The sequence below is a fragment of the Providencia sp. UF-224 genome (genome assembly GCF_058245955.1).
Map to the genome: position 1 here is coordinate 1 of NZ_JBSICC010000032.1, position 41,881 is coordinate 41,881.

The 41,881-nt window shown below is 40.0% G+C and carries 42 protein-coding genes; 19 read left to right on the forward strand and 23 right to left on the reverse strand.

Annotated elements, in window-relative coordinates; all coding sequences use genetic code 11:
* Nucleotides 1-244 precede the first annotated feature (244 nt).
* A complete protein-coding gene (locus AC4IFO_RS19785; RefSeq protein ID WP_273804048.1) occupies nt 245-682 on the reverse strand; it encodes a rhodanese-like domain-containing protein in 438 nt (145 codons plus the stop codon).
* A 435-nt stretch (nt 683-1,117) separates the two neighbouring features.
* On the opposite strand from AC4IFO_RS19785, the gene envC reads away from it, so the two are divergent.
* Both envC and AC4IFO_RS19795 read left to right on the forward strand, forming a co-directional pair.
* Nucleotides 1,118-2,410, forward strand: coding sequence for a murein hydrolase activator EnvC (gene envC, locus AC4IFO_RS19790; RefSeq protein ID WP_490737017.1), 1,293 nt, complete (start codon nt 1,118-1,120; stop codon nt 2,408-2,410).
* Between the two features lie 37 nt (nt 2,411-2,447).
* The gene (locus AC4IFO_RS19795; RefSeq protein WP_490737019.1) at nt 2,448-3,497 is read left to right on the forward strand and encodes a divergent polysaccharide deacetylase family protein; all 1,050 of its coding nucleotides are present in this window, start codon (nt 2,448-2,450) and stop codon (nt 3,495-3,497) included.
* Nucleotides 3,498-3,564: 67 nt separating this feature from the next.
* Here AC4IFO_RS19795 and tdh read toward each other — a convergent pair whose 3' ends face one another.
* Together tdh and AC4IFO_RS19805 are read right to left on the reverse strand one after the other, a co-directional pair.
* Nucleotides 3,565-4,590 (reverse strand): L-threonine 3-dehydrogenase, encoded by a 1,026-nt coding sequence (gene tdh / locus AC4IFO_RS19800; protein WP_490737020.1) that lies wholly within the window; start codon nt 4,588-4,590, stop codon nt 3,565-3,567.
* A gap of 10 nt (nt 4,591-4,600) precedes the next feature.
* The gene (locus AC4IFO_RS19805) at nt 4,601-5,797 is read right to left on the reverse strand and encodes a glycine C-acetyltransferase (protein WP_490737022.1); all 1,197 of its coding nucleotides are present in this window, start codon (nt 5,795-5,797) and stop codon (nt 4,601-4,603) included.
* 228 nt (nt 5,798-6,025) lie between these two features.
* Between AC4IFO_RS19805 and rfaD the strand changes: the two genes are divergently transcribed.
* From rfaD to rfaC, 3 genes are read left to right on the forward strand one after another with little or no spacing between them, the layout of a single operon-like run.
* The gene (gene rfaD / locus AC4IFO_RS19810; RefSeq protein ID WP_219245118.1) at nt 6,026-6,964 is read left to right on the forward strand and encodes an ADP-glyceromanno-heptose 6-epimerase; all 939 of its coding nucleotides are present in this window, start codon (nt 6,026-6,028) and stop codon (nt 6,962-6,964) included.
* Nucleotides 6,965-6,973: 9 nt separating this feature from the next.
* A complete protein-coding gene (rfaF, locus tag AC4IFO_RS19815) occupies nt 6,974-8,020 on the forward strand; it encodes an ADP-heptose--LPS heptosyltransferase RfaF (protein WP_490737024.1) in 1,047 nt (348 codons plus the stop codon).
* The gene (gene rfaC / locus AC4IFO_RS19820) at nt 8,020-8,982 is read left to right on the forward strand and encodes a lipopolysaccharide heptosyltransferase RfaC (RefSeq protein ID WP_490737026.1); all 963 of its coding nucleotides are present in this window, start codon (nt 8,020-8,022) and stop codon (nt 8,980-8,982) included. Before rfaF ends, rfaC begins: the two co-directional genes overlap by 1 nt.
* Here the strand turns inward: rfaC and AC4IFO_RS19825 are convergent.
* The 3 genes from AC4IFO_RS19825 to waaA form a co-directional block, all read right to left on the reverse strand.
* Entirely contained in the window at nt 8,974-9,936 is a 963-nt protein-coding gene (locus AC4IFO_RS19825) for a glycosyltransferase family 52 (protein ID WP_490737028.1), read from the reverse strand. The two genes, rfaC and AC4IFO_RS19825, sit on opposite strands and share 9 nt — an antisense overlap.
* 82 nt (nt 9,937-10,018) lie before the next feature.
* Entirely contained in the window at nt 10,019-11,488 is a 1,470-nt protein-coding gene (locus AC4IFO_RS19830) for a glycosyltransferase family 39 protein (RefSeq protein ID WP_490737030.1), read from the reverse strand.
* 188 nt (nt 11,489-11,676) lie between these two features.
* Entirely contained in the window at nt 11,677-12,957 is a 1,281-nt protein-coding gene (waaA, locus tag AC4IFO_RS19835; RefSeq protein WP_490737032.1) for a lipid IV(A) 3-deoxy-D-manno-octulosonic acid transferase, read from the reverse strand.
* A 203-nt stretch (nt 12,958-13,160) separates the two neighbouring features.
* Here waaA and coaD point away from each other — a divergent pair, with 203 nt between their 5' ends.
* The gene (gene coaD, locus AC4IFO_RS19840; protein WP_490737034.1) at nt 13,161-13,646 is read left to right on the forward strand and encodes a pantetheine-phosphate adenylyltransferase; all 486 of its coding nucleotides are present in this window, start codon (nt 13,161-13,163) and stop codon (nt 13,644-13,646) included.
* A gap of 10 nt (nt 13,647-13,656) precedes the next feature.
* Here the strand turns inward: coaD and mutM are convergent, their stop codons facing one another.
* Entirely contained in the window at nt 13,657-14,466 is an 810-nt protein-coding gene (mutM, locus tag AC4IFO_RS19845; RefSeq protein ID WP_490737036.1) for a bifunctional DNA-formamidopyrimidine glycosylase/DNA-(apurinic or apyrimidinic site) lyase, read from the reverse strand.
* Nucleotides 14,467-14,579: 113 nt separating this feature from the next.
* On the opposite strand from mutM, the gene AC4IFO_RS19850 reads away from it, so the two are divergent.
* On the forward strand, nt 14,580-15,866 hold the full coding sequence (locus tag AC4IFO_RS19850; RefSeq protein WP_490737038.1) for an O-antigen ligase family protein: 1,287 nt from the start codon (nt 14,580-14,582) through the stop codon (nt 15,864-15,866).
* On the opposite strand, the gene AC4IFO_RS19855 is transcribed toward AC4IFO_RS19850, so the two are convergent.
* Complete coding sequence (locus tag AC4IFO_RS19855) at nt 15,850-16,872, reverse strand: glycosyltransferase family 2 protein (RefSeq protein WP_490737040.1); 1,023 nt, start codon at nt 16,870-16,872, stop codon at nt 15,850-15,852. The genes AC4IFO_RS19850 and AC4IFO_RS19855 overlap by 17 nt on opposite strands.
* Before the next feature lie 155 nt (nt 16,873-17,027).
* Between AC4IFO_RS19855 and AC4IFO_RS19860 the strand changes: the two genes are divergently transcribed.
* A complete protein-coding gene (locus tag AC4IFO_RS19860) occupies nt 17,028-18,575 on the forward strand; it encodes a phosphoethanolamine transferase (protein WP_490737042.1) in 1,548 nt (515 codons plus the stop codon).
* 52 nt (nt 18,576-18,627) lie between these two features.
* Here the strand turns inward: AC4IFO_RS19860 and AC4IFO_RS19865 are convergent, their stop codons facing one another.
* The 8 genes from AC4IFO_RS19865 to radC form a co-directional block, all read right to left on the reverse strand.
* Nucleotides 18,628-19,605, reverse strand: coding sequence for a glycosyltransferase (locus tag AC4IFO_RS19865; RefSeq protein WP_490737044.1), 978 nt, complete (start codon nt 19,603-19,605; stop codon nt 18,628-18,630).
* 11 nt (nt 19,606-19,616) lie between these two features.
* Nucleotides 19,617-20,624, reverse strand: a complete 1,008-nt coding sequence (locus tag AC4IFO_RS19870) for a glycosyltransferase (protein WP_490737081.1) — start codon at nt 20,622-20,624, stop codon at nt 19,617-19,619.
* Between the two features lie 24 nt (nt 20,625-20,648).
* Nucleotides 20,649-21,446, reverse strand: coding sequence for a lipopolysaccharide core heptose(I) kinase RfaP (gene rfaP / locus AC4IFO_RS19875; RefSeq protein ID WP_490737046.1), 798 nt, complete (start codon nt 21,444-21,446; stop codon nt 20,649-20,651).
* The gene (locus AC4IFO_RS19880) at nt 21,439-22,563 is read right to left on the reverse strand and encodes a glycosyltransferase family 4 protein (RefSeq protein WP_490737048.1); all 1,125 of its coding nucleotides are present in this window, start codon (nt 22,561-22,563) and stop codon (nt 21,439-21,441) included. The genes rfaP and AC4IFO_RS19880 overlap by 8 nt, the downstream gene beginning before the upstream one ends.
* Nucleotide 22,564: 1 nt before the next feature.
* A complete protein-coding gene (gene rfaQ, locus AC4IFO_RS19885) occupies nt 22,565-23,629 on the reverse strand; it encodes a lipopolysaccharide core heptosyltransferase RfaQ (RefSeq protein ID WP_490737050.1) in 1,065 nt (354 codons plus the stop codon).
* 205 nt (nt 23,630-23,834) lie between these two features.
* On the reverse strand, nt 23,835-24,002 hold the full coding sequence (gene rpmG, locus AC4IFO_RS19890) for a 50S ribosomal protein L33 (RefSeq protein ID WP_004265124.1): 168 nt from the start codon (nt 24,000-24,002) through the stop codon (nt 23,835-23,837).
* Nucleotides 24,003-24,013: 11 nt separating this feature from the next.
* A complete protein-coding gene (rpmB, locus tag AC4IFO_RS19895; RefSeq protein WP_004265123.1) occupies nt 24,014-24,250 on the reverse strand; it encodes a 50S ribosomal protein L28 in 237 nt (78 codons plus the stop codon).
* A gap of 272 nt (nt 24,251-24,522) precedes the next feature.
* On the reverse strand, nt 24,523-25,188 hold the full coding sequence (gene radC, locus AC4IFO_RS19900; RefSeq protein WP_490737083.1) for a RadC family protein: 666 nt from the start codon (nt 25,186-25,188) through the stop codon (nt 24,523-24,525).
* 183 nt (nt 25,189-25,371) lie between these two features.
* Between radC and coaBC the strand changes: the two genes are divergently transcribed.
* From coaBC to slmA, 3 genes are all read left to right on the forward strand, one after another.
* Nucleotides 25,372-26,583 carry a bifunctional phosphopantothenoylcysteine decarboxylase/phosphopantothenate--cysteine ligase CoaBC gene (coaBC, locus tag AC4IFO_RS19905; protein ID WP_490737052.1) on the forward strand — a complete coding sequence of 404 codons (1,212 nt, stop codon included), beginning with the start codon at nt 25,372-25,374 and terminating at the stop codon, nt 26,581-26,583.
* Nucleotides 26,570-27,025: a dUTP diphosphatase gene (gene dut, locus AC4IFO_RS19910; RefSeq protein WP_219245134.1), complete on the forward strand. Its 456-nt coding sequence runs from the start codon at nt 26,570-26,572 to the stop codon at nt 27,023-27,025. Before coaBC ends, dut begins: the two co-directional genes overlap by 14 nt.
* Nucleotides 27,026-27,242: 217 nt before the next feature.
* Nucleotides 27,243-27,842 carry a nucleoid occlusion factor SlmA gene (gene slmA, locus AC4IFO_RS19915; protein ID WP_219245135.1) on the forward strand — a complete coding sequence of 200 codons (600 nt, stop codon included), beginning with the start codon at nt 27,243-27,245 and terminating at the stop codon, nt 27,840-27,842.
* Nucleotides 27,843-27,893: 51 nt separating this feature from the next.
* Here the strand turns inward: slmA and pyrE are convergent, their stop codons facing one another.
* Both pyrE and rph read right to left on the reverse strand, forming a co-directional pair.
* Entirely contained in the window at nt 27,894-28,535 is a 642-nt protein-coding gene (pyrE, locus tag AC4IFO_RS19920) for an orotate phosphoribosyltransferase (protein WP_490737055.1), read from the reverse strand.
* 121 nt (nt 28,536-28,656) lie between these two features.
* Complete coding sequence (gene rph, locus AC4IFO_RS19925) at nt 28,657-29,370, reverse strand: ribonuclease PH (protein ID WP_219245137.1); 714 nt, start codon at nt 29,368-29,370, stop codon at nt 28,657-28,659.
* 122 nt (nt 29,371-29,492) lie between these two features.
* On the opposite strand from rph, the gene AC4IFO_RS19930 reads away from it, so the two are divergent.
* The 6 genes from AC4IFO_RS19930 to AC4IFO_RS19955 all read left to right on the forward strand — a co-directional run bounded on the left by AC4IFO_RS19930 (nt 29,493) and on the right by AC4IFO_RS19955 (nt 35,341).
* Nucleotides 29,493-30,356 carry a YicC/YloC family endoribonuclease gene (locus AC4IFO_RS19930; RefSeq protein ID WP_219245138.1) on the forward strand — a complete coding sequence of 288 codons (864 nt, stop codon included), beginning with the start codon at nt 29,493-29,495 and terminating at the stop codon, nt 30,354-30,356.
* A gap of 245 nt (nt 30,357-30,601) precedes the next feature.
* Nucleotides 30,602-31,429 carry a DNA damage-inducible protein D gene (gene dinD / locus AC4IFO_RS19935; protein WP_490737058.1) on the forward strand — a complete coding sequence of 276 codons (828 nt, stop codon included), beginning with the start codon at nt 30,602-30,604 and terminating at the stop codon, nt 31,427-31,429.
* A 320-nt stretch (nt 31,430-31,749) separates the two neighbouring features.
* On the forward strand, nt 31,750-33,060 hold the full coding sequence (locus AC4IFO_RS19940) for an MFS transporter (RefSeq protein WP_490737060.1): 1,311 nt from the start codon (nt 31,750-31,752) through the stop codon (nt 33,058-33,060).
* Nucleotides 33,061-33,104: 44 nt separating this feature from the next.
* The gene (locus AC4IFO_RS19945) at nt 33,105-33,752 is read left to right on the forward strand and encodes an RraA family protein (RefSeq protein WP_219245141.1); all 648 of its coding nucleotides are present in this window, start codon (nt 33,105-33,107) and stop codon (nt 33,750-33,752) included.
* A gap of 9 nt (nt 33,753-33,761) precedes the next feature.
* Nucleotides 33,762-34,553 (forward strand): carbon-nitrogen hydrolase family protein, encoded by a 792-nt coding sequence (locus tag AC4IFO_RS19950; protein WP_490737063.1) that lies wholly within the window; start codon nt 33,762-33,764, stop codon nt 34,551-34,553.
* 164 nt (nt 34,554-34,717) lie between these two features.
* Entirely contained in the window at nt 34,718-35,341 is a 624-nt protein-coding gene (locus AC4IFO_RS19955) for a GntR family transcriptional regulator (protein ID WP_490737065.1), read from the forward strand.
* Nucleotides 35,342-35,419: 78 nt separating this feature from the next.
* On the opposite strand, the gene AC4IFO_RS19960 is transcribed toward AC4IFO_RS19955, so the two are convergent.
* The 3 genes from AC4IFO_RS19960 to AC4IFO_RS19970 form a co-directional block, all read right to left on the reverse strand.
* The gene (locus AC4IFO_RS19960; protein WP_490737067.1) at nt 35,420-36,676 is read right to left on the reverse strand and encodes a nucleoside permease; all 1,257 of its coding nucleotides are present in this window, start codon (nt 36,674-36,676) and stop codon (nt 35,420-35,422) included.
* Nucleotides 36,673-37,590 carry a DMT family transporter gene (locus tag AC4IFO_RS19965; protein WP_490737069.1) on the reverse strand — a complete coding sequence of 306 codons (918 nt, stop codon included), beginning with the start codon at nt 37,588-37,590 and terminating at the stop codon, nt 36,673-36,675. The genes AC4IFO_RS19960 and AC4IFO_RS19965 overlap by 4 nt, the downstream gene beginning before the upstream one ends.
* A 65-nt stretch (nt 37,591-37,655) precedes the next feature.
* Nucleotides 37,656-38,474, reverse strand: a complete 819-nt coding sequence (locus tag AC4IFO_RS19970; protein WP_490737071.1) for a purine-nucleoside phosphorylase — start codon at nt 38,472-38,474, stop codon at nt 37,656-37,658.
* Between the two features lie 189 nt (nt 38,475-38,663).
* On the opposite strand from AC4IFO_RS19970, the gene AC4IFO_RS19975 reads away from it, so the two are divergent.
* Both AC4IFO_RS19975 and thiM read left to right on the forward strand, forming a co-directional pair.
* Entirely contained in the window at nt 38,664-39,866 is a 1,203-nt protein-coding gene (locus AC4IFO_RS19975) for an ROK family protein (protein ID WP_490737073.1), read from the forward strand.
* Between the two features lie 77 nt (nt 39,867-39,943).
* Nucleotides 39,944-40,720 carry a hydroxyethylthiazole kinase gene (thiM, locus tag AC4IFO_RS19980; protein ID WP_490737075.1) on the forward strand — a complete coding sequence of 259 codons (777 nt, stop codon included), beginning with the start codon at nt 39,944-39,946 and terminating at the stop codon, nt 40,718-40,720.
* Nucleotides 40,721-40,751: 31 nt separating this feature from the next.
* Here the strand turns inward: thiM and AC4IFO_RS19985 are convergent, their stop codons facing one another.
* Both AC4IFO_RS19985 and AC4IFO_RS19990 read right to left on the reverse strand, forming a co-directional pair.
* Nucleotides 40,752-41,456, reverse strand: coding sequence for a lipopolysaccharide core heptose(II) kinase RfaY (locus tag AC4IFO_RS19985; protein WP_490737077.1), 705 nt, complete (start codon nt 41,454-41,456; stop codon nt 40,752-40,754).
* Nucleotides 41,457-41,647: 191 nt separating this feature from the next.
* A partial coding sequence (locus AC4IFO_RS19990) for a UDP binding domain-containing protein (RefSeq protein ID WP_490737079.1) occupies nt 41,648-41,881 on the reverse strand: 234 nt, incomplete at its 5' end.

The window sequence follows — 41,881 nt, forward strand, 5'->3', positions numbered from 1 at the left end:
CACTTGCTGCCTACCTGTAACTCAAATAATTTAAGGGAAACCCTGTTATTCTGAGCTACAAGGGGGTTCGCTGCATTGCGTTACCCAAGTCACATACTGATGTATGCTCCTTGGATACCTTCACTTGCTGCCTACCTGTAACTCAAATAATTTAAGGGAAACCCTGTTATTCTGAGCTACAAGGGGGTTCGCTGCATTATGCTACCCAAGTTGCACTAATATAGGCAACTTGAGATAACGGTAACTACTTCTTACCACGAGCCAGTGGAAGGTTTTCACCTGCCCAACCAGCAATCCCTTCTTTCAGGACAAAGACTTTTTCAAAACCGTGTTGCACTAATTGCTCTGCGGGTTTGTTTGATTCCATGCCACTTGCAGAAACGATAATAACCGGTTTCTGTTTGTGTTTTTCTAACTCACCTAAATTATTATCTTTAATTTCAGACGGTGTTAAGTTAATAGAATCAATAATATGGCCCTTACGGAAATCGTCACGAGAACGCAAATCCACAATGACTGCCTCTTCTTTATTAATCAGTGTAATTGCTTGTGAGCGAGCAATCACTTTCGTTTTAGAAAAGAGGCCTTTAAAGGTCATAACGACCACAGCTACTAATAGCGCTATCCAAACCAGACTCAATAACATGTTCCGGCTTACAAATTGCATGATTTCTTGGATCATGGGGGGCAATCACTCCCGTTAGTTAAAATCGAATATCAAAGGGTTCAGAGTATACCTGTGTGTTGAGCTAATTACAGCCAATTCACGCAAACTACTGTGTTTTTTTTGCGGTAATGTACGCAAAATTAATACCATTTTACTGAAAAATAGAATTTCTTTCTCAAAGCGGTACGCAAATATTTTACCATAAACATGCCTAAACGGGGCTAACCTGTAGATTAAATAGGCGCTCAATAATAAAAAACGGTTCAAAACTAGCTATACAAAATAAATCAGTGATAATAAAACTATATTATTTGACTTAATTAGCCTTCGTTTCAGGGCAAAAATCCGAATTTGTAAATGTTTTCAATACTATTTATTAGAGAGTGCTGGAAACCATCACTTGCAGATGAAATAATCAGTTATTGCATTTAATTGAGGTGATCTATCACAATGGCCAATACACAATATCGAATGAAAACATCATTTCTTCGTCAGGCTATTACATCCGCTCTACTTGGCTTAGGGCTCTTTGCGCTCGCCCCTACGCACACCGCATTCGCAAACCAGATCACTGAAAATAAAGGGCAATTGCACGATTTACTCAAAAGTATTGCTGAAAAAGAAAAAAGCGTTAAAGAACAACAAGCCAAACGTTCTAATTTACTTGAGCAACTCAAACAACAAGAGCAAAGTATTTCAGCTGCGGGGCGTAGTCTGCACGAAACACAAAACCAATTAAAACAGCTTGATAAAGAAATCGTCTCCTTAAATAGCAATATCAAACAGCTACAAACTAAAAAACTGCAACAAGAAAAAATGCTCGCAGACCAGCTTGATGCAGCCTTCCGTTTAGGTAAACACCAAGGTCTCACCCTGATGTTTAAAGGGGAAGAAGGTCAGCGGGAAGAGCGAATTTTGGCCTACTATAGTTATTTGAATCAGGCTCGTGAAAAAACCATTATTGCACTCGAAGAAACCACCAAAGAGCTGCAACAGCAAAAGCAATTAGAGCAGAAAAAACAAGCCGAACAAAAAAGTACGCTCACTCGCCAGCAACAAGAAAAACGTAAATTAGACAACGTTCAAGCATCTCGGCAAAAAACACTTAGCGCTCTCGAAAGCACCTTAAAAGAGGATCAAAAAAACCTTGCTGTTTTAAAACAAAACGAAGCGAGATTACGTGACAAAATTGCCCGCGCAGAACGCGAGGCCAAAGCAAGAGCAGAACGCGAAGCAAAAGAAGCAGCGCGTATTCGAGCTCAAGTGGCTGAAAAAGAACGCCAAGCAAAACAGAAAGGTGCGACTTACAAACCATCTGAAAGTGAGCGGTCACTTATGTCCCGAACAGGTGGTTTAGGGCGTCCAGCAGGGCAAGCTATGTGGCCAGTTCGTGGCTCTCTGCTCCACAATTATGGCGATGTCATTTCCAGTGAATTGCGTTGGAAAGGGATGGTCATTGCAGCTAATGAAGGCACTCAAGTCAAAGCCATTGCAGATGGACGCGTTTTACTGGCAGACTGGCTGCAAGGTTATGGGTTGGTTGTGGTTGTTGAGCACGGTAAAGGCGACATGAGCCTATATGGTTATAACCAAAGTGCCTTAGTCAATGTAGGCCAAGAAGTTCGTGCAGGCCAGCCAATTGCTTTAGTAGGTAGCAGTGGTGGTCAAGAACGCCCATCCTTGTACTTTGAAATTCGCAGGCAAGGTAAAACTGTTAACCCTCGCCCATGGTTAGGAAGATAACCCAGTAAACTTAAAATCAAACGATTAGGATGAAATTATGTTGAAGCGCTTACCCTTAAGATTATTCATTAGTTTACCGCTATTACTGATGAGCCTACAGGTGAGCGCAGCAAAACTCGCGATAGTTATTGATGATTTTGGCTATCGAGCCAAAGAAGATAACCAAATTTTAGCACTATCCCCTGCGGTCACGATTGCGATTTTACCCAGTTCGCCTCATGGCCGCGAAGTGGCTGAGAAAGCCTACCAACAAGGGCGGGATATTCTGATCCACATGCCCATGAAACCATTAAGCAAACAGCCTTTAGAAAAAGATACATTGGCACCATCAATGAGTGCAGCAGAGATCGATCGCATTATTAAAAATGCCATTGCCCGTGTGCCACATGCAAAAGGCATGAATAATCATATGGGTAGCGAAATGACCTCTAACTTGCCGGGCATGCGTAATGTGATGCAAAGCCTATCGCAATCAAACTTATTTTTTCTCGACAGTGTGACCATCGGCAATACTCAGGCAGGAAATGCCGCGAAAGAATTTGGCGTCCCAACGCTGCGCCGTAATATCTTTATTGATAATCACCAATCAGAAGAAGAAACACGCACCCAGCTAAATAAAGCCGTTGCTTACGCTCGTAAACACGGCAGCGCTGTGGCTATAGGTCATCCGCATCCCTCTACTGTACGTGCACTGCAAAAATATTTGCCACAATTACCGGCCGATATCGAGCTGGTTGCCGTGAGCACATTAGTGAACCCGCAAGAAGCAGCTAAGCAACCGGCGAAGTCGCTCAGAATGCTCTCTGAAGAAGCTCAGAAAAAACCGACACAATCTAAAGTGGAACAGCCTGTTAATGAGCTGCCAAAAACACCAGAGTCAACGGGAGTGATTGAAAATAAAAATGAAAGTGAGCCTGTTGCTGAAGAACTCGGTGTCTGTGAGGTCGAAATACCTGAAACGAAATTACAAGGTATCGATTTGATCATGTCGATTGTTGAAAATATTTACCAAGACAAAACATTGCAGCCATTGCTTTCACAAGAGGCGCCAACGAAAAAGCGAATGCTTTTTAAAACAGAATTTTAAAGCGCGGCTTCCACATACATGCTCCCCTTCTGAAGATAGTAACCTCAGAAGGGGAGTCTTTAACTGACTAATCCCAGTTTAAAATCACTTTCCCTGCTTGGCCTGAACACATCACATCAAAGCCTTTTTGGAAATCATCAATAGAAAATTGATGGGTAATAATTGGCGATAAATCTAACCCTGATTGGATCAGTGTTGCCATTTTATACCAAGTTTCAAACATCTCACGGCCATAAATACCTTTAATAAACAGCCCCTTGAATATCACTTGGCTCCAATCAGTTGCCATTGAAGTAGGCGGGATCCCTAATAGTGCAATGCGCCCGCCGTGATTCATGGTGTCTAACATGGTTTGAAAGGCCGCTGGCGCCCCTGATACTTCTAACGCCACATCAAAGCCTTCTTTCATGCCCAGCTCGTTCATCACATCTTTTAGGTTTTCACGGCTCACATTCACGGCTCGCGAAACACCCATTTTTTTCGCTAAATTGAGACGGTAATCATTCACATCAGTAATAACCACATGGCGAGCACCAACGTGGCGACACACCGCAGCAGCCATAATACCAATCGGCCCCGCCCCTGAAACCAACACGTCCTCCCCCACTAAATCAAAAGAAAGCGCTGTGTGTACCGCATTACCAAATGGGTCAAAAATAGCTGCAATTTCATCGGGAATATTGTCAGGGATTTTAAAAGCGTTAAACGCTGGGATCACCAAATATTCGGCGAAACAGCCTTCTCGATTTACCCCTACGCCAATTGTGTTACGGCAAAGGTGGGTACGACCACCACGGCAATTACGACAGTGGCCACATGTAATATGCCCTTCTCCTGATACTCGGTCGCCAATTTTAAAGCCTTTAACTTCCTGTCCAATCGCAACAATTTCCCCTATATACTCATGACCGACAACCATCGGGACAGGAATGGTTTTTTGTGACCATTCATCCCAGTTATAGATATGTACATCCGTACCGCAGATAGCCGTTTTACGAATTTTGATCATCACATCATTGTGCCCGAGTTCCGGTTTCGGAACGTCCGTCATCCATATACCTGGTTCAGCTTTCAGTTTGGACAGTGCTTTCATAAAAGACCTTTTATTTGATTATATTTAGTTTTTTACCAATGCGAGTGAATGCGTCAACAGCGTGTAAGATATCCTCCTCACTATGTGCAGCAGACATTTGCGCACGAATACGCGCCTGCCCTTGGGGAACAACAGGGTAGAAAAAGCCCGTGACATAAATACCTTCATCAAGCAGCTCTTTCGCGAAAACTTGAGCAAGTTTTGCATCCCCTAACATCACAGGGATGATGGCATGGTCAGCGCCTGCCAGTGTGAAACCCGCCGCAGTCATTTTCTCCCTAAATAACACCGCATTACGCCATAGTTTTTCACGTAACGCTTGGCCTTCACTCATCATATCAATCACTTTGATAGACGCCGCGACAATGGCAGGAGCAAGGGAGTTAGAGAATAAATACGGGCGCGAACGCTGACGTAACCACTCAACAACGTCTTTTTTCGCTGCGGTATAACCGCCGGAAGCCCCACCAAGCGCTTTACCTAATGTCCCCGTGATAATATCGATACGCCCCATAACATTGCAGTATTCATGGCTACCACGGCCATTTTCACCGACAAAACCCACTGCGTGGGAATCATCAACCATCACCAATGCTTGGTATTCATCAGCAAGGTCGCAGATAGAGTGTAAATCAGCAATCACGCCATCCATTGAAAAAACGCCATCAGTGGCAATTAAAATATGACGCGCCCCCGCCGATTTTGCTTCTTCTAGGCGTGCTTTTAACTCCACCATATTGTTATTGCTGTAACGGTAGCGCTTAGCTTTACTTAACCGTACGCCATCAATGATTGAAGCGTGATTTAATGCATCAGAAATAATGGCATCTTCTGGCCCTAACAAGGTTTCAAATAGGCCGCCATTTGCATCAAAACAGGATGAATACAGGATTGCATCTTCCATACCTAAAAATGTGGCTAACTTGTTTTCCAACACTTTATGGTTATCTTGGGTTCCACAAATAAACCGCACGGAAGCCATTCCAAAACCATGGCTGTTCATACCCTGTTTTGCCGCTTCAATTAACGCAGGGTGATTAGCTAAACCGAGGTAGTTATTGGCACAAAAGTTGATGACACGCTTGCCACCGGTGATCTCGATGTCTGCATCTTGGGAAGTGGTGATAATGCGTTCGCGTTTAAATAACCCGTCAGCTTCAATTTGGACCAGTTGCTCACGAATTTGTTGATAAAATCTATTCGACATACATTACTCCTATTTGGCAATCATTCAGAGTTTAATTATAGCCTCTAAAAGTAACGACATTCTCAGCACAAAAAATTAAAGTTTGCGGGCAAGATCACGATAATTGTCTTATACTTATCACCCTCTCTAGTTCAATTCTCTGCTATCAATGCTACCGTCTCGCCAAAGAGATGTTATTATAGGCACCAATGATTTCTCTATTTTATTAACCCATTTGAGGTATATCCCATGATCATAGTCACTGGCGGAGCTGGTTTTATCGGCAGCAACATCATTAAAGCCCTAAACGCAATGGGCCGCACAGATATCCTAGTTGTGGACAATCTGAAAGATGGTACTAAGTTTGCCAACCTGGTTGACCTTGATATTGCGGATTACGCAGACAAAGAAGATTTTCTTGTTAGCATTCTTTCTGGTGATGACTTTGGCGATGTTGATGCCGTATTCCATGAAGGTGCATGTTCATCCACGACTGAATGGGATGGCAAGTATATGATGGATAACAACTATCAATACTCAAAAGAGTTATTACATTACTGTTTAGAGCGCGAAATTCCATTCTTATACGCCTCTTCCGCAGCCACTTATGGCGGCCGTAGTGATAACTTTGTTGAAGAACGTGAGTTCGAAAAGCCATTAAATGTCTACGGTTACTCTAAATTTCAATTTGACCAATATGTTCGTGAAATCTTGCCAGAAGCTGAATCACAAATTTGTGGTTTCCGTTATTTCAACGTTTATGGCCCAAATGAAGAACATAAAGGTGGCATGGCGAGCGTAGCTTACCATTTAAATAAACAAATTAATGAAGGGCAAAACCCAAAATTATTTGAAGGCAGCGAGACCTTCCGCCGCGACTTTATCTATGTTGGCGATGTTGCCGCAGTGAATTTATGGTTCTGGGAAAATAACGTTTCGGGGATTTTTAACTGTGGTACTGGCCGTGCAGAGTCTTTCCAAGCCGTTGCTGATGCAGTGACTGAATTCCACAAAGACAAAAACGTAGCTGTCGAATATATTGAATTCCCAGAAAAATTAAAAGGCCGCTACCAAAGCTTCACACAAGCGGATCTCACCAAGTTACGTGCTGCTGGTTATACTGCGCCATTTAAAACGGTTGCCGAAGGCGTCACTGAATACATGCAGTTACTCAATAAAGACGCGTAATTCATATCTATGAAAATATTGGTGATCGGCCCTTCATGGGTAGGGGATATGATGATGTCACAGAGCCTTTATCGCACAATAAAGGCGCTTCATCCTCATGCACAAATTGATGTGATGGCGCCACAATGGTGCCGCCCTTTGCTAGCAAAAATGCCTGAAGTCAATCAAGCTATTCCAATGCCTTTAGGCCATGGAGCCCTTGAAATCGGTGAACGTCGTCGATTAGGTATCAGTTTGCGGGGAAATGGATACGACCAAGCGATTGTTTTGCCTAACTCGTTAAAATCTGCACTTGTTCCGTTCTTTGCTAACATTGCCAAAAGAACGGGCTGGCGCGGGGAAATGCGTTATGGGTTACTCAATGATATTCGCCCGTTAAACAAAGAAGCGTTTCCATTGATGGTACAACGTTATGTTGCCCTTGCTTATGATAAGCAAACTATTCAATCTGCTGCTGATATTCCATCACCAATATTAAAACCCAAACTTGTCACCGTTCCACAAGAAGTCAGTGAAACGCTGCAAACCTTTGGCATTGATGACTCTCGCCCGATTATTGGTTTTTGCCCAGGTGCCGAGTTTGGCCCAGCAAAACGCTGGCCACACTACCATTATGCAACCCTCGCTCAAGAACTGATCAGCTTAAAAGGCTACCGAGTCTTGCTGTTTGGTTCCCAAAAAGATCACCCCGCAGGGGAAGATATTCGCCAAAGTTTAACGGATGAGGCAAAACCATACTGCCATAATTTTGCAGGGGAAACCTCTCTAGAACAAGCCGTTAACTTGATTGATGCCTGCCAAGCTGTTGTGAGTAACGATTCAGGGCTGATGCATGTTGCTGCTGCATTAGATAAACCTTTAGTGGCACTTTATGGCCCAAGTAGCCCAGATTTTACACCACCGTTGTCTGATAAAGCCGAAGTGATCCGCTTAATCGAGGGATATCACAAAGTCCGTAAAGGGGATGGCGAAAGTGGTTATCACCAAAGTCTGATCGATATTCAGCCAAAAATGGTTTTAGACGCATTAGCGCGTTTAAATATAGGTATTGAATAATGCGAGTATTATTAGTCAAAACATCCTCAATGGGTGATGTTTTACATTCTTTACCTGCATTAACCGATGCACAGCAAGCTATCCCCAATATTCAATTTGATTGGGTGGTCGAGGAAGGTTTTGCACAAATTCCAACTTGGCACAGTGCGGTCAACCAAGTGATCCCTGTCGCTATCCGCCGTTGGCGGAAAAATTGGTTTTCTGCGCCAATCAGAGCCGAACGTGCCGCGTTTCGTCAACAACTGCAAGCAACTCACTACGATGCGATCATTGATGCTCAAGGGCTGCTAAAAAGCGCATTTCTCGTTACGCGCTTAGCCCATGGTGATAAACACGGTTATGACCGCCATAGCATTCGCGAACCTCTTGCCAGCTTTTTCTACGACCACCGCTATGCCATTAGCAAGCAGCAACACGCGGTTGAACGTATTCGTCAATTATTTGCGAAAAGCCTTGGTTATACTTGCCCGACACAGCAAGGTGATTACGCTATTGCACAGCATTTCTTGCAATCTGGTGTAAATAACGAAAGCCCTTACGTAATTTTTCTGCACTCCACCACACGCGATGATAAACATTGGCCTGAAGAAAACTGGCGAAGTTTAATTGAGTTAATGGCGAATAGTGGTGTAAAAATAAAGCTTCCGTGGGGAGCGCCTCATGAGCAACAACGTGCACAGCGGTTAGCTCAGGGTTTTAATTTTGTTGAGGTATTACCGAAGCTAACACTCGCTGAAGTGGCACAACAGATTGCCAATGCTAAAGCCGTTGTCTCTGTCGATACTGGGCTAAGTCATTTAACCGCCGCACTGGATAAGCCCAACTTCACGTTATTTGGCCCTACCGACCCAGGGTTAATTGGGGGATATGGGCAGGGGCAACATGAGATTAAATCCACAAGTAATAATATGGCCGATATTAAACCAAATGACGTTTATTCTCTGCTAACACAATTATTTTGAGATATTAATAGATGTAAATTTGAATAGATTTTGAGCCAAATTTACATCATTAAATTTATAATGTTCCTTCATATTAGAAAACTGTAATGTGTAATTTTTGACCATGTAAACAGAACTCAATAAACATTGAGCTGAGCTAAAAAAACCATAAAGATTAACAAAATACCCTAATTCTAGATAGTTAAGTACAACATCTTCTGCAGATTGCTCTGTTTCTATAAATTCAACATTAGAGAAATAACGTTCTAAATCTCTTGGGTGTGGAAGATAATAGTCTATTTTATATCGTTGAATAAAAGTCTCTAACTCACTAATTAACAATGTTTTATTAGTACTCACATCAGAATAAACTGTCCCTAAAAAAATGGATATTTCCCTTGTTTTATTGAATGTTTCAGGAAGAGTAATTAGCTGAATGTACTCCGTATTTTCAATGATATTTTTCATATCTTTAAAAATGGTATAGTGTAATTCCGACTGCTTCACAACATCATATTCGTGAATATGACGCCCCTGAATATAATGAGTTAGTTTTTTATACAACGGAGGTTTTTGTAAATGACTAAATCTTTTTCTTTCTAACAGGTTGAATATTCCATCATCAAAGGTTCTCATCCTTTCGTAAGAAACTTGAGATAAAATATGATGCACGAGAGACATGTCTACATTTGCAACATAAACACAATCAAAGCGTTTTGTTGGAAGGATATTGGCCATTTTCTTTACATAAAGAGTTCTCTTAACCGTCTTGAGGGGCTTAGTAATATTAAAATACTCCGAGCCCCAAAAGCAGATCATCCCTTTGTTTTTAATGTATTTTTCTATAAAATATTGGTTCTTTGCATTACCCCGATCACCAATAAACAAAACTATTGAGTTTTTATTCTCACTCTTATTTAATAAGTTGCCAACAATTCTCAGATGTAAAACAGTCAAGCAAATAAATAATTGCATCACGCTTTCCTACACAAAAACTAGGTATATAGATTAGCATAAATGCTTAGTACCAATAGTACAAACAGCCTCTTTTTCTTTCTTATTTATTCATTTTCTGCGGTGCAATAAACCCAAAACACATCGTTTCTGGTGCCGCATTAGGCTCAGAGCGATAAATCACATCTTCTTTTTCGATGGTAAATTGCGGCCAGAATTTACGGACTTTTGCAAAGTTTTCATGAGCACAATCATCGTATTTTTTACCTAGCAGGAGCGCGCCATGCTCACGAATTTCTGCTTCAGTGATATCGCGGTTATAGACATTCGGTGGCATATGTTTTTCCATCGACCAAGGTTGGATCACATGTGGGCGGTCTTTCGCATAAATAATGAACCATTGATATTGATTATCTTCGCCACCAACATATTTAACAGGTGTACCATAACGTTGATACCAGCGTTCTTCCCCTTCCGCTATTAGGGTTTTTACACCAATAAACTTTTGCCCTGCCCCGCGAATATTCGCCGCTTGAACGGTGATATAGCCAACCACCACTAAAACACCAAAAATCGCAAAACCAATGAGTGATTTCTTAAATGGTTTTTTTGGCATCACAGTTATTGAACCAACAAACAACGGCGCAATAATTGCCATAAAAGGCTGTAGCCATTCCGTAATCCGCCCGCCATCATGGAACGAAAACCAGCCATAAATAACAACCAAAGGGAATAAAATAATGAAATTGGCCATGCGGTTAGGCAGCGCCTTAGGCCACCCTAACTTTCCACCACTGCAATAAATAATAATGGCAGCAATCACTAACGGATAAAAAACACTTAATGCCGCTTGAGTTGTATGGAAATTAAAACCAGGGTCAATTTGTGAATTCACCCATTTAAAAGCTGAGAAGTCCGTCGCCATCAGCCAAAAGAAATTTGGCAGAACTAATGCAAACCACAACGCAATAGCTAAATAAAAAACGGGGTAACGGTAGCTCTGGCGTGCCTGCTTAACAAAAATAGTCAGTAAAAAAACCGAACCGACTAAGGCAAGTGTCGAGTATTTCCCCATGGTTGCCAACCCCGCAACCAAGGCAAAAGGTAACCACCACGTAGGGTTATCATCTACCGCGCGCAAAAAGAAATAAAGAATCCATGGCCATAAGGTGACGAGAATATAGTTATCATTATAAGGAATGATATCAAAATTAATGACACCTGAAAGGTTCAACATTAACATCGCAAACCATGCAAGGTCACGACGCCCAGTTAAACGATAAGCCAGTTTCCAAACACCCAACAGGCCAAATGCAATACCAACAAAATGGATCAAATACCAATAAAAGCTATATGAAATTTCCAAATAGATGGCTGGCCACATTAATACGCCAACGAACCATGGGTTTTTAGGCGAGCCCCATTCCCCATTCATACCCCAATTAACAGCCTCTACCGTGTCGTAAGGTACTGTTGGGTCAAAATAAAAGCTCGCTAAGATCCAGACTACGGCATAGCCTATGACCCATAAATAAACATATTTATTTGAATTTGGTTGATTGATTGCTGGCATACTGTCTTAAAAGATAAGGAAAAATCCAAGTACTCCACTATTGCCAAAAATAGCAAAATAGAATACCCCTATAACAAACGGTGCAGTCTACTATAGTTTAGATGCAATACTAAGATGCGGGAGAAAATATTCATGATTCATTGTTGTAACGTTCAAGTTGGCTTATCTAAAAAAGATACATTGAATCATTATTGTTCTTTGGGTGGTAAATAGGGTTGTAATAATTTTAATAAACGCTGGAGAGCGCCTTGGTTTTCATGCAGAACCTCTGCGGCATGACGGCCATAATATAAACGATAGTCTTCATCAGAAAGTAAGCTCGTCACCGCTTGTTCCATCGACTCACTGTCCGTCACCGTAATCAGCCCATCAGCCTGCGCTAACTTCCCACAAATATCTTTAAAATTAAAGGTATGTGGCCCCATTAAAACAGGTAATGCATGCGCAGCGGCTTCTAAAGGATTATGCCCCCCCGTTTCAACTAAGCTTCCGCCAACAAACGCAATGTCCGCAATTCCATACAGCAACATCAATTCACCCATGGTATCACCAATAACCACTTGGATATCTACGGTAGGAATTGTGTTAGCGCTACGACGAATAAACGTTAGGCCGGCCTTTTGGGTTAGCTCTTCGGCTTTTGCAAAACGTTCAGGATGACGAGGGACTAAAATGAGCAATAAATCTGGAAAACGTTTTAATAACCTTTGATGAGTTTCTAAAACAATGGCTTCTTCGCCGTCATGAGTGCTGGTCGCAATCCACACAGGGCGGTGCGCAGCCCACTGCCTACGAAGTGTAATGGCTCGGACAGCTAATTCAGGGGTAACGGAGATATCAAATTTTAAGCTTCCCGTCACACTTAATTGCATACGCCTTAACCCAAGCTGAACAAAGCGCTCACCGTCTTCTTGGTGCTGCGCTGCCACCATCGTGACATTGCGCAGCATGCGTTTCACAAAGCTACCTAACTTTTGATAACCCGCCGCAGAACGCTCTGATAATCGCGCATTGGCGATAACTAAGGGGATTTTTCGCTTATGCAGTTGATTTATCATGTTTGGCCAAAGCTCAGTTTCCATAATAATCACAAGTTTAGGATCAACCTGTTTAAGGAAACGGCGCATCGAGCCCGGTAAATCATAAGGGAGATAAACATGGCTAACATCATCACCAAATGCAGACTGAACACGTTCTGAACCTGTGGGCGTCATTGTGGTAACAGTGATAGGCAAGGAAGGATAGTGATGGCGAAGTGCCCTGACTAAAGGAACAGCGGCTAGCGTTTCACCCACTGAGACCGAATGCAGTAAAATGCCTTGGGGCTTAACTTTACCTGCACAAAAACCATAGCGCTCACCCCAACGTTTACGATACGCAGGCGCTTTTCGGCTACGCAGTAAAAGGCGAACCCATATAAATGGCTGGATAAGATAAAGAAGTACCTGATATAACCGCAGCAATAACATTCGATCTGATTCACTTACCAAAATTGGCGCTATCTTACCATAAACCTTCTGCAAAAGTGTGCAGAATATGCACCTAAAAATTCACAAAGCCTCGCTAACTCTTGTTGCAACCATGCTAGATAGCCGATAAGGTTAAACTCTCGCATCGCTTATTTACACTTATATTTTGAATAAGCAATAACAAACAATGAGATACTATCGCCATGGAACATAAAGCCATCTACCCAGGTACCTTTGACCCGATCACATCAGGGCACGTTGATATTGTCACCCGTGCAGCGGCAATGTTTGACCATGTACTCCTCGCTATTGCCAATAGCCAACGCAAAAATCCCATGTTCACCCTTGATGAGCGGGTTTCCCTTGCAAGGGAGGTGACGTCTCATCTTGATAATGTTGAGGTAGTGGGGTTTTCTGAGTTGATGGCGAGCTTTGCACAAAAAAAAGGGGCGAATATTCTAATCCGTGGTGTGCGCTCGGTGGCTGATTTTGAATATGAGTGGCAATTAGCGAATATGAATCGCCACTTTGTCCCTGAATTAGAAACGGTATTTTTGCTCCCATCGCAAAGTTTATCCTTTGTGTCTTCATCTTTAATCAAAGATGTCGCCCTTCATGATGGTGATATTTCCTCTTTTCTACCGCCCATTGTTGCAGATGCAATGCTGAAAAAACTCAATAAAAAATAGCTATCATGAGTTATTTTTGGCACTGAGGGCAGAAAAAGGTGCTACGCTGGCCTTGTTTAATACTTTCAATCGGCGTTCCGCACATTGAACAAGGCTCACCCTTTTTTCCGTACACAAATAACTCTTGTGCAAAATAACCTGGTTTACCATCCGACTGTAAAAAGTCTTTCAGCGTTGTGCCACCTTGCTCAATTGACCGTACTAACACGAGTTTGATTTGCTTAACCAATTCCGTGATTTCAGCCAATGTTAATGTATTGGTTATTTTTTCAGGTGAAATTTTTGTCGCAAATAGAGCTTCATTTGCATAAATATTGCCAACACCAACGACGATTTTGTTGTCCATCAACCAAGGCTTGACCGCCACTTTCTTTTTTTGCGCGAGCTCATAAAGATATTGAGGGTTAAATTCATCAGATAGGGGTTCAGGGCCTAAATGTGCGAGTACTGAGCTGTTCTCTAAGTCATCACACCACAGCCAAGCCCCAAAACGCCTCGGATCGGTATAGCGTAAAACTTTACCGTCACGCATGATTAAATCCACATGGTCATGTTTTTCTTCAGGTAACTCTTCCGTTAAAATACGCACACTGCCAGACATGCCTAAGTGAACGATAATCCAGCCCTTTTTCAATTCAATCAGCAAGTACTTCGCACGACGTTGCACGCTTAAAACAATTTCATCAGATAAGCTTTTTATTTGCTCGCTGACAGGCCAACGCAAGCGGCTGTTTCGTACGACTGCGTAAGAGATTGTGTTACCGACTAAATGTGGCTCAATACCACGACGGCTGGTTTCGACTTCAGGTAGTTCTGGCATGTTTATTTCCAATTCTTCCTACAAGAAAAAATTCTTGCTTCTCTGTTCATATCACATAGGCTATCCTAATACTGTAGCCTTACTTATATTATATATACAGAGTAAACTTTTTTATGTCTAAACTATTTTTTAAGAGCAATGACTTACAACAAAGGTTCCGCAGGTATATTCCTACCTTAATACTCTTACTTTGTATTATTTCTATAATACTTGTTCCATTTAAACCCAATATAACCAGCAAAATTTTTAATTTTACTGGGATCATCGCTATTATTACAGTTTTAATATCTCCGAAGTATTGTTTTGATAAAAAATTATTAATAATATCGATTCCTTTATTTTTAATTGGCTTATCCCATTTAGCTTGGGTCGAATTATATAAAACCAACGACTCTATCTATAAAAATGTTTATCATGGTTATTTTCAAATGGGAAAAATTGCCATTTTTGGTAGTTTTATTTTATTGTGTATAGAAAAACAAAAGAGTTCAATTAAGCTGCCCCAATTACATCTGAGTACAGCCTTAGCTATTCAATTAGGTATTTTTGCCTACGCCCTATACCAAGCTGTTTATTTGAACTACTCTAGAGTAGAATTGTCATTTGGAAATGCATCAAATGCGACAGGCGCAGCTTATGCTATCATATTTTTATCATTATATTCTCAATCGGTGTTTTTACAATCAAAAATAAAATTCAGCTATATTTTTTATTTTACTTCCTTAATATGTACTTGTATTGTCATTATCTTAACTGAAACTAGGGCAGCAATATTAGTCTACCCAGCTGTTTCTATTTTTGTATTTTCTTTATTTGTATTTAAAAAAAATACAATAAACAAAATGAATAAGAAAATATTAACAATTCCAATTTTAATATTATTAAGTTGTGGGCTATTTTTTCAAGATGCGATAACTCATAGAATGAACTTAGCAGCACAGGAAGGAAGGCTATATATAGAAAAAGGAAAAACCTCCTCAGTAGGCGACCGATTGTCTATGATAAAAGCAGGTTTTTACTCTTCAAGTAATAATTATTTTTGGCAATCAGCCGAAGAACGAAATAGCAAAATCACTGAGCTCGCAAAAAAAGATAAGAGTTTCCGTGGAGCAACACAGCATTTTAAAGCCCACTTGCATAATGACCTTATGGAAGCACTTTCAACTAAAGGCTGGATTAGTGGTGTAATGCTAACACTAGCATTTTACTTTTCGATTGTTATTTATTCCATTAAGTATGATAAGAATCCTTTTTTATTGGGTTTTGCTATAAGTATTATTATGCTAGGTTTCAGTGATACGCTAATAATCTCAACACAAGTATCTCTAACTTGGTGTTTGGTTTTAATTTTAATTTTAAGCTACAGGCCTAATCAGCAAGAAATCACCACATCGCCTTAACTTTTTTAAAATTAAAAAACCTAATTATCTTCCAAAGAGTGATATTATTTAGTTTAAAAATTATCACTCTTTTTTTATATTTGGTAGGAAGTTCTTTTAAATTTACATACTTTTCCATATCTAAAAAATTTTCATTACATAATTTTTTTAAAGATAAATACTTTTTATTTAAAAACAACTTCCATAAATACCTTAATTTCCTATCAAAAACATTCATTTTTAATGAAATTAAAACCTCACTTTTATCTCCCCCATTATAAATTTCCAGTATTTCTTTATTGAGAGTCTCCATCGCAAAAATATCATGTAAATAATCGCGCTCATTCCACGAAGATGTTGTCAATGACCCTTCGCGATAGTTATGATGATATAAATAATCTAAGCTCATTTTGCATTTAGCTAGCGCCAATAATTGGCATATAAATAAAATATCTTCGCCGAAATTCAATTTCTCATTAAACCGAATGTTGTGATAATCAATAAAACTCTTATTAATTATCATTGAACCAATATGGAAAGAAATGTCGCCAGATAAATATCGAACCAAAAAATGCTCATCACAGTATAATGATGGCTGCCTATCTATAGAGTTTTTATAGTGCTTATAATACCCACAAAGCTGTACATCAACATCATTTTTTCTTATCATTTTGATTAAGGTAGGAAAAAAATCTGCTTCAAGCTGGTCATCACTATCTAAGAAACAAATGAACTCACCTTGAGCATTTTCAATACCAATATTTCTTGCTTTGGAAACACCGCCATTTGGCACAGATATTATTTTAATCAGTTGATTAAATTCATAATACTGATTGAGTAACTCAAGCGTATTATCTGTTGAACCATCATCTATAATGATAATCTCAATATAAATATTAGCTGGAACCACAATGGAGTTTATGGCTGTCAAAATGAAATCACTGGAATTGTATGTTGGTATAACAACAGAAACCAGAGGATTTTTCCTGCAGCTATTATCATTGATAAGAATATGTTGATTATTCATTGGTTTTACCAGTAAGATGCTTTTATAATTCCATATAAAGCACTGTTTTTTAGCTACCTTTATTTATAACAACCAAACTATACTAAATTATTACAAATAAAACCATAATGTTACATAAAAATTAATCATTATCTTAAGACCACAGACACGCAGTTATGACAAAAAAAATTGATATAAAAAAATTATTATTCAGTGCATTAGCATTGGTTATCTTAATTATTTTTTCTAAAATGATGCTAAAGGGCTCAGGTTTATCTCATCCTAGTGTTCGTGATATAACCCTTGTTTGTCTCTTTTTTATCATATTAAGTTCATCTAAAAAAGCCTATTGGATTCTTGGATCTATAATAATTGCCTTGTATGCTATATATACTCCGATAGGGCTTACATTTGGGATTCCCTCCTACCAATACCTTGCGTCTTTAGTCGCTACCGATGCATTAGAAACTTCAGAGTTTTTCACGCAAATACCATTAAAAAATTATTTTACTGTTTTAGTCATCATTAGTGGTTTCATTTTATTCAGAAAAATAACCGCTATTAAAGATATTAGATTTTATAAAAATAAATCACTTATTATATGTTTAGTGATAATATCATTAATAGATCAAGTTCCTTTTAAAATATTTGACCAAGGTTATCAATCACTTAATAGTTTACAAGAAGAGATAAAAACACTAAGTCCATACACTCAAAAAAGTAATTGGGGAGTCTCTACATTTAAATATAACCAAGCTACTTATGATGACTATGTCTTAATTATCGGTGAAAGCGTAAGAAGGGATTATATGGGTATTTATGGCTATCCAATAAATAATACTCCTTTTTTATCTGCAGTAAATGGAACGGTTGTTGATGGTTTGACCGCCCCTGGGGTAAATACAATCTCCTCACTACGGTTAATGCTAACACTTCCTAATACAACTGAATGGACACCAAACTATGGTCTAAATTTTATAGACTTAGCTAAGTCAGCAGGTTTTAAGACATATTGGCTTTCAAATCAAGGTCTTATTGGTGAATATGATACTCCCGTAAGCTTTATTGCTACGAGAAGTGACACAAAAAAATTCATTAAAATTGGAGCTTATAATTCCGGCAATTCAAGTGACTTCGATTTACTTCAGTATTTTAAAAAAGAACTAAATACTAACGTCTCGAAAAAACAAAAGAGACTATTTATCATTCACTTATATGGGTCACACCCTGATACTTGTGCTCGAATTGAAGATTTTGAAAATAAATATTTAACTAAAAACGAAAAATATACTAATGTTTCATGTTACGTTGCGAGTATCGAAAAAACGGATCAGTTAATCAGCAAAATTTACGATGAATTAAAAATACAGGAAAAAGTAGATAATCGCTCTTTCTCTATAATATATTTTGCTGATCATGGGCTGTCACACAACCTTGTTGATAACAAAATTAAAATGAGTTTAAGCAATTCATCGACAAAAATATTGGATATTCCCTTAATTAGAATATCATCAAATGATACTGAGCATAAAACTATTAAAGCAATTAAATCAGGATTAGTATTCACTGAAGGTTTAGCTGATTGGCTAGGCATTAACAATGCTAAATTAGAAAAAAACTATAGCCTGTTTTCATCATTAGACGATAGAAAATATAACCCTAAAGAAAAATATAAAGAACTACGACAAGAAAATGATGATGCTATTGATATTAAAAACAAGTAATAATTTGGTCTAAAATATAGGGAGTGCAGATGATATATACACTCCCTAATTTTTATTTAAATTTTTTATACTTAATTAAACTAATTACACCACGAATAAACTTACCTTGATGGAGTTCGTGTTTATACCGTTCTTGGTACTCTGCTTTTTTCTTTGCTTGAACTAACTGACAACCACGCCATGGCGAGCTATCAAAAGCAATCTTAAACGTTTCACTTGAAGGGTACTCTGCTCCCCAGTAATGCCAAGGCTTAGTTGCCCCAGTATAGTGAATTAACTTTGTATTATTTGTAATATAATCTTTATAGTTAATTTTTTCCAACTCATTTTTTAAAGTATAAATACAATTATAATCTCTTGGAAGGTAAATATTATTACAACTAAATAAGATATTTAATGCATCTTGATCTAAATACTTTAATGGCTTCCCTGTATGATTTTCTGTAATCAGTTTAAATGATTTTTCTGTGAACTGAGTATTATCCCATTTTTTCAAGTTTAAAAAAATTACACCAGCATTAAAATATTTATTTTCTAAATTTTCAATTTTTAATCTTGATTCACAAGATTCTTGCATACTTTGAACATCTGGTATTACTGCTGCATACTCATTTTGAAATACAATTTTGGTATAATGAGATAAACTTCCTTTACAAAATACATCTGCATCTAAATATAGAATTGATGGAATTTCTTTGCATAAATGGTCAAATATAAAAAACCTAAAATAAGTAGCATATGACCATACATGTGATGTTGGAAGCTTTTTAAGTTCATCTGAGTTTAAAATATATACGTCAATACTCACATGATCATTTAAAGCTAATTCTTGAAGTTTTACCAAAAAGTCATCATCAATAAAATCCGTAAATAAGTGAAATTTTAAATTGATACTTTTGTTATTTATAATAATAGAGTTAATGGATATTCCAGAACCAAATAAGAAGCCTTGATCTACTCCATATGCAATATTTAGATCAGCTTCGATTTCTTTTTTTCCTAGCTCTATCTTCTCTTTTATTAAGTCCACGTAAACACCTATTATTGCTTGATTTTATTAATGAAATATTGAATATATGTCATAAAACCTTGTAAATATTTTTTCTGTTTTATCTTGTGCTTAGCACAGTAGCGTAAATAATTACTATTGCTAGGGCTCATTAAAGGAACCTGATTCCATGGTGATGCTAACCTTGCTCGGCTAAAAGGCTCCGCAGATGGATAACTCGCCCATTCATGCCACGGTTTTGTTGGACCAACATAATGAATGAAAACAGTATTCTTATTTACTGGATAGTCAAACTTATCTTTAAGCTCGTAATTTAAACTAAATTGAGTGTTAAAAATATTTTTAAGATAAATTATTTTCCCCATGAGTAATATATTGAGTACATCTTGGTCTGGATAACTAAGTTTTGCAGCTAATGCTTCATTCATTAATAAGTCAATTGATTTTTCAGTGATTTTTTGTTCTTGCCAGTTCAGCAAGTTAATATACATAACACCGCTATTAAAATAACCAGTAGAAATTGATGGTGTATTTAAAGAATTAGCTCTATTAATCCACCACTTTTCATCTCGCTCAGCAACAACCGCAGCAATCTGTCCATCTAATCCCAAACTCACTAATTCATTAATTTTATTATGGCAGATTACATCTGCATCTAAATATAGCAAATATTTAATCTTATTTTTAAAATAATCAGCAATAATGAACCGAAAATAAATTGCATGACTCCAATTTTTAGTTGTTGGTAATTTACCAAGGTTTTTTGCATCAATATAATATAAAATAATATTTGTGTTGTATGTTGAACAAATCTCTCGAAATCGAGCTATATTATCATTACTCATTGAGTCATCAATAAATACATGAAAATTAAAAATTTTATCTGGATTTTGAATTAAAATAGAAACTATTGAGACTGCACAGCCATATAAAAAATTTGTATCTATACCATAGGCAACATTAACGCCATTAGATACGCCTTCATCCACGGCCCCAATGAATATCGTTTCTTTTATCATTCCATTAAATTCAATTTTCATATCCATCTCTCAACCTGTTGAATGCTATAACCCGTGCTTTTGTGTTCTAACTTTAATCTTTTCAGCTTTACGACTGACTTTTTCGATAAGCGCTTGCTCTTGTTTTAAAATTTCTTTTAATGGTAAAGCAAAATAAATCTTCATAAAACGAAAAATATCGCGCTGTGTTAAACCAATATTCAATGAAGAATAATAGAGGCCAATCAAATCTTTGTCACGCCAGCGCATTGGAACGGATGCTCTGAGCTGCGCACGATGCAAGTCAATCACAGATATTTTTAATTCGTCTTCTTTTTCAGTGAAAGGCAAGTGCAATAAGAAGTGACAAATATAGCAATCACGATGATTAATACCCGCTTTATGCATACCACGAACCATTTCGGCGACTCGGCGAATAATCATTTGCTTCGTGGGAAATAGCGGAGGTTCATTTAACCAATTTGCACAATAATCTTCCAAACTAATCGTTGGCGTTAAGTCTTCAGTAATAATAAAGGAATGACGACGAAGTGGGTTTATTCCTTTTTGCCCAAAAGCACGCCCATTCATCGTATCGACACCCACTTGCGTAAGTCGATGAATCGCATTCCATTCTCTATCTGCACCTAAAACAGGTAACCGAAAAGAAATCAGGTTTTTCAGAACTTCTTTTAAGGTTGTCCCATAGTGAATTTTAATAAAATAGCTATGGCCTTCTACCTCAAAGCGCAGTGTTTTTCGGGTTTCTAATGCACGAAAAACTTCACCGTGTAGTTTATCCGCTTCAATAAATGGGTCTTTATTTTGCCAAAGCGCATCAAAAGGCGGTTTTAATTCAATCATTTTGGCACCCTAAAATAATATCAGCTGCCTTTTGCGGTAGGCTGTACAAGTCTTCTGTATCTGCAAAATGTTGTGCATTTTTAGCCCATTGTGTGCGCATATTGGCATCTTCTAAACCATTTTGTAATGCATAGTTGAGCTGTGACTGTTCAAAAGGTTCGTTAATAACGACCCCGCACTGGGCTTTTTGAATAAATGAGGCATAACCACACACTTCAGTGACAATAATCGGTAATCCTGCCGTAATCGCTTCCAGTAAGACAATACCAGCAGCCTCATGATAGGCAGGGTGCATTAAGATATCGGCCGCAGCCATTAATTCTGCAATATCATTACGCCCACTAAAGAAAGAGACTTGCTGACTAATGCCTAATGCTTCTGCTAAGCGCTGGTATTTGGCGGGCTTATCTTGCCCAACTACCATCAACAAGGTATTTTTCTTGATGCTCTCTGGTAGTGCAGCAAGAGCTCTTAAGGTGCGATCAACGCCTTTACGTTTAAAGTCAGAACCCACTTGCAGCAGTAAAAATGCAGATTCAGGGATTTGGTTTTTTTGACGATAAATTCTTTTTGCATCAGCAATTTGCTTATCGTATTTACGATCTAAAGCAATCCCCGGGGGCAACATATGGAAACGCATGTCTTCTGTTTGATAGTGCTGTTTGAAATGTTTGATTTGATGTGGTGTTAACATTAATAGCTGTGTGGGCTTATTCACATCAAAAACCGCTTTTTCAAATGCAGCATAATGCTTATAACGCGGTGTCAGTTTATAGAAAAAACCTTTTTCTTCAGCAACTTTCTGTGCATAACACACATCCGCAGCATAATAGACATCCAAGCCAGGCATCTTATTAAAACCCACAATGCGATCAACGGGGTGCTGCTTGATATTGGCGAGAACCCAATCACAATACTGTGCATTCCTGCCATGATTCGTGCTTGCAGACACAGGAACAATGACAACTTCAAACCCATCAGGTTTTTCACCGTCCCATGACTGAGTATACACTCGCACGTGATGACCCCGAGATTGGCATTCTGTCGCAATACGTAAAAAATCGCGCTGTAAACCACCAAAAGGAAAGTATTTATACAAGCAAAATGCCAATTTCATATTAATACCTTGTCATCATAGAACGGATATTCATTGGCAACAGCTTTTCAGTTGCTTTAATCACATCAGATGCAGGAATAATGGAGAGATATTTTTTATTTCGATCTAACTCATCCCGCGGCGGCATTGTTTCATAATCACCCGCCCAAAATTGCACTGCATTATCCGTCCATGGGCGCCAAAATATATGATTGGTTGCACCAAAAAGACATACGATAGGCGTATTTACCGCCGCTGCAATATGCATCGGTGCTGAATCTACACCAATAAATAGTGCGGCATGAGCAATCAGCGCACCCAGTTCAGGAAACGTCGTTTTACCCGCTAATTCAATCACTGGCTTTGTTTGGCAGCCATTCGCAATATTATTGACACACTCAAGGTCTTCCTTGCTCGGACCAGACGTTAATACCACCTGATAGCCACGTGATTGCAATGCATCAATGACTGCAGAGAATTTTTCATCATCCCAGCACTTAAAAATTTGCCGTGCTGTTGGCTGAATAACAACATAGCTACTGTGTACACCTAAATCTAATAACCTTTGGTCAATATTTTTCCAATCATCCGCGGTATAAGACATCGTCAGATTTGTTTTAAGTTCTTTTAATTCTAACGGTTTCAGTACAGATAGATTATTTAAAACCACATGCTCCCCTTCGGGAACGGTTAAATGCGTAAAGCTATTACGCCAATATTTAGAATCACGATGACCAAATTGATGTGAGATTTTTGTTTCAGCAGGAATTGCACGCACCAGTAAGCTGACCATCCACTGATCCGCTAAATTTACCACTAAATCGTATTTATTTTTGCGCAGCGTTAAGAGCAACTTAATAAAATTGCACGCTTTGCTCACCCCACTACTTTTTTTATTCGCCATCCCATATAGCGCATTAATTTCGCTGTTTTCAGATAGAATAGGGAGCGTATCCTGATAGAGTAAAACATCAATTTCAGCATCAGGATATTGGTGTTTTAATGAGCTGATAACTGGCGTTGTCAGCAACATGTCCCCATGAAACCTCATCTTGATAACAAGAATTTTTTTAAACTGTTTTTTCACCAGGCACTCTTAGTCAGGTCTATGTATAAAAAGTAAAAGACGATAGATATTTGACAATAAATATCATTATTAATTCAATCAATATTCACTATGTTACTACTTTCAGAATAATGGTCATAGCCTCGTGTGCGCATATCACCATTCAATTAAAATTTAGACAAAAAAAAACTCAGCCGAGGCTGAGTTTTTAACGCAGAAAGCAAAATTATTTGATTTTTGCTTCTTTGTAGATCACATGCTTACGAACAACTGGATCGAATTTTTTCAGTTCCAGTTTTTCTGGCATTGTGCGCTTGTTCTTCGTAGTGGTATAGAAGTGACCTGTACCTTCAGAAGAGACCAGCTTGATTTTCTCGCGAATACCTTTAGCCATTTTTTAGCTCCTTAGTACTTCTCACCACGGGTACGCAGTTCAGCAAGAACAGCATCAATACCCTTTTTATCGATAACACGCATACCTTTAGCAGATACACGCAGTGTTACGAAACGTTTCTCAGACTCAACCCAGAAACGGTGAGAGTGCAGGTTTGGCAAAAAACGACGTTTGGTCGCATTTAATGCGTGTGAACGGTTGTTACCGCTCATTGGACGCTTGCCGGTAACTTGGCAGACTCGTGACATGTCTATTCTCCAAAAATCTAATCAGCTCGAGCTTTTTTGTTCTGGGTATGGCCGCCTCGTCAGGCTTAGGAGCCCATCTCAGCAAACTTTCAATTGACTGAAAAAACCGTTTATACCTAAATAAAGATTTACAAAGACAGGTAAAAATTTACTGAGATAGGCCCTTCTCGCCAAACCCAAGATCCTTAAAGGTGGCGTAGTATACGCTTTCAATCGTTTTCACTCAAGCCCAACAGCGTAAAAGATGTCATTTTTTAGGCAAAAAAATGATTTTACAACCACCCTCGTTCCACAAAAGAGACACATTGCTTGTGCCCGACCACAAAATGATCAAGTAATTTCACCCCCATAATCGAGCATGCACTCTGAATTCGCTCAGTCACCTGTCTGTCTGCTGCGCTAGGTTCAGGATTACCTGATGGGTGGTTATGCGCCAAGATGATTGAACTTGCATTCATTTTTATTGCAAAGCGAATAATTTCCCTTGGGTGTACTTCAACGCGATTTAATGTGCCCTTAAACATCTCTTCGCGGCAAATAATTTGATTTTGGTTGTTCAAAAATAACACAATAAAAACTTCACGCTCTTGCCCTGCAAACAAATCAAGTAACCGAGACTTTAAGAGTTCTGGCCCACTCATCACATCCTCATAAAGAAATTGCTCCGAAAAAAAGCGGCGAGCTAGCTCACTAACCGCTTGTAACTGTGTAAATTTGCAATGTCCCATCCCTTTGCATTGCATCAGCCGCGCATAGTCTGCTTGAATCAATAAGTACAATGAACCAAATTCCTTAATCAGCCGCTCAGCCAACCTCAAAACAGGTTCTCCTTGGCTACCTGTTCGCAAAAAAATAGCCAACAATTCGGCATCTGAAAGCGTTGCCGCACCATAAGCAAGTAGCTTCTCTCTAGGTGGTAAGTTTTGGTATTCATTCATAATATTATTCATCCCTGAATTCTCTCTCATCACTTTTATCGAGTTTTCAGTGGAAAACAATTGTGTTCATGAGGCTTTGCGTAGCGCTTCGCAAAAATAATAAGTTGATGCGAAATCGAGCGCTCCCCCTAAACGCGCAATGTGGTAATATGCCGTTCATGTTGAGCAAAGTGGATAAAAATAATGAATCAACTATCACTATTGGGTAAACAGATAGTTATTGGTATCAGTGGGGGCATCGCCGCCTATAAAATTCCAGAACTGACTCGTCGCTTGCGTGACCAAGGCGCGATTGTTCGTGTCGTTATGACTCAAGGCGCAAAGGCCTTTATTACCCCTCTGACCTTGCAAGCTGTTTCCGGTCACCCTGTTGCTGACGACTTATTAGATCCCGCCGCTGAAGCCGCAATGGGCCACATTGAACTCGCAAAATGGGCAGATTTGATTATTTTAGCCCCAGCAACTGCGGATTTAATTGCTAGACTTAATGCAGGGATGGCGAATGATTTGCTGACCACAATATGCCTTGCCAGCGCAGCTCCCATTGCGATAGTGCCTGCAATGAACCAGCAAATGTACCGTGCACATGCAACACAAGATAATTTAACCAGATTGAAACAACGCCAATGTATAATTTGGGGGCCAGATGACGGCAGTCAAGCTTGTGGTGATATTGGCCCAGGTCGCATGATTGATCCGCTCGAAATTGTTCGTTTGGCTGGTGAATATTTCAATCCTAAGCTAGATTTACAAGGCATCAAACTGATGATCACGGCTGGTCCAACTCGTGAAGATTTAGACCCTGTGCGTTTTATCAGTAATCACAGCTCAGGAAAAATGGGGTTTGCAATTGCCCAAGCGGCAAGCCAACGAGGTGCTGATGTGACATTAATTTCAGGGCCAGTTAACCTCCCGACACCAATGGGTGTGAATCGAATTAATGTCATTAGCGGGTTAGATATGTATGAGCAGGTTCATCAATCTATCGCTGAACAAGATATTTTTATTGGCTGTGCTGCTGTTGCAGACTATCGAGCCAAAACTGTCGCTGAAAATAAAATTAAAAAACAAGGTGATGAGTTCACCATTACACTAGTGAAAAACCCAGATATTGTCGCTAGTGTTGGTGCTCTTACCAAAAATAGGCCTTATGTTGTCGGATTTGCAGCTGAAACCCAAAATGTGGAAGAATATGCACGCCAAAAACGACAACAGAAGCAATTAGATTTAATTTGTGCCAATGATGTTTCCCTTGCGGATAATGGGTTTAATAGCGATAACAACGCATTACACCTATTTGATGCCAATGGTGATACTCGGTTGCCACATAGCAGTAAAATTGAATTAAGCCACTATTTACTTGACGAGATACTTCAACGTTATGAAAAAAATTGACCTAAAAATCCTTGATAGCCGTATCGGTAACGAATTTCCTTTACCAACCTATGCAACAACAGGCTCAGCAGGCTTAGACTTGCGTGCTTGCCTTGATGCGCCGATTGATTTGGCTCCAGGTCAAACCGAATTAATTCCAACAGGTCTAGCGATACATATCGCTGATGAAAGTCTCGCTGCGGTTATTCTCCCTCGCTCAGGCTTAGGCCATAAACATGGTGTTGTACTCGGAAACCTTGTCGGTCTTATTGATTCTGATTATCAAGGTCAACTCATGGTTTCTGTTTGGAACCGTGGTGACAAAACCTTTACTGTAGAGCCTGGTGAACGTATGGCTCAAATGGTTTTTGTTCCTGTTGTTCAAGCTGAATTTAATATTGTTGATGATTTCGATGCGACAGAGCGTGGTGCAGGTGGCTTTGGCCATTCAGGTCGACAATAAATAAAATATTCTGATATTTAATATGCTATATAGAACCGACTTTAGGTTCTATATTTATGAATTAAAACAATCGGTCGCATATTACCGAGCAGAAATATTGTTCAAAATTTACTTACACTCTCTACATTTTTAAACCTATTTTGCTCTGTAAGTCTCTTTACTAAGAGCAAAATTTTGGATAGTTTGTTTTGCTGTTTTAGCAGGGGTCTAATTAGACATGGCAGAAAAAGCGACAACACAAAAACGTAACAGACGTGATGAGATCTTACAGGCTCTTGCGTTAATGTTAGAAAGTAGTGATGGTAGCCAACGCATTACGACTGCAAAACTTGCAGCCACCGTTGGTGTTTCAGAAGCAGCGTTGTACCGTCATTTTCCAAGTAAAATGAAGATGTTTGATAGCCTTATTGGGTTTATCGAAGACTCACTGGTTTCGCGTATTAATCTAATTTTAAATGATGAAAAAGATACCATCATTAGAATTAAATTAATGTTAGCGTTAATTTTAGGATTTTCAGAGAAAAATCCTGGCTTAACGCGTATAATGACAGGTCATGCGCTTATGTTTGAACAAGACAGGCTGCAAGACCGTATTAACCAATTATTTGAGCGAATTGAATCCCAATTACGCCAAGTGTTAAAAGAGAAGAAAATACGCGATGGTCATGGCTTTGTACATGATGAATCGCTACTTGCCTCTCAACTGCTCGCTTTTTGCGAAGGCATGTTATCACGCTTCGTACGTTCCGAATTTCGTTATCGACCGACTGTCGAGTTCGAAGCGCGCTGGCCTTTAATTTTAGCTCAGTTACAATAGCCAGTTATTAGTACTACTCACCCCGCCCGTTTTTTGGGCGAGGGGATTTTTTTAAATACCGTACTTTTCTCTATAAGCTTTCATCGCCACTAAGTGCGCTTCCATACCTTCTTGTTCAGAAAGGTACGTAATCAAATCGCTCATCGTAATGATTGAATATACTTTGCAGCTATAGTCACGCTCAACCTCTTGTACTGCTGAGATCTCACCTTTTCCTTTTTCTTGGCGGTCTAAGCACAGTAAAACACCGTTCAGAGTCGCTTTTTGCTGCTTAATAATTTCCATCGATTCGCGAATTGCAGTACCTGCTGTGATCACATCATCAACGACAACAACACGTCCTTGCAGAGGGCTACCAACTAATACACCACCCTCACCATGATCTTTAGCTTCCTTACGGTTAAAGCAATATGGCATATCGATGTCATGATGTTCAGCCAGTGCGACTGCCATGGTGGTTGCAATTGGAATACCTTTATAGGCAGGCCCAAAAATTACATCACATTCAATTGCGCTCTCTTGCAGCGCCTGTGCATAAAAACGACCGACAAGTGCCAGATCACGTCCAGTATTAAATAACCCTGCATTAAAAAAGTAAGGGCTTTTGCGACCTGATTTCAGCGTAAACTCACCAAATTTCAGTACCTGTTTTTTCATGGCAAGTTCAATAAAATCGCGCTGATAGGCTTTCATTGGTCATTCTCCTCATTGATGAAAATTATATATATTTAATCTGTTATTTTGCTGATTGCGTTATCTGTCATTTTGCAGACATAAAAAAGGCGACTTTTCAGCCGCCTATTTAATCATTAATTTATTTCAGCGCTTCTCGCTGAGCTTCAAAAATGGTATCAAGCCCTGTTTTGGCTAATGCCAGTAGAGCTAATAACTCTTCATGGCTAAACGGTTCGCCTTCTGCCGTGCCTTGCACTTCAATCATGCGGCCATCATCCATCATTACCACGTTCATGTCCGTTTCAGCGGCAGAATCCTCAACGTACTCAAGGTCGCAAAGCGCTTCTTGGTTCACAATTCCGACCGAAACTGCGGCAACCATAGACTTCAGAGGGCTTTTCGCAATTTTCCCCTGAGCAACCATATTATTCAGTGCGTCCACCAGAGCCACACATGCGCCTGAAATCGCCGCAGTACGTGTACCGCCATCGGCTTGGATAACATCACAATCCAACGTGATGGTGAATTCACCCAATTTTTTCAAATCAACCGCTGCACGTAAAGAACGCGCAATCAAACGTTGGATTTCCATTGTGCGGCCAGTTTGCTTACCACGCGCAGCTTCACGTTGGTTACGTGAATTTGTTGCGCGCGGTAACATACCGTACTCAGCGGTTACCCAACCTTGGCCTTGGCCTTTTAAGAAACGAGGAACCCCCTCTTCTACCGTTGCATTGCATAACACCTTGGTGTCGCCAAACTCAATAAGAACAGAGCCTTCTGCGTGTTTTGTATAATTGCGCGTGATGGTAATCGGGCGCATTTGGTCCGCTTGTCTATCTGCTGGGCGCATGGTGTTATCTCCGTTATCAACTCAAATTGGGACGCATTATACGTCCTTAAAACGATAATGCCTATCCTGTCATCTCTCATAGCGCTATAATCCCATTATCTTATCGATAATAGGAACGAATTATGATCCGTAGTATGACCGCTTTTGCCCGCCGTGATATCAAGGGTGAATGGGGGAATGCGGCCTGGGAGCTGCGTTCCGTAAACCAACGTTATTTAGAAACGTATATCCGTTTACCTGAGCAGTTCAGAAGCCTTGAACCTGTTATTCGCGAGCGTCTCCGTTCACGTTTAACGCGCGGAAAAGTGGAATGTAACCTACGTTTTGAATTAGACGGTGCAAACCGTGGCGAATTAATTCTTAATGAACAATTAGCGCGCCAATTAATTAGCGCAGCAAATTGGGTCAAAAATTACAGCCACGAAGGTGAAATCAACCCGTTAGAGATTTTACGTTGGCCGGGGGTCATGTCGGCAGGCGAGCAAGATTTAGATGCCATCAGCGAACAGTTAATGGCCGGTTTAGATGAAACCATCGATGCTTTTATCCAGAGCCGCGAAGCCGAAGGGGCTTCATTGCATGCTTTAATCGAGCAGCGCCTTGATGGTGTGCTCGTTGAAGTAGCAAAAGTGCGTAAACATATGCCTGAAATTCTGCAATGGCAGCGCGACCGCCTGCAAAGTAAGCTCGAAGAAGCTGAAATTCAAGTAGACAATAACCGCTTAGAGCAAGAGCTAATTTTGCTTGCCCAACGTGTTGATGTTGCTGAGGAATTGGATAGATTAGAGGCGCACGTTAAAGAAACCCGTAATATCTTGAAGAAAAAAGAAGCCAATGGCCGCCGCCTTGACTTTATGATGCAAGAATTTAACCGTGAATCTAATACGTTAGCGTCAAAATCGATTAACAGTGAAGTGACGACTTCTGCCGTTGAACTGAAAGTATTAATCGAACAAATGAGAGAACAGATTCAGAATATTGAATAATCCCTTCTTTGACAGTAATGCATGACTAAGCCAATTAATACTCTGTATAAATTGGCTTTTTTTATTTTCCTAAAATCACCAAATAACCTGAAATAGGTAGAAAAACCCTTAATTTTGGAATGAAAATCGCATAAGCTGCCTTAATATTGCTATTTCTTGAAAATCCCTAGGCGCTCAAATAATCTCCACGGTAAACTATCTTTCTTCCCCAAAAAAAATCACTTACTCAAAAATTGGAGAGTAAAATGGTACCGCAACAACCTTTTGAAGATATTAGAAAAACAGATAATTCAGGTAATGAATACTGGTCAGCGAGAGAACTCGCTCCCTTACTCGATTATAAAGAATGGCGTAACTTTCAAAGAGTTCTCAATAAAGCAATACAAGCTTGTGAAGCTAGTCATCAAGCCCCCTCAGACCATTTTGTTAGCATCAACAAAATGGTCACTTTAGGCTCTGGAGCACAACGTGAATTAGATGATATTAATCTCTCACGTTACGCCTGCTACCTTGTCGTTCAAAATGGCGATCCGAGTAAACCCGTCATTGCAGCTGGTCAAACCTATTTTGCACTGCAAACAAGGCGTCAAGAGCTCAACGATAACGCTTCATTTAAACAATTAAAAGAGGACGAAAAACGGTTATTTTTACGTAATGAACTTAAAGAACACAATAAACTTCTTGTAGAAACAGCCCAACAAGCAGGGGTCTCAACAGGCATTGATTTTGCTGTTTTTCAAAATCATGGTTATCGCGGGTTGTATGGTGGGCTTGACCAAAAAGGTATTCATCAACAGAAAGGTTTAAAAAAATCACAGAAAATACTCGACCATATGGGTTCAACAGAGCTTGCTGCTAACTTGTTTAGAGCAACTCAAACAGATGAAAAGCTCAAACGAGATAATATCCAAAGTAAAACAGAAGCGAACCAAACTCACTTTGAAGTAGGCAAAAAAGTAAGAGAGACAATTCAAGAGCTTGGCGGTACCATGCCAGAAAATCTACCAACGCCACAAAAAAGCATAAGGCAGCTTGAGCAAACAGAGGTGAAAAAAAAGAAAATTGATAAATAACTTATATGTTAACTCTAGAAATACCGGCGTACATCTAGAGTTAACGACTTGCTACTGCGATAAGTGCCTAATTTCCTTTTCTCACCAATAAAAGTAACTCATTGATTAATAAGTTATTAATTCCAACTAACTATTTTGTTATTGAAAAACATGAGCTCGCTCATAAATTCACCAAATGTTTTGATTCCAATCACAGATAACAAAACAGATCTTTGACAGAACAATAACCCGTTATTAACATCCATCTTGTATACAAGTTGAATTCAATATAAATACAATAAAATTAATTACCTCTACAGACCAATAAAAAAGGTAAGACTATGTCATACAAAGACTCTGTGATAGCACCTACAGCGAAGGACTCACCAGGGCGTTTACGCTGGGGATTAGCAGCAATATTTTTTATTATCGGTTTAATTGCCTATATGGATCGCGCCAACATTTCCATTGTTGCGGAACATATGATGACCGATCTAGGTATGAGTAAGGTTCAGTTTGGTTTTTTAGGCGCACTATTTTCTCTTGGTTATGCATTAGCACAAATCCCTAGTGGGATATTAGCGGAACGCTTTGGTAGTCGATTAATTGCAACAATAAGCTTGTATGTTTGGTCTGCATTTACCATTCTAACGGTGGTTGCACCGACTTATATCTGGCTATGTATCGTGCGTTTTCTCTTTGGTGTCGGTGAGGCCCCGTTATACCCCTCAAATGCCGTTTTTAATACTTGGTGGTTCCGCCAAAATGAAAAAGCCAGAGCTGCAAGCTTCTTGTTAGCAGGCTCTTATTTTGGCCCTGTCATCGCACCTACCCTCACTGTTTTTATTATGATTTCTTTCGGCTGGCACGCCGTTTTCTACATCTTTGGGGTCATTGGGATTTTAATTGGGTTGATTTGGTACTTCTGTGCTCGAAACAAGCCAGAACAGCACCCTAAAATCTCACAAAGCGAAATCGCCTTTATACAAAGTGGTCGAACAATCAGTGAAAATGGTGGTGAGGATGTCAAAGCGCCATGGCGTAAGTTCATGAAAGAGCGTCCGTTTTGGGCAGTTGGCTTTCAATACTTTTTTGTCGCCTATATGACCACGTTATTCATGATTTGGTTGCCAACTTACCTGCAAGAAGCACGCGGGTTTTCACTAACGCAAATGGGTGTTGCGGCAAGTTTCCCATGGTTAGCCATTTGTATTGCCGTACTGACTGCGGGTTCAGTATCTGACTGGCTACTCAATAAAGGTTACTCCCAATTAGTCGCAAGGGGCTACATCGCGATTACGGGTTTTATCCTGTTTATCGTGGGAATTTGTGGCGCAGCGCAAACGGAAAGCGCCGTTGCAAGTGTCGCATGGCTCACCTTAGCTCTCGGCTCTTTAGGCCTGCCCGTTGTGACATCTTGGGCGATCGCCGCGGATAAAGGACGCCAATATGCAGGCTCAGTAAGTGGGTGGATGAACCTGTGGGGCAATCTGGGTGGTGTCATCTCCCCAATTTTATGTGGTTGGCTGGCTCAACATTTTGGCTGGACAGTCGCCTTACTTTTCAATGTGATACCTATTAGTTTAGCGATTATTTGCTGGTTCTTCATTCAACCTGACAAGCCTCTTGCGGCTGCTGTAGAGCAAAATTAGTTTTACTCACACTCTCTAAATAATATAACGAATAAAGGTGCCCTATGTTTACATTAAATCCTCGAGTTACCTGTTTTAATCAAGAAGTGATCGAAAGCTGCCGTGATGTTTGTCCTTCAACAATTGGCCATATGACTGATTTTGGTTTTATCAAAACGCTACGCCCACAAATTGAAAAGAATCAGTTTATTGGTCATGCAGTAACTGTACGCATTCCGCATATGGACTCTTCAGCAGTACATAAAGTTTTTGATATCGTTCAGGAAGGTGATGTAGTTTGCATTGATATGTCTGGAGATTATGACCGCGCCTGTTGGGGGGAGATGGTGTCTTATATGGCACGCGCGAAAAAAATCGCTGGGGCGGTTATCGATGGTTGTGTGACAGACATTAAAGCATTACGTGAGATTGGCGTCCCCGTATTTGCCCGCAAAGTCAGTCCGCTAACAACTCGAATCTTAGGCATTGAAGGCGCAATCAACGTGCCAATCAGTGTCGATGGCGTCACTATCCATCCAGGTAATTTAATTATTGCAGATGGTGATGGCATTTTAGTCGCAGATGAAGTGACATTACAAGAATATCGCCAACGCGCACTTAATGCACAACATGCTGAAATTGATGTAAAAAAACGCATTGATGCGGGTGAAACTTTAGCCGCTATCTCAGGTGCTGCAAAATATTTCGAATAAGGAGCTGACATGAAAGTTGCAATTGCCCAATTAGCCAGTAGTCCGAATAAAGAGCAGAATTTAAAAAAAGCCTGTGATGCCATCCAAAAAGCGGCTCAGGGTGGCGCGGATTTAGTGCTATTACCTGAAATGTTTATGGCGTTTGTCCCCGCGGACAGTGGTATCAGTTATGCCGACGTCGCAGAGAATGTTGATGGCCCTTTTGTTTCCCAACTGGCTAAAACAGCAAAAGAGTATGGAATTTATGTAGTTTGTGGCATTTATGAGCGGGCTGAAAATGAGCCTAAACGTGCGTTTAACACCACCATTATGTTAAACCGCCAAGGTGAACTCATTTATCACTACCAAAAAACCCATTTATATGACGCTTTTTCTTACCAAGAATCGCTCAATATTATCCAAAGCCATAACGAGTTGAAGCCTGTTGAAACCGAATTTGGAAAAATTGGTATTTTAGTGTGCTATGAGCTTCGTTTCCCTGAAGTCGCTCGTAAATTAGCGTTAGCTGGGGCAGACTTACTCTTAGTCCCAACAGCATGGGTCAGTGGGCCTCTCAAAGAAGAACACTACCAAACTCTCGTAAAAACCCGTGCTTTAGAAAATACCATTCCTGTTTGTGCGTGCGACCAAACTGGCAATATTTTTATTGGTCGTAGCTTAATTTGTGATGCCCTCGGCGTAACAATTGCTTCCGCAGGCTATGATGAAACGGTGTTCTTCGCTGAAATTTCACCTGAACACACCGCTGAAACACGTCAAAAGCTACCCTGTATGGAAAACCGTCGCCCTGAATTATATTAACTCAATCAAAGCCGGCACGGATGCTGGTTTATCATTCATATTATTATCAATAATTAATCAACATTTGCTTGTTCTCTAAACAATATAAAGCTAGTGCTTTGCTTGTATACCAGTCTATTCCTTTCTATACTCACTGAAATTTCTACTTTTGACGCAAGATCCTAATGAAAGATAAACCACTCAGCCAACAAGCCTATACGGCCATTAAACATAAAATTATCAGTAAGCAGTTTGGCGAGGAAAGCTACACCTCTGAAAACAGCTTAGTTGAAGAGCTTGGAATGAGCCGCACACCTATTCGCGAAGCGCTATACCAGTTGCAGAATGAAGGTTTGGTTAAAATTATTCCCCGCAAAGGGGTGTTTATTCAAAAACTGTCTTTAAAAGAAACGCGGGATAATTATGATTTACGTTTAGCCATTGAATCTCATGCGATTAAACTTGTTCGTGATTATTTAACCGAAGAACATTTCACCAATTTAGAAGCTATTATTGAACAGCAAAAAGCCCTACTTGCGGAAAATAATTACCAAGGTTGGATTAAAGAAGATGAGCGCTTTCATCGCTTCTTTTTAGAATTACTCGATAACGCTGTCTTTTTAGATTTAGCCGATAATATTCGCCAACGTGTTTATTTCCAACCGGATCCCATTTACCGCAATGAATATTATTTTGAGTCCACACGCCAACATCAGCAACTTGTTGAGCAGCTGAAGGAAAAAGCCTTCAGCCAAGCTGAAGAAACCCTAACAGAGCATATTTTACGGGGTAAGCGTAACTACGTTTAGCTGAATTGCACCAAAAAGAAAAAGCCAACTTAATGGCTTTCTCTTTTTAGGCTTGATCTTGATTTTTAGCAGTTAATCTTAGTTCGCTTTTGCTTCCTTCATTGCCGCGTCTTTATCGTGGCTATAATGGAATGTAAATTGGAAAATAATAGCTAAAACAATGGTGTAAGACGAGAAGACCAGCCAAATCATTTGCCAATCTTTAATACCGTCAACAGTATAGTAATCGACAACCAATCCACTAAGAATTGCGCCAAAATATGCCCCAACACCGTTCACCATGGTCATAAATAATCCTTGGGCACTGGCACGCATTCGAGTATCAACTTCCCGTTCGATAAAAATGGAGCCTGAAATATTAAAGAAATCAAATGCACAACCATACACAATCATCGACATGATTAAGAACATCAAGCCAATCGCTGATGGGTCACCAAAGGCGAAGAAACCAAACCGCAATGTCCATGCAAACATACTTAATAGCATAACGGTTTTAATGCCATAGCGTTTTAAGAAAAATGGAATGGCTAAAATAAAGCAGACTTCAGCCATTTGTGAGATAGATAATAAAATAGACGGGTATTGCACCACTAAACTATCTTGATACAGCGGATTGAGACCGAAATCGTGTAAGAATGGGTTACCAAACGTATTGGTAATTTGCAAAACCGCACCAAGTAACATCGCAAATAAGAAAAAGACGGCCATTATCGGTTTTTTAAATAACACTAACGCATCTAAGCCAAGCTTGCTCATCCAGCTACTTGAAATGGCTTTTTTATTCACTTCAATTTTTGGCAGTGTGAGAGAATATGCTGCTAATAGCAATGAACAACCACCCGCAATATAAAGCTGCATACTACTGAGTTCGAATTTTAATAAGCTGATGCTCCACATTGCGATAATAAACCCAACGGTTCCAAATACACGGATTGGTGGGAAGTTACTAACTGAATCCAATTGGTATTGGCTCAATGACGAGTAACTAATCGTGTTTGAAAGCGCAATTGTTGGCATAAATGCCATCGCATTGATCAACATCACCCAAAACATCACCGATGAGCTGGTCACGGTTGCTGCATAGAATAATGCAGCCGCACCTATCAGGTGGCAAATCATATATAAGCGATTCGCTGGAATATATTTATCTGCAATAATTCCGATAAGCCCAGGCATTAAAATAGCCGCAACACCTTTTGAGCTATAAACTAAACCAACTTCAGCACCTGAGAAACTCAAGGTTTTCATCATGTACGAGCCGAGCGTAACTAACCAACTTCCCCAAACAAAATATTGCAGGAAAAGCATGATTTTCAAGCGGGATTTAATGTTCATACGAAGCTCCGTTTGGAGTTACATTTGTTTATTTTTATTTTCAGCTCAGCGATAGCCACCCCTATTAAGATGACGGCGACACCAACAAACTGAATGAATTCGAGGGGTAATTGCAGAACAGTCACTGACAGCAAAATAGTGACGGGCAACTGCATAGAGCTCACAATGGTCGCTAAACTTGTACCAATAAGGGGGGTGCCTTTAGCAAACATCCACATACCGAAGAACGAACCAAAGAAAGCCAGAGGTAATCCATAAGTAAAGAATAACGATTGGAACGCTGATACACTAAATAAGAATGTCGGCGGTACAATAATGGAGGTCAAAATAGCCCCTCCCGTTACCATAATCGCGGAACGCATCATTGGGTCGGTCTTTACCGCCAATGCGCCACTCACATAAACCCGTATCGCATTGGATAATGCTGCACATAATCCTAATAAAACCCCCGCCCAGTGAAATACAATTTCTTGGCTATTTAATAACCCAGTCGCTAGTACGGTGCCTATTAAAATGACCACCACAGAAACAATTGTCATCAATGGAGGAATTTGACGGTTTATAACTGCATTAATTGCGACACCCATCCAAGTAAACTGCAGGAAGAGCACCACACCTAATGCTGGGGACAAATATTGTAACGATGCATAATATAATAAGCCCGTTAACCCTGTTGTCGTCCCCGTGAGTAACATCAATAAACCTTGCTGCCGAGTTGGCCACACTAAACGCGCTTTTTTTATTAATGCGCCGACAACGACAAAAAACCACAACAAAATCGCACCGAGTACTGTTTGACTACCAATCACATCATTCAAGGAATAACCTGCGCGATAAGCCAGTACAACTAATGTTGAAAGAATGCCATAACTACAAGCGCCTAAAGAAACTAAAATCAGACCTTTAAATTTCATTTCAATATTCACCCTATCTATAATTACAGCATCTTTATTTTGTTTTGAGAAAAAGAATGTTTAAATTAGAAACGCGCGATCACACCAGTGACTAATTTCAAGAATGTCGCTTTCACTTTTTCTGCGGTTTCAATCACTTCATCATGGCTTAACGGTTGTTCCAAAATGCCGCATGCCATATTGGTTAAACAGGAAATTCCGACTGTTTTAATTTGCGAGTGATGAGCAACTAAGGCTTCAGGCACCGTCGACATCCCCACTGCATCAGCCCCTAATGTTCTGATCATGCGAATTTCTGCTGGGGTTTCGTACGTCGGGCCAGTCCACCATGCATAAACACCTTCACGCACAGAAACACCTTGTTCAGAGGCAACATCTTTGATTGTCTGACGTAGTTCTTTGTTGTAAACCTCGCTCACATCTAGGAAACGAACACCCAACTCAGGGTTATTAGGCCCCATTAATGGGTTATTCGCAGTCAGGTTAATGTGATCGGTAATAATCATCAGGTCACCTGGGTTGAAATCGGTATTTACTGCACCACAGGCGTTAGTGATAATTAATTTTTCAACACCGAGTGCTTTCATCAAACGCACAGGGAAAGTAACTTGGTCTAATGAAAAACCTTCGTAATAGTGAAAACGGCCTTTCATCGCAACTACCGTTTTGCCCGCGATCGTACCAATCACTAATTCATTCGCATGACCAACAGCCTCAGACTTAGCAAAATGAGGAACTTCGCTATAAGGAATATGCACTGCATTTTCGAGGGTATCTGCAAATGGGCCCAATCCAGAGCCTAAAATAATCCCGACAGTTGGTTTCATATCCGTACGTGACTGAATAAATTTCAAGCTCTCTAAAATATCTTTTGTCTGGTGCATGGCTATCTCCAAATTAAAATCGAATACTGATTGTTAAAATCGATCATAGCGCAATTTAAAAACAGAACAGCGATCTTAATCTCATTTTAAGAAAAAGTTTTTAGGTATGATGTGTCGCATGATGCAGAACTTTGTGCGTAGATTTGCTAATCTTAAGCCCAATGGTTGGAACGAAAAGGAGTGAGGCGCTTGCTACATACATTATTAAATGAATTTCGCACCTCAAAAAATTCAAAAACGCAAAAATTGAAAGTGCTTTACCGATTAATCCTCAAACATGGCCCTATTCGAGCCGAAATGCTCGCTACGCTCGCGAGTATGAAGCCTGCCACCTGTGCAAGATTGCTAGATGAGCTAAGTAAATGCCAATTAATTTCAACCTCAGAGCTAGGGGAGTCTACTGGAGGGCGAAAACCCATTCTGTACAGTATCAACCCAGCAGATGGCTATCTTGTTGGCATTGAGATGAGTGATATCTATTCCACCATTGTTTTACAAAACCTAAAACTTGAGATTTTAGGGATGGTGAAAGTCAAATATGAGCACTTGGAAACAGCAGAAAACATGCTTGACCACCTGCTTGGTAAAGTAGACTCACTCCTTGCGGAGCACCAACTCAGTGTAGAAAACCTACTCGGTATCGGCATTGCTATCGACCATATTTTAGAGCGTGACAAACTCCCCTATCATCAATATAACTCGCGCATTAAAGGACTCTACGACTACATCACACAAAAAGTGCCATGCTTTGTGCTACTGGGAAGCGGCATCAGTTTTGCAGCTTTTGCCGAATACCGATTACGTTACACGTCTGATAGCCAACGATTTTTATTTACCACCTGCGATACAGACATTCGCAGTTGCACGATCATCAATAATCACTACGCGCCAGCGCCGATCAGTACCGCGCAAGCTTTTGGCCACACAACTATTGATATCAATGGGCAACGCTGTGAGTGCGGCTCGTTTGGCTGCTTAAAGCAATACAGCTCGTTATCTGCGATTAAATCTCGTGTGATCCAGCAGCTCAGATTAGGTAAAAGTTCAGTCATTAATGAACTAGTTAATAATGAGGCTGACATTAATTACCACACTATTTTCCAAGCACTAACATTAAATGACCCTATTTGCCTCGAATCCCTTGAAGAAGCTGCCTATTATTATGGAATTGCTATCGCGAATGCCATCTTAACCACTCAGGCTGACGTGGTGGTTTGTGGCGGAACCTTAACACCAAAAAATCATTTCTTTGAGATGACGAAAAAGTCCGTTGAAGGGAAACTCGCTGCCTTCCCCCATATTCAAACACGTATTTATGCCGCCAATGATTCATATGAAATTGTCGCACAAGGTGCGGGAGGGATGGTGATGGAAAAATACCTCTGCGATTAACTGCGTCTTTCATTCAACGGGATAGAGTGTAAAATCAATTCACTATTTTATGCTCTATCACGCTAAATGAGGGGATCATGTCCGAATTTGAATACATCAGCGACACTGTAAAATCACAAATATTACAACAACTTCACGACCAATCCCCTCTCGTTCACTGCATGACCAATGATGTCGTTCAAACCTTTACGGCAAATGTCCTGTTAGCGCTAGGGTGTTCTCCTGCCATGGTCATTGAACCTGAAGAAGCCGAACAATTTGCCGCCATAGCAAACAGTTTATTAATCAATGTGGGAACACTCACGGCAGATAGGCAACAAGCAATGAAACGCGCTATACACAGTGCTAATACCGCGGAAAAACCTTGGGTTCTTGACCCCGTTGCCGTTGGTGCCCTCACTTTTCGTACCCGTTTTTGTCACGAAATCCTTAGCCTTAAACCTGCGGCAATTCGCGGCAATGCATCGGAAATTATGGCATTAGCAGGAGTTAGCCTTGGAGGTCGAGGGGTAGACTCCCTAAACTCCACAAATGATGCCCTTCCTGCCGCACAATCACTGGCCAAACAAGCGAATACGATTGTCGCCATCAGTGGTGAAATTGATTATATCACTGACGGTGTACGCACAATTGCTGTCGAAGGTGGCGATATTCTGATGACTCGCGTAGTTGGAACGGGGTGTGCACTGTCTGCCGTGGTTGCCGCTAGCTGTGGGCTATCTGGTGATAGACTACAACATGTTGCAACCGCTTGTGCGCTAATGAAACAAGCAGGAAAAACGGCAACACAGAGCTGTCGCGGTACAGGTAGCTTTATCCCTGAGTTTTTGGATGCACTTTATCAATTAAATTGATAAATTCGACAATAAGAAAACTCAGTTTAGGCTATAACCGAGTTTTCTTACCTCGTAGTTTTCTTGACCAGTGGCGAAAATTGTCCCTAAAGCGAATAAATCGATAAGTCCCGCTTTTTTTGTCTGGCTCAATACCATAAAAACGTTTTAATGCGATTAAGTCATTGGCTTTACATATGGTTAAGTTTCCATAATCAGACAAATCAATCACTTTCAATCCATCTTCTGTCAAAACAAAGTTACCCGCATGGATATCATTAGAGGATAAGCCATAGTGATGGAGTTGCTTAATAACTGATTTCATTTCAGGATAATAAGGCCTTAAATCATCCAGTTCTGATAAAACGGTCCCTTCAACATATTCAGCGATAATCCACGTTTCAACAGATTCACGATATTGCATTTTTTCCGCCACAAAATAGATATCATTTGTCACGGTGCACCCCTGATTTTGAGCGGAGACTAAACGCGTTAATAAACGTGAATAAAATGGGCCAGATAGCATGCGCATTACTCGTTTTTCTATGCGCTTATCCCGCTCTTTCTCACATTTGATAATATAGTTCTTACCGTTTAGCGAGATACGCTCGACACTTCGCTCTGCATTTCCACTACCTAAATCTTTGCCAACAATTTTTCCGTCAATATAGTCAATCATGACTTGCCAAAAATCAATCTCACCTGCTTTTTGGTAAGTCATGAAGCCATTTCTTTGTTTTTTTATAATTTTTTGCATGACAACAACGCCCGTTTTTTAGTCAACCGGCGGATGCTAACAAATGAAAAAAGACATTTCTTAGCGATTCTTGCAAAAACGGGTTTAAAAAGAGGGATGTTGCGAGCTATCGCACAAAATGAGCGGTTTTTATGGAGGGAAAAGAGGAAGAATAGGTTGGCAAACAACCAACCTATACAGGGTATCAATATTTAATCATTACCAAATAAGTCACGGGTATAGACTTTATCTGCCACATCTTCAATTTCAGGCACCATACGGTTAGCCAAAATGATGTCACATTGGGCTTTAAATTCCGCTAAATCATTAACCACTTTTGAACGGAAAAACTCGGTTTCCTTCATCACTGGCTCATACACCACCACTTCAATGCCTTTGGCTTTGATGCGCTTCATGATGCCTTGCACCGCAGAAGCACGGAAGTT

Excerpts from the sequence above, each read along its gene's own strand:
- AC4IFO_RS19785 (WP_273804048.1), bottom strand. The coding sequence starts at position 682 with ATGATCCAAGAAATCATGCAATTTGTAAGCCGGAACATGTTATTGAGT.
- envC (WP_490737017.1), top strand. The coding sequence starts at position 1,118 with ATGGCCAATACACAATATCGAATGAAAACATCATTTCTTCGTCAGGCT.
- AC4IFO_RS19795 (WP_490737019.1), top strand. The coding sequence starts at position 2,448 with ATGTTGAAGCGCTTACCCTTAAGATTATTCATTAGTTTACCGCTATTA.
- tdh (WP_490737020.1), bottom strand. The coding sequence starts at position 4,590 with ATGAAAGCACTGTCCAAACTGAAAGCTGAACCAGGTATATGGATGACG.
- AC4IFO_RS19805 (WP_490737022.1), bottom strand. The coding sequence starts at position 5,797 with ATGTCGAATAGATTTTATCAACAAATTCGTGAGCAACTGGTCCAAATT.
- rfaD (WP_219245118.1), top strand. The coding sequence starts at position 6,026 with ATGATCATAGTCACTGGCGGAGCTGGTTTTATCGGCAGCAACATCATT.
- rfaF (WP_490737024.1), top strand. The coding sequence starts at position 6,974 with ATGAAAATATTGGTGATCGGCCCTTCATGGGTAGGGGATATGATGATG.
- rfaC (WP_490737026.1), top strand. The coding sequence starts at position 8,020 with ATGCGAGTATTATTAGTCAAAACATCCTCAATGGGTGATGTTTTACAT.
- AC4IFO_RS19825 (WP_490737028.1), bottom strand. The coding sequence starts at position 9,936 with ATGCAATTATTTATTTGCTTGACTGTTTTACATCTGAGAATTGTTGGC.
- AC4IFO_RS19830 (WP_490737030.1), bottom strand. The coding sequence starts at position 11,488 with ATGCCAGCAATCAATCAACCAAATTCAAATAAATATGTTTATTTATGG.
- waaA (WP_490737032.1), bottom strand. The coding sequence starts at position 12,957 with ATGTTATTGCTGCGGTTATATCAGGTACTTCTTTATCTTATCCAGCCA.
- coaD (WP_490737034.1), top strand. The coding sequence starts at position 13,161 with ATGGAACATAAAGCCATCTACCCAGGTACCTTTGACCCGATCACATCA.
- mutM (WP_490737036.1), bottom strand. The coding sequence starts at position 14,466 with ATGCCAGAACTACCTGAAGTCGAAACCAGCCGTCGTGGTATTGAGCCA.
- AC4IFO_RS19850 (WP_490737038.1), top strand. The coding sequence starts at position 14,580 with ATGTCTAAACTATTTTTTAAGAGCAATGACTTACAACAAAGGTTCCGC.
- AC4IFO_RS19855 (WP_490737040.1), bottom strand. The coding sequence starts at position 16,872 with ATGAATAATCAACATATTCTTATCAATGATAATAGCTGCAGGAAAAAT.
- AC4IFO_RS19860 (WP_490737042.1), top strand. The coding sequence starts at position 17,028 with ATGACAAAAAAAATTGATATAAAAAAATTATTATTCAGTGCATTAGCA.
- AC4IFO_RS19870 (WP_490737081.1), bottom strand. The coding sequence starts at position 20,624 with ATGAAAATTGAATTTAATGGAATGATAAAAGAAACGATATTCATTGGG.
- rfaP (WP_490737046.1), bottom strand. The coding sequence starts at position 21,446 with ATGATTGAATTAAAACCGCCTTTTGATGCGCTTTGGCAAAATAAAGAC.
- AC4IFO_RS19880 (WP_490737048.1), bottom strand. The coding sequence starts at position 22,563 with ATGAAATTGGCATTTTGCTTGTATAAATACTTTCCTTTTGGTGGTTTA.
- rpmG (WP_004265124.1), bottom strand. The coding sequence starts at position 24,002 with ATGGCTAAAGGTATTCGCGAGAAAATCAAGCTGGTCTCTTCTGAAGGT.
- rpmB (WP_004265123.1), bottom strand. The coding sequence starts at position 24,250 with ATGTCACGAGTCTGCCAAGTTACCGGCAAGCGTCCAATGAGCGGTAAC.
- radC (WP_490737083.1), bottom strand. The coding sequence starts at position 25,188 with ATGAATGAATACCAAAACTTACCACCTAGAGAGAAGCTACTTGCTTAT.
- coaBC (WP_490737052.1), top strand. The coding sequence starts at position 25,372 with ATGAATCAACTATCACTATTGGGTAAACAGATAGTTATTGGTATCAGT.
- dut (WP_219245134.1), top strand. The coding sequence starts at position 26,570 with ATGAAAAAAATTGACCTAAAAATCCTTGATAGCCGTATCGGTAACGAA.
- slmA (WP_219245135.1), top strand. The coding sequence starts at position 27,243 with ATGGCAGAAAAAGCGACAACACAAAAACGTAACAGACGTGATGAGATC.
- pyrE (WP_490737055.1), bottom strand. The coding sequence starts at position 28,535 with ATGAAAGCCTATCAGCGCGATTTTATTGAACTTGCCATGAAAAAACAG.
- rph (WP_219245137.1), bottom strand. The coding sequence starts at position 29,370 with ATGCGCCCAGCAGATAGACAAGCGGACCAAATGCGCCCGATTACCATC.
- AC4IFO_RS19930 (WP_219245138.1), top strand. The coding sequence starts at position 29,493 with ATGATCCGTAGTATGACCGCTTTTGCCCGCCGTGATATCAAGGGTGAA.
- dinD (WP_490737058.1), top strand. The coding sequence starts at position 30,602 with ATGGTACCGCAACAACCTTTTGAAGATATTAGAAAAACAGATAATTCA.
- AC4IFO_RS19940 (WP_490737060.1), top strand. The coding sequence starts at position 31,750 with ATGTCATACAAAGACTCTGTGATAGCACCTACAGCGAAGGACTCACCA.
- AC4IFO_RS19945 (WP_219245141.1), top strand. The coding sequence starts at position 33,105 with ATGTTTACATTAAATCCTCGAGTTACCTGTTTTAATCAAGAAGTGATC.
- AC4IFO_RS19950 (WP_490737063.1), top strand. The coding sequence starts at position 33,762 with ATGAAAGTTGCAATTGCCCAATTAGCCAGTAGTCCGAATAAAGAGCAG.
- AC4IFO_RS19955 (WP_490737065.1), top strand. The coding sequence starts at position 34,718 with ATGAAAGATAAACCACTCAGCCAACAAGCCTATACGGCCATTAAACAT.
- AC4IFO_RS19960 (WP_490737067.1), bottom strand. The coding sequence starts at position 36,676 with ATGAACATTAAATCCCGCTTGAAAATCATGCTTTTCCTGCAATATTTT.
- AC4IFO_RS19965 (WP_490737069.1), bottom strand. The coding sequence starts at position 37,590 with ATGAAATTTAAAGGTCTGATTTTAGTTTCTTTAGGCGCTTGTAGTTAT.
- AC4IFO_RS19970 (WP_490737071.1), bottom strand. The coding sequence starts at position 38,474 with ATGCACCAGACAAAAGATATTTTAGAGAGCTTGAAATTTATTCAGTCA.
- thiM (WP_490737075.1), top strand. The coding sequence starts at position 39,944 with ATGTCCGAATTTGAATACATCAGCGACACTGTAAAATCACAAATATTA.
- AC4IFO_RS19985 (WP_490737077.1), bottom strand. The coding sequence starts at position 41,456 with ATGCAAAAAATTATAAAAAAACAAAGAAATGGCTTCATGACTTACCAA.